General features: G+C 42.8%; 58 protein-coding genes, 3 tRNA genes and 3 rRNA genes (2 of these 64 only partly in view). 31 read left to right on the top strand and 33 right to left on the bottom strand.

The annotated features are described in order from the left end of the window. The 5 genes from MMAH_RS03355 to MMAH_RS03375 all read right to left on the bottom strand — a co-directional run. Nucleotides 1-517, bottom strand: partial view of a mechanosensitive ion channel family protein gene (locus MMAH_RS03355; RefSeq protein ID WP_013037134.1) — the 5' portion only. It extends 281 nt beyond the left edge of the window; the window shows 517 of its 798 coding nt (coding positions 1-517); its start codon is at nt 515-517; its stop codon lies off the left edge, out of view. Nucleotides 518-616: 99 nt separating this feature from the next. Further along, nucleotides 617-1,033: a DUF1284 domain-containing protein gene (locus MMAH_RS03360; protein ID WP_013037135.1), complete on the bottom strand. Its 417-nt coding sequence runs from the start codon at nt 1,031-1,033 to the stop codon at nt 617-619. A gap of 41 nt (nt 1,034-1,074) precedes the next feature. Then, on the bottom strand, nt 1,075-1,482 hold the full coding sequence (locus MMAH_RS03365) for a fasciclin domain-containing protein (protein WP_013037136.1): 408 nt from the start codon (nt 1,480-1,482) through the stop codon (nt 1,075-1,077). A gap of 29 nt (nt 1,483-1,511) precedes the next feature. After that, a complete protein-coding gene (locus MMAH_RS03370; RefSeq protein WP_013037137.1) occupies nt 1,512-2,048 on the bottom strand; it encodes a KH domain-containing protein in 537 nt (178 codons plus the stop codon). 16 nt (nt 2,049-2,064) lie between these two features. Further along, nucleotides 2,065-2,856: a serine protein kinase RIO gene (locus MMAH_RS03375; RefSeq protein WP_013037138.1), complete on the bottom strand. Its 792-nt coding sequence runs from the start codon at nt 2,854-2,856 to the stop codon at nt 2,065-2,067. A gap of 234 nt (nt 2,857-3,090) precedes the next feature. Here MMAH_RS03375 and MMAH_RS10590 point away from each other — a divergent pair, with 234 nt between their 5' ends. From MMAH_RS10590 to rrf, 6 genes are all read left to right on the top strand, one after another. Further along, the gene (locus MMAH_RS10590; protein WP_013037139.1) at nt 3,091-3,237 is read left to right on the top strand and encodes a hypothetical protein; all 147 of its coding nucleotides are present in this window, start codon (nt 3,091-3,093) and stop codon (nt 3,235-3,237) included. A gap of 304 nt (nt 3,238-3,541) precedes the next feature. Then, nucleotides 3,542-5,016: ribosomal RNA gene (locus tag MMAH_RS03380) — 16S ribosomal RNA — on the top strand. A gap of 86 nt (nt 5,017-5,102) precedes the next feature. After that, nucleotides 5,103-5,175, top strand: a tRNA-Ala gene (locus MMAH_RS03385). A 121-nt stretch (nt 5,176-5,296) separates the two neighbouring features. After that, nucleotides 5,297-8,219: ribosomal RNA gene (locus MMAH_RS03390) — 23S ribosomal RNA — on the top strand. 114 nt (nt 8,220-8,333) lie between these two features. Continuing rightward, nucleotides 8,334-8,405: transfer RNA gene (locus tag MMAH_RS03395), tRNA-Cys, on the top strand. Nucleotides 8,406-8,434: 29 nt separating this feature from the next. Further along, a 5S ribosomal RNA gene (rrf, locus tag MMAH_RS03400) occupies nt 8,435-8,556 on the top strand. The 16S, 23S and 5S rRNA genes sit together here with 2 tRNA genes alongside, the layout of an rRNA operon. A gap of 176 nt (nt 8,557-8,732) precedes the next feature. Here rrf and MMAH_RS03405 read toward each other — a convergent pair. Further along, nucleotides 8,733-9,074, bottom strand: coding sequence for an ArsR/SmtB family transcription factor (locus MMAH_RS03405; protein ID WP_013037140.1), 342 nt, complete (start codon nt 9,072-9,074; stop codon nt 8,733-8,735). 114 nt (nt 9,075-9,188) lie between these two features. On the opposite strand from MMAH_RS03405, the gene tgtA reads away from it, so the two are divergent. Genes tgtA through MMAH_RS03425 form a run of 4 tightly spaced genes read left to right on the top strand, consistent with a single transcriptional unit; the run spans nt 9,189 to nt 13,963 of the window. Then, nucleotides 9,189-10,664 (top strand): tRNA guanosine(15) transglycosylase TgtA, encoded by a 1,476-nt coding sequence (gene tgtA / locus MMAH_RS03410; RefSeq protein WP_013037141.1) that lies wholly within the window; start codon nt 9,189-9,191, stop codon nt 10,662-10,664. A 48-nt stretch (nt 10,665-10,712) separates the two neighbouring features. Then, nucleotides 10,713-11,654: a UbiA prenyltransferase family protein gene (locus tag MMAH_RS03415; protein WP_013037142.1), complete on the top strand. Its 942-nt coding sequence runs from the start codon at nt 10,713-10,715 to the stop codon at nt 11,652-11,654. Nucleotides 11,655-11,660: 6 nt separating this feature from the next. Further along, the gene (locus MMAH_RS03420) at nt 11,661-12,818 is read left to right on the top strand and encodes an NAD(P)/FAD-dependent oxidoreductase (protein WP_013037143.1); all 1,158 of its coding nucleotides are present in this window, start codon (nt 11,661-11,663) and stop codon (nt 12,816-12,818) included. 11 nt (nt 12,819-12,829) lie between these two features. Continuing rightward, nucleotides 12,830-13,963 (top strand): radical SAM protein, encoded by a 1,134-nt coding sequence (locus tag MMAH_RS03425; protein ID WP_157198685.1) that lies wholly within the window; start codon nt 12,830-12,832, stop codon nt 13,961-13,963. A gap of 45 nt (nt 13,964-14,008) precedes the next feature. Here the strand turns inward: MMAH_RS03425 and MMAH_RS03430 are convergent, their stop codons facing one another. Both MMAH_RS03430 and serB read right to left on the bottom strand, forming a co-directional pair. Beyond that, nucleotides 14,009-14,863 carry a coiled-coil protein gene (locus MMAH_RS03430; protein ID WP_013037145.1) on the bottom strand — a complete coding sequence of 285 codons (855 nt, stop codon included), beginning with the start codon at nt 14,861-14,863 and terminating at the stop codon, nt 14,009-14,011. A 78-nt stretch (nt 14,864-14,941) separates the two neighbouring features. Next, complete coding sequence (serB, locus tag MMAH_RS03435; RefSeq protein ID WP_013037146.1) at nt 14,942-15,625, bottom strand: phosphoserine phosphatase SerB; 684 nt, start codon at nt 15,623-15,625, stop codon at nt 14,942-14,944. Between the two features lie 173 nt (nt 15,626-15,798). Here serB and MMAH_RS03440 point away from each other — a divergent pair, with 173 nt between their 5' ends. The 3 genes from MMAH_RS03440 (at nt 15,799) to MMAH_RS03450 (ending at nt 18,045) form a co-directional block, all read left to right on the top strand. Beyond that, entirely contained in the window at nt 15,799-16,635 is an 837-nt protein-coding gene (locus MMAH_RS03440) for a F420-dependent methylenetetrahydromethanopterin dehydrogenase (protein ID WP_013037147.1), read from the top strand. A gap of 271 nt (nt 16,636-16,906) precedes the next feature. Continuing rightward, complete coding sequence (locus MMAH_RS03445; RefSeq protein ID WP_048902103.1) at nt 16,907-17,650, top strand: proteasome assembly chaperone family protein; 744 nt, start codon at nt 16,907-16,909, stop codon at nt 17,648-17,650. 5 nt (nt 17,651-17,655) lie between these two features. Continuing rightward, nucleotides 17,656-18,045 carry a DUF473 domain-containing protein gene (locus MMAH_RS03450; RefSeq protein ID WP_013037150.1) on the top strand — a complete coding sequence of 130 codons (390 nt, stop codon included), beginning with the start codon at nt 17,656-17,658 and terminating at the stop codon, nt 18,043-18,045. On the opposite strand, the gene MMAH_RS03455 is transcribed toward MMAH_RS03450, so the two are convergent. From MMAH_RS03455 to MMAH_RS03475, 5 genes are read right to left on the bottom strand one after another with little or no spacing between them, the layout of a single operon-like run. After that, nucleotides 18,046-18,639 carry a DUF169 domain-containing protein gene (locus MMAH_RS03455; RefSeq protein ID WP_013037151.1) on the bottom strand — a complete coding sequence of 198 codons (594 nt, stop codon included), beginning with the start codon at nt 18,637-18,639 and terminating at the stop codon, nt 18,046-18,048. A 25-nt stretch (nt 18,640-18,664) separates the two neighbouring features. Then, nucleotides 18,665-19,294 carry an endonuclease V gene (locus MMAH_RS03460; protein ID WP_083774830.1) on the bottom strand — a complete coding sequence of 210 codons (630 nt, stop codon included), beginning with the start codon at nt 19,292-19,294 and terminating at the stop codon, nt 18,665-18,667. A 38-nt stretch (nt 19,295-19,332) separates the two neighbouring features. Next, on the bottom strand, nt 19,333-20,952 hold the full coding sequence (sepS, locus tag MMAH_RS03465) for an O-phosphoserine--tRNA ligase (RefSeq protein ID WP_013037153.1): 1,620 nt from the start codon (nt 20,950-20,952) through the stop codon (nt 19,333-19,335). 12 nt (nt 20,953-20,964) lie between these two features. Further along, entirely contained in the window at nt 20,965-21,600 is a 636-nt protein-coding gene (locus MMAH_RS03470; RefSeq protein WP_013037154.1) for a translin family protein, read from the bottom strand. A gap of 45 nt (nt 21,601-21,645) precedes the next feature. Beyond that, nucleotides 21,646-21,918: a UPF0147 family protein gene (locus MMAH_RS03475; protein ID WP_013037155.1), complete on the bottom strand. Its 273-nt coding sequence runs from the start codon at nt 21,916-21,918 to the stop codon at nt 21,646-21,648. A gap of 219 nt (nt 21,919-22,137) precedes the next feature. On the opposite strand from MMAH_RS03475, the gene MMAH_RS03480 reads away from it, so the two are divergent. Next, a complete protein-coding gene (locus MMAH_RS03480) occupies nt 22,138-22,629 on the top strand; it encodes an Sjogren's syndrome/scleroderma autoantigen 1 family protein (protein ID WP_013037156.1) in 492 nt (163 codons plus the stop codon). A gap of 2 nt (nt 22,630-22,631) precedes the next feature. On the opposite strand, the gene MMAH_RS03485 is transcribed toward MMAH_RS03480, so the two are convergent. The 4 genes from MMAH_RS03485 to MMAH_RS03500 form a co-directional block, all read right to left on the bottom strand. Then, the gene (locus MMAH_RS03485) at nt 22,632-24,896 is read right to left on the bottom strand and encodes a DEAD/DEAH box helicase (protein ID WP_013037157.1); all 2,265 of its coding nucleotides are present in this window, start codon (nt 24,894-24,896) and stop codon (nt 22,632-22,634) included. A gap of 75 nt (nt 24,897-24,971) precedes the next feature. After that, nucleotides 24,972-26,729, bottom strand: coding sequence for a glycine--tRNA ligase (glyS, locus tag MMAH_RS03490; RefSeq protein ID WP_013037158.1), 1,758 nt, complete (start codon nt 26,727-26,729; stop codon nt 24,972-24,974). A 360-nt stretch (nt 26,730-27,089) separates the two neighbouring features. After that, nucleotides 27,090-27,881, bottom strand: coding sequence for a 2-amino-3,7-dideoxy-D-threo-hept-6-ulosonate synthase (locus MMAH_RS03495; RefSeq protein ID WP_013037159.1), 792 nt, complete (start codon nt 27,879-27,881; stop codon nt 27,090-27,092). Nucleotides 27,882-27,925: 44 nt separating this feature from the next. Next, entirely contained in the window at nt 27,926-28,444 is a 519-nt protein-coding gene (locus MMAH_RS03500; protein WP_013037160.1) for a deoxyuridine 5'-triphosphate nucleotidohydrolase, read from the bottom strand. Nucleotides 28,445-28,691: 247 nt separating this feature from the next. Here MMAH_RS03500 and MMAH_RS10440 point away from each other — a divergent pair, with 247 nt between their 5' ends. Continuing rightward, nucleotides 28,692-28,922: a hypothetical protein gene (locus tag MMAH_RS10440; protein WP_157198686.1), complete on the top strand. Its 231-nt coding sequence runs from the start codon at nt 28,692-28,694 to the stop codon at nt 28,920-28,922. A 91-nt stretch (nt 28,923-29,013) separates the two neighbouring features. On the opposite strand, the gene MMAH_RS03510 is transcribed toward MMAH_RS10440, so the two are convergent. The 3 genes from MMAH_RS03510 to MMAH_RS10735 form a co-directional block, all read right to left on the bottom strand. Continuing rightward, nucleotides 29,014-29,415 carry a Mov34/MPN/PAD-1 family protein gene (locus tag MMAH_RS03510; protein ID WP_013037162.1) on the bottom strand — a complete coding sequence of 134 codons (402 nt, stop codon included), beginning with the start codon at nt 29,413-29,415 and terminating at the stop codon, nt 29,014-29,016. A 10-nt stretch (nt 29,416-29,425) separates the two neighbouring features. Further along, the gene (locus tag MMAH_RS03515; RefSeq protein ID WP_013037163.1) at nt 29,426-30,403 is read right to left on the bottom strand and encodes a radical SAM protein; all 978 of its coding nucleotides are present in this window, start codon (nt 30,401-30,403) and stop codon (nt 29,426-29,428) included. 191 nt (nt 30,404-30,594) lie between these two features. Then, nucleotides 30,595-30,984, bottom strand: coding sequence for a MarR family transcriptional regulator (locus tag MMAH_RS10735; RefSeq protein ID WP_342626790.1), 390 nt, complete (start codon nt 30,982-30,984; stop codon nt 30,595-30,597). 305 nt (nt 30,985-31,289) lie between these two features. Between MMAH_RS10735 and MMAH_RS03520 the strand changes: the two genes are divergently transcribed. Continuing rightward, on the top strand, nt 31,290-31,535 hold the full coding sequence (locus MMAH_RS03520) for a sulfurtransferase TusA family protein (RefSeq protein WP_013037164.1): 246 nt from the start codon (nt 31,290-31,292) through the stop codon (nt 31,533-31,535). A gap of 118 nt (nt 31,536-31,653) precedes the next feature. On the opposite strand, the gene MMAH_RS03525 is transcribed toward MMAH_RS03520, so the two are convergent. Next, complete coding sequence (locus MMAH_RS03525; RefSeq protein WP_013037165.1) at nt 31,654-32,661, bottom strand: DUF169 domain-containing protein; 1,008 nt, start codon at nt 32,659-32,661, stop codon at nt 31,654-31,656. Continuing rightward, nucleotides 32,658-33,851 (bottom strand): O-phospho-L-seryl-tRNA:Cys-tRNA synthase, encoded by a 1,194-nt coding sequence (pscS, locus tag MMAH_RS03530; protein ID WP_013037166.1) that lies wholly within the window; start codon nt 33,849-33,851, stop codon nt 32,658-32,660. Before pscS ends, MMAH_RS03525 begins: the two co-directional genes overlap by 4 nt. 50 nt (nt 33,852-33,901) lie before the next feature. Here pscS and MMAH_RS10445 point away from each other — a divergent pair, with 50 nt between their 5' ends. Together MMAH_RS10445 and MMAH_RS03535 are read left to right on the top strand one after the other, a co-directional pair. Further along, nucleotides 33,902-34,066, top strand: a complete 165-nt coding sequence (locus MMAH_RS10445) for a hypothetical protein (protein ID WP_172632571.1) — start codon at nt 33,902-33,904, stop codon at nt 34,064-34,066. A 178-nt stretch (nt 34,067-34,244) separates the two neighbouring features. Further along, nucleotides 34,245-34,475 (top strand): hypothetical protein, encoded by a 231-nt coding sequence (locus MMAH_RS03535; protein ID WP_013037168.1) that lies wholly within the window; start codon nt 34,245-34,247, stop codon nt 34,473-34,475. Between the two features lie 6 nt (nt 34,476-34,481). Here the strand turns inward: MMAH_RS03535 and MMAH_RS03540 are convergent, their stop codons facing one another. After that, nucleotides 34,482-35,441: an inorganic phosphate transporter gene (locus tag MMAH_RS03540; protein WP_013037169.1), complete on the bottom strand. Its 960-nt coding sequence runs from the start codon at nt 35,439-35,441 to the stop codon at nt 34,482-34,484. A 194-nt stretch (nt 35,442-35,635) separates the two neighbouring features. Between MMAH_RS03540 and MMAH_RS03545 the strand changes: the two genes are divergently transcribed. The 3 genes from MMAH_RS03545 to sat all read left to right on the top strand — a co-directional run bounded on the left by MMAH_RS03545 (nt 35,636) and on the right by sat (nt 38,664). After that, nucleotides 35,636-36,496, top strand: a complete 861-nt coding sequence (locus tag MMAH_RS03545; protein ID WP_013037170.1) for a 4Fe-4S binding protein — start codon at nt 35,636-35,638, stop codon at nt 36,494-36,496. Between the two features lie 208 nt (nt 36,497-36,704). Next, a complete protein-coding gene (locus MMAH_RS03550) occupies nt 36,705-37,451 on the top strand; it encodes a phosphoadenylyl-sulfate reductase (protein WP_013037171.1) in 747 nt (248 codons plus the stop codon). A 58-nt stretch (nt 37,452-37,509) separates the two neighbouring features. Beyond that, entirely contained in the window at nt 37,510-38,664 is a 1,155-nt protein-coding gene (sat, locus tag MMAH_RS03555) for a sulfate adenylyltransferase (RefSeq protein ID WP_013037172.1), read from the top strand. 76 nt (nt 38,665-38,740) lie between these two features. Here the strand turns inward: sat and MMAH_RS03560 are convergent, their stop codons facing one another. From MMAH_RS03560 to thrC, 3 genes are all read right to left on the bottom strand, one after another. Beyond that, complete coding sequence (locus tag MMAH_RS03560; RefSeq protein WP_013037173.1) at nt 38,741-39,652, bottom strand: ABC transporter substrate-binding protein; 912 nt, start codon at nt 39,650-39,652, stop codon at nt 38,741-38,743. Between the two features lie 100 nt (nt 39,653-39,752). Continuing rightward, on the bottom strand, nt 39,753-40,028 hold the full coding sequence (locus MMAH_RS03565; RefSeq protein ID WP_013037174.1) for a ubiquitin-like small modifier protein 1: 276 nt from the start codon (nt 40,026-40,028) through the stop codon (nt 39,753-39,755). Between the two features lie 20 nt (nt 40,029-40,048). Further along, on the bottom strand, nt 40,049-41,296 hold the full coding sequence (gene thrC / locus MMAH_RS03570) for a threonine synthase (RefSeq protein ID WP_013037175.1): 1,248 nt from the start codon (nt 41,294-41,296) through the stop codon (nt 40,049-40,051). 282 nt (nt 41,297-41,578) lie between these two features. Between thrC and MMAH_RS03575 the strand changes: the two genes are divergently transcribed. After that, complete coding sequence (locus MMAH_RS03575) at nt 41,579-42,388, top strand: HesA/MoeB/ThiF family protein (protein ID WP_013037176.1); 810 nt, start codon at nt 41,579-41,581, stop codon at nt 42,386-42,388. A 78-nt stretch (nt 42,389-42,466) separates the two neighbouring features. Here the strand turns inward: MMAH_RS03575 and MMAH_RS03580 are convergent, their stop codons facing one another. Next, nucleotides 42,467-42,703, bottom strand: coding sequence for a sulfurtransferase TusA family protein (locus MMAH_RS03580; RefSeq protein WP_013037177.1), 237 nt, complete (start codon nt 42,701-42,703; stop codon nt 42,467-42,469). Nucleotides 42,704-42,931: 228 nt separating this feature from the next. Beyond that, nucleotides 42,932-43,002 (bottom strand) — tRNA-Cys (locus tag MMAH_RS03585). Between the two features lie 253 nt (nt 43,003-43,255). On the opposite strand from MMAH_RS03585, the gene MMAH_RS03590 reads away from it, so the two are divergent. The 6 genes from MMAH_RS03590 (at nt 43,256) to MMAH_RS03615 (ending at nt 47,861) form a co-directional block, all read left to right on the top strand. Continuing rightward, the gene (locus tag MMAH_RS03590) at nt 43,256-43,621 is read left to right on the top strand and encodes a prefoldin subunit beta (RefSeq protein ID WP_013037178.1); all 366 of its coding nucleotides are present in this window, start codon (nt 43,256-43,258) and stop codon (nt 43,619-43,621) included. A gap of 65 nt (nt 43,622-43,686) precedes the next feature. Beyond that, nucleotides 43,687-44,652 carry a DHH family phosphoesterase gene (locus tag MMAH_RS03595; RefSeq protein WP_013037179.1) on the top strand — a complete coding sequence of 322 codons (966 nt, stop codon included), beginning with the start codon at nt 43,687-43,689 and terminating at the stop codon, nt 44,650-44,652. Nucleotides 44,653-44,720: 68 nt separating this feature from the next. Then, complete coding sequence (locus MMAH_RS03600; RefSeq protein ID WP_048902104.1) at nt 44,721-46,025, top strand: phenylacetate--CoA ligase family protein; 1,305 nt, start codon at nt 44,721-44,723, stop codon at nt 46,023-46,025. Between the two features lie 49 nt (nt 46,026-46,074). Beyond that, on the top strand, nt 46,075-46,512 hold the full coding sequence (locus MMAH_RS03605) for an ACT domain-containing protein (protein ID WP_013037181.1): 438 nt from the start codon (nt 46,075-46,077) through the stop codon (nt 46,510-46,512). Between the two features lie 39 nt (nt 46,513-46,551). Next, nucleotides 46,552-46,878 (top strand): DUF2103 domain-containing protein, encoded by a 327-nt coding sequence (locus MMAH_RS03610; protein WP_013037182.1) that lies wholly within the window; start codon nt 46,552-46,554, stop codon nt 46,876-46,878. An 8-nt stretch (nt 46,879-46,886) separates the two neighbouring features. Beyond that, complete coding sequence (locus MMAH_RS03615; RefSeq protein WP_013037183.1) at nt 46,887-47,861, top strand: methanogenesis marker 12 protein; 975 nt, start codon at nt 46,887-46,889, stop codon at nt 47,859-47,861. A 3-nt stretch (nt 47,862-47,864) separates the two neighbouring features. Here MMAH_RS03615 and MMAH_RS03620 read toward each other — a convergent pair whose 3' ends face one another. From MMAH_RS03620 to radC, 4 genes are read right to left on the bottom strand one after another with little or no spacing between them, the layout of a single operon-like run. Next, nucleotides 47,865-48,647, bottom strand: coding sequence for a nitrilase-related carbon-nitrogen hydrolase (locus MMAH_RS03620; RefSeq protein WP_013037184.1), 783 nt, complete (start codon nt 48,645-48,647; stop codon nt 47,865-47,867). An 11-nt stretch (nt 48,648-48,658) separates the two neighbouring features. After that, nucleotides 48,659-50,164 (bottom strand): thiamine pyrophosphate-dependent enzyme, encoded by a 1,506-nt coding sequence (locus tag MMAH_RS03625; RefSeq protein WP_013037185.1) that lies wholly within the window; start codon nt 50,162-50,164, stop codon nt 48,659-48,661. Further along, the gene (gene mmp11, locus MMAH_RS03630) at nt 50,161-51,072 is read right to left on the bottom strand and encodes a methanogenesis marker protein 11 (RefSeq protein WP_013037186.1); all 912 of its coding nucleotides are present in this window, start codon (nt 51,070-51,072) and stop codon (nt 50,161-50,163) included. The genes MMAH_RS03625 and mmp11 overlap by 4 nt, the downstream gene beginning before the upstream one ends. A 39-nt stretch (nt 51,073-51,111) precedes the next feature. After that, nucleotides 51,112-51,801, bottom strand: coding sequence for a RadC family protein (radC, locus tag MMAH_RS03635; protein ID WP_013037187.1), 690 nt, complete (start codon nt 51,799-51,801; stop codon nt 51,112-51,114). A 111-nt stretch (nt 51,802-51,912) separates the two neighbouring features. Here radC and MMAH_RS03640 point away from each other — a divergent pair, with 111 nt between their 5' ends. Further along, complete coding sequence (locus MMAH_RS03640; RefSeq protein WP_013037188.1) at nt 51,913-52,737, top strand: molybdopterin synthase; 825 nt, start codon at nt 51,913-51,915, stop codon at nt 52,735-52,737. A gap of 20 nt (nt 52,738-52,757) precedes the next feature. Here MMAH_RS03640 and larA read toward each other — a convergent pair whose 3' ends face one another. Then, nucleotides 52,758-53,993 carry a nickel-dependent lactate racemase gene (gene larA / locus MMAH_RS03645; RefSeq protein ID WP_013037189.1) on the bottom strand — a complete coding sequence of 412 codons (1,236 nt, stop codon included), beginning with the start codon at nt 53,991-53,993 and terminating at the stop codon, nt 52,758-52,760. 168 nt (nt 53,994-54,161) lie between these two features. Here larA and MMAH_RS03650 point away from each other — a divergent pair, with 168 nt between their 5' ends. Continuing rightward, nucleotides 54,162-55,289: a DUF2117 family protein gene (locus MMAH_RS03650; RefSeq protein WP_013037190.1), complete on the top strand. Its 1,128-nt coding sequence runs from the start codon at nt 54,162-54,164 to the stop codon at nt 55,287-55,289. Between the two features lie 138 nt (nt 55,290-55,427). Beyond that, on the top strand, nt 55,428-56,768 hold the 5' portion of the coding sequence (locus MMAH_RS03655) for a class II fumarate hydratase (protein ID WP_048902250.1). It continues 60 nt past the right edge of the window; only the first 1,341 of its 1,401 coding nucleotides appear in the window; its start codon is at nt 55,428-55,430; its stop codon lies beyond the right edge, outside the window.

Genomic DNA, 56,768 nt, shown 5'->3' on the forward strand with positions numbered 1-56,768 from the left:
CACTTACCCTTCTGGTGGGCAGGCGTGTTGCATTGATAATCGGGTTTCCCCAAACAAGCTTATTAGGAATGGTGATGAATTTGTTATCGGGTGCAAGAAGTTCGGTGGCCATAATCCCAACGCCCGAAACAGTCCCTGATATACCGTTTATTTCTACGTATTCATTTTTATCTATGGGCCGCAGTGCAGCAATCCATATTCCTGCACCCAGATTTGTAAGCGTATCCTGCATCCCGAATCCAAGGATCAATCCAATCACGGCTGATAATCCCAGGACTACAGGTCCGACATCAAAATTCAATGTGGATAGTGTGGCAAGGATTACAATAACATAGAGTAGAATGCTGAAAAATCTTGCCAGGAAATCGATCACAAGGGAAGGTAATTTTGTTCTGGAGATACTGTCTTTAAACATACCTGTCAGGATGCGGGCAATGATATAGCCTGCAACCAGTACTACCAGAGCCGCCCCGATGTCCCATACTGTAAGGTTGTTGAATTGAAACATTTCTGCCATTCTATCCTCCTTGAATCAAGTTTTAACTCTACAAAGAAAATGGGGGCATTATGTATATAAAACAGATGTTTGGATTGGCGCTTGAAGGCATATTTTGTATTATATTCCAATGATTCTTTTTTTGCAGTATCCGAGACTGTACCACTGGCATCCAGAACAAATATTATCGAACTTTTCTTCATCGATGTATTTCAGTTTTTTAAGAAGCTCACTGTACCGATAATGTTCTCCAAAATCAATTTCAAGAGCATCGGCTACTTTTCTGTCGAGCATTTTGACTTCTGTTTCGACTTCACAACCAATAAGACTTATCTTATCATTTGTGCTTTGTGAATCAATGATTTCCAGTCTGGGGCAGGCGGTGCAAATGCAATCCGGAGCATTTGTGACCTCTATCAGGGGATCGCAGCGGTTTAGTTTTTCAATAATGTTTTCCATATTCTCTATAAATTGTTCAGAATAACCCTTCCCGACAAAGCCCTGGATGCAAAATATATGGTGTGCCCGAATTTGCATTTTTATCCACATCTAAAAAAATTAATGGAAAATGAGTACTATTAGGGTACAAGAATGTCTCCTATGGAATGTATGATTCCATTGCTGCATTCGATATCAGGTTTAAGGAGTGGCGTATTTTCCACAAATATTTTCCCGTCGTTTTCCCGCAACCTCAGTTTGTTGCCACCTAGCGTAGTTAATGTTGCCTGTTTGCGGAGGTCTTCACTGCTGTATTTTCCTTCTACTATATGGTAATTAATAATATCTCTAAGATAATCAAGATCTTTGAAGGTATCGTCTATTACTGATTCGGGAATGGGTTCAAAAGCACTTTCCACTGGGGCAAAAATGGTGTAAGGCCCTTCTGTGGAATACTTTTCCATAAGGTCAAGTGCTTTGGCTGCTTTTAGGAGGGTGGGAAATTCTCCCATGTCTTTTGCGGTTTGGATAAGGTCCTTTGATTCCATTCTTGTCTCCTGTGGCTAATTTTGTCTGATTAATAGGAATCCAGATGAGCTTGCATCAATTCTTTGTGTTTTTTCTCAAGGAAACTGTACACAGGGCCATGATTTGCTCCTTCTATGAGCATTTCAACTGCAGTTCTCATAATTTGGATTTGCTCCGGGTATCCTATGAAACTGACTGTTTTTCCATAGATTGAGATTTTCACTCCGATGAGATTTTCAGCAATTTCGCGAGTTTTACCTCCTTTGCCTATAATCCTGCCCTTTAGGCGAGTCATTTCCTTATTTGTAGATGCATATTTTGAAAGATCAATAACCTCTAGCATCAGCAGATCATCGTCCAGCATTGGTATTGTTTTTTCAGGATTGAATCCTCTTCCAATGGCTTTGATTGTTTCGATGGCTCTGAGAGTTCCTACGGGATCATCTCCCTGTATGACTTCCACGCTCCCGTTTTCACTGTCGATGTTGAGTTGTGAAGATGATTTTTCTTCTATGAATTTTTTAGTCTGGCCCTTTGGACCGATGATTGCACCAATTCTATCTTTTGGTATTTTTAAATGCGTCATGATTTTCAACCTCTGTTTACTTGTTTCTTTGTTTTTCGGTAATTATCCTTAAAAGTTCTTCTTCGTCGGGTTGTATGCCGTATTTCTTGAAGTGGCGGACAAGGTTTTTGATATCTCGTTTTAGAAATTCATTTGCCGATGGATGCTCAAGTGTTACAGATTGCCCCATGTCTATGAGATATGGTTCAAGGGTAGATGGATCAAGCAAAATATTGTATTCGCTAAGGTCTCCATGTACTAGTTTTGCTTCATTATAAAGTATTTTTATGTAATGTATAATGGTCTCAAAAATTGTTTGTGCAGATTGTTCACTAATTTTTACTTCCTTTAGAAGAGGGTAGGGTTTGTCTCCTTCTCCGATAAATTCCATGGCAAGTATGTTTTTGTGGGTATGTATTGGTCTGGGGGCGGCTATGCCACATTCTCTGGCACGCATAAGATTGCGGTACTCTTTTTTTGTCCATGCATATATGATGTCTTTTTTCTTGTGGCGTATATTGCTAAAACGTGGGTCTCCACGTATGTATTCATCCATGGAATTAAAAGTGCTTGAAGATATGCGGTATATTTTGAGTGCAACATTTTTGTCTTTACCTTCTGCAAGGAACACATTTGCCTCCTTACCGGTGCTGATGGATCCACCGAGACTTTCTATCACACCTTTCCTTGCCAGGTCATAAAGAGCTTTGAGGGTGGCTTCATCAAATACATTTTCCTTTACTTTCAGGTCCTCACTGTCTTTGCGTCTGATGCGCAATTTATCGACATCTGTGTCAAGTTTCCTTATATCTTTTGATTTTTTTACCATGCTGGCCACATCTTCTCAATACATAGTTCCCTGTATTTACTCTTGTGATATTTTATTTTTGTACATTTTCGTATTGTGTTTTGAAATATGCCAGTTTGATATGTTCTTCATTCTATTTATGCGTTCCATTAATGAATGATTTGTTTTTTTGCCGTTCTCCACAATTCATTTCAATATTTGTTTGTACGATACCTATTAATACGAGTGAACATATGTAGGAGTCTCGCTCAATGAATGGGTGTAGATGTAGCATTCACTGTTTGCATCTGCTTGATACCTGTTTGTTCGGTAGAAATTGATAATGCAAATGCTTATATGCGTTCAGTGCGTATATATGTGTCCTGTGAATGGCACAGGATTGGTGACCTGTTTCATGCGTAAACCCATGCTGGTTTGTCGTGTGACATGTTCCGGCTCTGCCGGATAACAAGGTTTATATATCAAAAGCAATATTCATGAGTTCCCGCGCATAACGCGCTTGGAAACATAATCACCTTCACATTAATCAAATGGAGACAGGAGATAACAATTCTGTCTGACACACGCAATGGCAGTTCGGTGAATTCTGATCGTTAGTTATTAAGAATTCACTGTGCAGGGCCTTTAATCAGCATCCATGTTGTTTAACAGGTACCCTGCCAACAATTTCCTTTAACCTTCAAAGGTGTGCTAGAAATTTAACATAATTCTGGTTGATCCTGCCAGAGGTTACTGCTATCGGTGTTCGACTAAGCCATGCTAGTTAAATGTTCTTCGTGAACATAGCGGACTGCTCAGTAACACGTGGACAATCTGCCCTTGGGTTCAGCATAACCCCGGGAAACTGGGGATAATTCTGAATAGATCACACATGCTGGAATGCTTTGTGATTTAAAGATCCGTCGCCCAAGGATGGGTCTGCGGCCTATCAGGTTGTAGTGGGTCTAGAGTACCTACTAGCCAACGACGGGTACGGGTTGTGAGAGCAAGAGCCCGGAGATGGATTCTGAGACATTAATCCAGGCCCTACGGGGCGCAGCAGGCGCGAAACCTTTACACTGCGGGAAACCGCGATAAGGGGACACCGAGTGCCAGCATACAATGCTGGCTGTCCACATGTGTAAATAGCATGTGATAGCAAGGGCCGGGCAAGACCGGTGCCAGCCGCCGCGGTAACACCGGCGGCCCGAGTGGTAATCACTATTATTGGGTCTAAAGGGTCCGTAGCCGGTTTAATCAGTCTTCCGGGAAATCTGACAGCTCAACTGTTAGGCTTCCGGGGGATACTGTTAGACTTGGGACCGGGAGAGGTAAGAGGTACTACAGGGGTAGGAGTGAAATCTTGTAATCCCTGTGGGACCACCAGTGGCGAAGGCGTCTTACCAGAACGGGTCCGACGGTGAGGGACGAAAGCTGGGGGCACGAACCGGATTAGATACCCGGGTAGTCCCAGCCGTAAACGATGCTCGCTAGGTGTCTGGAATGGTGCGACCGTTTCAGGTGCCGCAGGGAAGCCGTGAAGCGAGCCACCTGGGAAGTACGGCCGCAAGGCTGAAACTTAAAGGAATTGGCGGGGGAGCACTACAACGGGTGGAGCCTGCGGTTTAATTGGACTCAACGCCGGACAACTCACCGGGGGCGACAGCAATATGTAGGTCAAGCTAAAGACTTTACCTGAATCGCTGAGAGGAGGTGCATGGCCGTCGTCAGTTCGTACTGTGAAGCATCCTGTTAAGTCAGGCAACGAGCGAGACCCGTGCCCACTGTTGCCAGCATATCCTTCGGGATGATGGGTACTCTGTGGGGACCGCCGATGCTAAATCGGAGGAAGGTGCGGGCTACGGTAGGTCAGTATGCCCCGAATCTCCCGGGCTACACGCGGGCTACAATGGTTGGGACAATGGGCTCCTACACTGAAAAGTGACGGTAATCTCATAAACCCAGCCGTAGTTCGAATTGAGGGCTGAAACCCGCCCTCATGAAGCTGGAATCCGTAGTAATCGCGTTTCAATATAGCGCGGTGAATACGTCCCTGCTCCTTGCACACACCGCCCGTCAAACCACCCGAGTGAGGTATGGGTGAGGGCGCGGACTTAGTGCTGCGTTCGAACCTAAATTTCGCAAGGGGGGTTAAGTCGTAACAAGGTAGCCGTAGGGGAATCTGCGGCTGGATCACCTCCTAAGCAAAAAAAACTTTCGATCAGAAACCGAAAAACTGTCATTGCAATCATATTATATCATATAATCCAACAACGTTGGGAAACCAAGGGCTTGTAGATCAGTTGGAAGATCGCTGCCTTTGCAAGGCAGAGGCCCTGGGTTCGAATCCCAGCAAGTCCATATTTAATGCACCAGGCAAGTAATTTTGCCCGGGAAGGATGGATGTGCTCTTTCTGACCAAGGAGAGCACGATGAGATCGTGTATAAGTTGCATACCTGACGCTTACTGGAGTAAGCAAACGGATAATGGCATTTATGCCAGCAGGTGAATGGCTCGGCTCAAGGACCGATGAAGGACGTGTCAAGCTGCGATATGCCTCGGCTAGGCGCATGAAGCCTATGAACCGAGGATCTCCTAATGAGACCTCTTGACCTTAAATGGTCGATCAGTAATGATCGGGAACGTTCCGAATTGAAACATCTTAGTAGGAACCGGAAAAGAAATCGAAGAGATGCCGCTAGTAACGGCGAGTGAACACGGCACAGTTCAAACCGAATCCCTCTGGAAACAGAAGGGAAATGTGGTGTGGTAGGACTTTTCCAAGGATCCTTTCTCACTGACCCCGAATTTGACTGGAACGTCAAACCATAGAGTGTGATAGTCACGTAGGACTAAGTGAACGGATCTGGAATTGTTCCAGAGTACCGTGCGTTGGATATCGCGCGGGAACCCGGGAGGCATCAACTTCCAAAACTAAATATCTCTTGAGACCGATAGTGAACTAGTAGGGTGACCGAAAACTGAAAAGTACCCCAAAAAGGGAGGTTCAAAGTGCCTGAAACCTGTTGGTTATGGAACGATATGGCATGAAAGGATCTGCGAAATGAAGGAAACAGTCGCGAGGCTGGTGTACGAGTTTCGTTGCCGATGTCATATCTTACGTTTTGAAGAACGGGCCAGGGAGTGTATTTCAATGGCGAAGGCTAACCGAGAGGGGAGCCGAAGCGAAAGCAACAAGCATGCAGCCTTCGGGCAAGATGCGGCGTATACAAGTGCGTGGAGTCATTGGAATACGACCCGAAGCCGGGTGATCTAGGCGTGGGCAGGTTGAAGCGTGGCGAAAGCTACGTGGAGGACCGCAAGCGGTACTGACCTGCAAATCGTTCGTGTGACCTGCGTCTTGGAGTGAAAGGCTAATCAAACCCGGCATCAGCTGGTTCCTTCCAAAACATGTCGTAGCATGACCTAACCGGAGATAGTCGGTGGTGTAGAGCACTGATTGGGGATCCCGGGGGAGAAATCCCTCGCTCCCCTGTCAAACTCCAAAACTACCGTCGTCTAAGAAAGTTGGAGTCCGGGCTACTGGGGTAAGCTTGTAGTCCGTAAGGGAGAGAACCCAGCCCGTGGTTAAGGTCCCTAAGTGTCGACTAAGTGTTAAAGATAAAGGGTGTCCCAGGCCCTAAACAGCTGGAAGGTTAGCTTAGAAGCAGCTACCCTTTAAAGAGTGCGTAACAGCCCACCAGTCGAGGTCTGGGGCCCCGAAAATGGACGGGGCTCAAGTCGACCACCGATACCACGGAGTACCGAAAGGTAATCTTGTAGGAAGGCGTTGCGTTCGGGCAGAAGCAGGGTTGTGAAGTCCTGTGGACCGTACGGAAACGAAAATCCTGGTAATAGTAGCAGCATAGTCAGGTGAGAATCCTGACCGCCGAAGGGGCCAGGTTTCCTCGGCAATGATCGTCAGCCGAGGGTTAGTCGGTCCTAAGACGTACCGTAATTCGAGTACGCCAAAAGGGAAACAGGTTAATATTCCTGTACCGTTTAGCATTAAAACCAACGTCTCAGGGCAGGTTGAGCAGCGTTGTCGCGCTGTCTAAGCATCGAAACCCGTGGAGAGCCGTAATGGCGAGAAGCGGGCGAATATGTTATTGCGAAAGTCAACTGCACCCCGGGACCCGTGAAAAGGAAGCTAAACGACCGTACCAAGATCTGACACTGGTGCCCCTAGCTGAAAAGGCTAAGGCGTGTCGGAATTAATCTGGCTAAGGGAATTCGGCAAATTGGCTCCGTAACTTCGGGAGAAGGAGTGCCTGCCATGAAGATGGCAGGTCGCAGTGACCAGGGAGCTCTAACTGTCTAATACCAACATAGGAGATCGCAAACCCGAAAGGGCTAGTACGATCTCTGAATCCTGCCCAGTGCGGGTACCTGAAACTTCGGTCCAACGGAAAGAAGGGCCCGTAAACGGCGGGGGTAACTATGACCCTCTTAAGGTAGCGTAGTACCTTGTCGCTTAATTGGCGACTCGCATGAATGGATCAATGAGAGCTCTACTGTCCCTAGCCAGAATCCGGTGAAGCTTACATTCTAGTGCAAAGTCTAGAGACCTCTAGGGGGAAGTGAAGACCCCGTGGAGCTTTACTGCAGCCTGTCGTTGGGTTGTGATTTCGGATGTACAGTGTAGGTAGGAGGCATCGAAGCCCGTGCGCCAGCATGGGTGGAGCCAACAATGGGACACTACCCTTCTGAAGTCGCGACCCTAACTCCGAAAAGGAGGACCCCGATAGGTGGGCAGTTTGCCTGGGGCGGGACGCCCTTGAAAAGATATCAAGGGCGCGCAATGGTTGACTCAAGTGGGTCGGAAACCTGCTGAAGAGTGCAAGAGCATAAGTCAGCCTGACGCGATTTAGCATAGCAATGGATCGCGAGACGAAAGTCGGTTCTAGCGAACCTTTATGTCCTGCTTGATGCGGGCTAAAGCTGACAGAAAAGTTACCCCGGGGATAATTGTGTCGTTGCCGGCAAGAGCACATATCGACCCGGCAGCTTGCTACCTCGATGTCGGTTCTTTCCATCCTGGCCGTGCAGCAGCGGCCAAGGGTGAGGTTGTTCGCCTATTAAAGGAGATCGTGAGCTGGGTTTAGACCGTCGTGAGACAGGTCGGTTACTATCTACTAGAGGTGTATGTGGTCTGAAGGTAAGTTGCTCTTAGTACGAGAGGAACAGGGCAACGGCGTCTCTGGTCGATCGGTTGTCTGACAAGGCAGTGCCGAGCAGCTACGCGCCAAAGAATAAGAGCTGAAAGCATCTAAGCTCGAAATCCAACCTGAAAAGAGACCACTGTAAGGATACCGGTAAAAGACCGGTTTAATAGGATCGGGATGTAAGCACTAAGGAAACGAGGTGTTAAGTCCGCGGTTACTAATAATCCGTGCCGCTTCCAATTGCTTATTCCAGGCGAAATCAGGTATGTAATCATAACAAAATACACGGTCCGATGAAACGCAAAGTTTATGACGGTTGCGTCATAGAATCACGCTTCGCACATGACCCATGTGCCAAGGTGGCGGAGCGGCTACGCAATCGCCTGCAGAGCGATTCCATCCCGGTTCGAATCCGGGCCTTGGCTTTCATCAATTCCATCTCATATAAGTTGAGTACAGCGGCCATAGCGGCAGGGTAACTCCTGTACCCATCCCGAACACAGAAGATAAGCCTGCCAGCGTTGTATACGGTACTAAAGTGCGAGAGCCTTTGGGAACTATACATCGCTGCTGACTCAACTTATTGATACTTACCTTTTCTCAATTCGCACTTTTTCAATATATGTCCTGCAATTATTAATATGTTAGAGAAATCGATATTATGTCTCAAATTCTACAACGATAATTATGTTGAGGTAATGATGGGTGAAGAGTAAAAGATAGATTGAATGAATTCAATAAAGGAATATGGTTTATTTGCCTGATATTCCTTCAATCATCTGTTTACCTTCTTCAGTAGCACTATATATTATCCAATTTCCTTCTCTGGTTCCTTTAATAATACCACTTCCACTTAATATTGAAAGGTGGTATGATAACTTTGAATCAGATACTTTCAGAATATGCTTTATAATGCATACACAAAGGGGTTGGCTGGCTACCATATATAATATTTTCAACCTGAGTGGGGATGATAATGCATGGTGAATCTCACTCCATCGCTTTAATTCATCTTCAGGAGGCATTTTTTTATAAAGGTTGTCCACTCCTCCCTTATATTCTATTTCGCATTTTATGGGTTCGGGAATAATCATTTTTTCACCTGCTACAATAAATACTGAACTGGGATATATTGTCTTCCTCCTTTACACATTTTTCCATTACCATTCAAATACACATATATACTATCACCGGTATTTATTGCTCCCATGACCGCTGTATTCGAAATACTGCAAAAAGACGCAGCTGGCCGTATTGGTAGACTGCATACACCACATGGTGTTGTTGAAACACCAACGGTTATGCCAGTGATAAATCCCAATATAAACACAATACCCTCTTCTGAAATGCACCAGTTTGGTGCACAAATACTTATTACAAATTCATATATCATTTCCCGTAAGGAAGTACTCAGAAAAGTAGCATTGGAAAAAGGTCTGCATCATCTTCTGGATTTTGATGGTCCGATCATGACAGATTCAGGTTCCTTTCAACTATCCGTTTATGGGGATGTTGAAGTAACGAATGAGCAGATTATAGAGTTCCAAAAAAACATTGGTTCTGATATTGCAGTTCCCCTTGACATTCCAACTCCTCCTGATGTCTCTTATAAAAGGGCAGAAGAAGAACTTGAAACTACTCTTGAAAGAGTGATTGCAGCCAGAGAAATAGTAACGGACGATATGCTTTTGGCGGGTCCTGTACAGGGCTCCACTCATCTGGACCTCAGGGTCCACAGTGCCAAATCTCTTTCAAAATATGCCTTTGATGTATATCCTATCGGAGCTGTGGTTCCACTCATGGAATCCTACCGTTATGCGGAACTGGTTGATATTGTTATTTCTTCTAAAAAAGGTCTTGATCCCGTAAAACCGGTCCATCTATTTGGTGCCGGTCATCCAATGATGTTTGCTCTTGCTGTATCAATGGGATGTGACTTATTTGATTCAGCAGCTTATGCCCTATATGCAAAAGCAGGACGCTATATAACTGTTGCCGGGACCACTCATCTCAAAGATCTTCAATATCTTCCATGTAATTGTCCGGTGTGTTCTGCTCATACCGCATCGGAAATTAAATCCGCTTCCAACTCCAAGGAATTACTTGCAAGACACAATTTATATGTGACATTTGCAGAAATTCGCAACATCAAGCAGGCAATAAGGGAAGGTAATTTGTTAGAGCTAGTTGAACAGCGGTGCAGGAGCCATCCTTCAATGTTGTCAGCTCTTAAAAGATTATACAAGTACACCCCATGGCTTGAAAGACTTGATCCGTTTTCCAAATCCACTTTCTTCTATACCGGACCCGAATCTTCAAAAAGGCCGGAAGTTGTGCGATTTAAAGAAAGAATTGGCCGCTTTAATCTGAATGGTAAAATTCTCATACGCTCGAAATCTGTGAAAGGCGAAGCAACTTATGATCACGTCCTGAATTTCAAACCTCCGTTTGGAGCATATCCTGTTGAACTCTCTGAAGTATATCCTTTCAATGCGGAAATCCCTGGCGAAATGGATCCAGGTGCAATAGGTGTGGCGTTACAAAACGTAATAGAACTCATTAATAAAAACAGGAATGGAGTATTCTATTTGAATCTCCCTGAACAGTACACTGTTCATTCACTTTATGAAAATCTCAAGAAGATCGCCATTCCTTTAGATGAAATGCCCAATGAAAATCTTTAACTAAACTGACAGAAATCACGGATTTGAATCTTATCCTGGGTGATTTACTTGGTATCTACAACTGGATCAAAGTCCCGCAACCCCTATCTGGAACTACTCAGACCTGAAATAGCTGATATGGATCTTGCCCTGCCGGCAGCAAGTGCATTGCTTGCATCATATATGTATGCCGGAAACCTACCTTCTGTTTTGCCTTTCATTATTGCAATTATTGGTGGTTATGCTGCTATAACAAGTTCTTATGTGTTCAATGACTGCTGTGATATTGATATAGATAAGATCAATCTGCCCGAAAGGCCCATTGCATCTTCCACTCTCACTCAGGAACAGGGGCTAAAATATGCCTTTATTCTTGTAGTGATTGCATCAATAGCAGCCCTGTACCTGAATCCCGAGTCTTTTGTGGTACTTGTGATAGCAGTTAGTACTATAAGCATATATTCAAAATTTGCTAAAAGATCTACCTACTTAAGTTTTGTACCAGTGGGTATTGCATACGGGCTTGTGCCGATTGGTATTTGGCTTGCTTTTGATCCCGCGGGAATTTTAAAGGGTACGGATACTTCTATTCTTCCCCTACCCGGGATTTTCCTGGGAATTATGATGTGTGTAACTGATTGGGGTTTCACTCTTTCCGGCGTGTCCAGGGATGTGGAAGGTGACCGGGCTAAAGGTGCTCCTACATTCCCTGTAGTATTTGGTGTGTATGCAACATCTAAATTGGTGACTGGCTGTTGGATTATAGGTGTAATTTCTTCTCTCATAATAGGTTGGACTGCACAACTTGGTCCGATTTTTTTCACAGGGGCAATTCTTGCGGGGCTATGGATGATTATTCAGTCCGTTGATTTTATCAAAAATCCTCTGCCTGAAAGAGGTGGAATGCTTTTCCTTCAGGGTTCTCGTTACAGGGGCGTAATGTTTGGCTCCCTGATAATTGATGTAATCCTGTCTATAGTTTCTGAGGGTTATGTGAATATTCTATGGTGATTTATAATGGATGCTGATGTCATTGTAGTTGGTGCTTCTCCTGCCGGCTTAGCTGCTTCCAGGGAAGTATCAGAGCAGGGTTTGGATGTCCTTTTACTGGACAAACAAGAAGTATTGGGTGAAAACACACATCCTGCTAACACTTTTTTTAAAGGAATGTTTGACAGGGCCGGGGAGAGTGTGGATGATTCATATGTCCTCAAAAATTTAAGAGGTGCTAACATTGTTGCCCCTTCCGGATCCTATGTGGAAGTCGAAAGTCCCGCTTATTTTCTGGACCGCCCTGCATTTGACCGACACTACATAAAAAAAACCAGAGATTCAGGTGTTGATATTGCAACGTCAGTTGAAGCATATAATGTATTGAAAAATGATGATGGTGTTTCTGTGAGTACTTCGCAGGGTATCTTCGATTCAAAACTTGTAATCATCTCAGATGGGATCAATTCCAAACTTGCTTCTCTTTGTGGCCTTTCTGCAATGAAACATCCGGATGATATAGGTTGGGCTATGGAGGCAGAGGTAGAAGGCGATGGGATCGGTGAGCCGGACATGTTTGAATATTTCGTGGGAAGCGTGGCTCCCGGATGGAAATCAACTTATTCTCCCTGTGGGGGTGACAGGGCAACCCTGGGTGTCTATGTAAGAAGGCATGGTAGGGATGTATCTTCCTTTTTTGATAGGTGGGTGGATAAATTCAAGCGGATGAAGGGTTTGTCAAACTTAAGCATAGGTGAAGTGAAAACCGGAGGAGACCCTATCGCTACTATTCCAAACCAGATGGTTGCTGATGGTATTATGCTGACAGGAGGAGCATCCGGACAATCCGGCATTGGCTATTCCATACACGGTGGCAAAATGTGTGGAAAAGTTGCTGCTGAAAGTATACAGGAGGTAAATACCTCTGCTCGTTTCCTGTCCCGTTATTCACGTATGTGGGCAAAGGAATACAGGACTGAGTATTATTTGGGCAGAATGGCACTTGAAACGCTCCGCAAAATGGATGACAGGGAGATCGATGATATGATGGAACTTTTCAAGCAAGAGAATTTGTCCTTCCTTCAGGGTTCCTCGCTTCAAAAAGCATTACAGGTATCTCTTTTCATGTTCAAAAGGAAACCTTCATCACTTCTTGGATTCAGTGCATTCCTGAGAAACAGGTGATGTGTGGTACCATGAAATACGATTTTTATACAAATCCCTTCTTCAAGGTTTATGCGACTGTTGAAAACGGACATGTCAATATGCATACTTCAGGTCTTGCATCAAAAGCAGTGAAACCGCTGCTATCAGATATGCTGTATATGTTCGATGGTTCCAAGCCTGCTCTTGTAAATGGTGACTCTCTTGTATTTTCCACCTGGATGCCTCCAATCCCTGGAAGGGCTTTTGACAGGTTGGTTTCCAGTCAGATGGGATATATGAGGGGGAAAATGGTTCCAGAACAGGTGACAATTTCTATCACTGAGGAATGTCCTAACAGGTGTCTGCATTGTGCACTACCCGATACAAATAACAGGACATCTCTTTCTCCTGAGATTGTAAAAAATGCTATCGATCAGTGTCTGGAAATAGGTTCAACTTTAATTATTTTTGATGGGGGCGAGCCTCTGCTATATAATGGACTTGAAGATCTCATTAACTATGTTGATAATGAGAAGGCAATAAGCGGCATGTTTACTTCAGGTGTGGGTCTGGATTTTGCAAAAGCCCTGGCATTAAAAGAAGCAGGTCTGAATATGCTCAGTGTCAGTCTGGATAGTGCATTTGAAGCAAACCATGACAGGATGCGTGGCAGGACAGGTGTTTACAGGGCTGCTATATCTGCTATAGAGAATGCCCTTGATGTCGGATTAATGATAAATATCTATGTTGTAATTTCTCCTTCGAATATCGATGAGCTGGACGATTTCTACCAACTTGCAAAGGACATGGGTGTACATGAGATCACCTTTTTTGAGATCGTGCCCACGGGTCGATGGTTTGACCATAAGGATGATCTTCTCTCATCCAGAGGCATGCAAAAATTCAATGATTTTATTGAGCGTTCAAACAATATGGATGGACCTCGTGTATTTTCGGTTCCTCATGTATTGCGCAAAATGGGATGCTTTGCGGGTAAAAAATGGTTACATATAACTCCTGAAGGAAATGTCAGTCCATGTGCATGCATACCAATTTCGGTGGGTAACATACATGAAGAAAAAATAAGTAGAATATGGGATAGAATCCGGAAAGATTCTGTCTATAAAGCAAAAACCTGCCTTATGCGGGATGATAATTACAGAAATCAATACGTCCTTAAATAATATATAAAATATAATCAGGGTTTCCCCTGATCATCATTTTCATTCTTATAGAAGACCGGACTTCTGGAGAGTCATGAGGTTTTCTGTAGTAAGTTTCTCGCCGGATTTGAACTTATCAAATATATCCTCGGCATCCTTACGGACTTCTTCCATATCTGCGCCTTTCTTGCCACCATCTTTCTTCTTGAGTTTGCGAAGTTCTTTGTCAATATCCCGGATTTCCTTCTGAGCTGCAATGAAAGCCTTGTGCTGTTCATCTGCTTTTTCCTGGATTTGTACAAACTCTTTATGTGCAGTATCGGATTCCGCGCGTATCTTATCCGCTTCTTTGAAAGTGGTAATCATCTTGTCATGATATTCCTGAGCTTTCTGAGCATATTCAGAAAGGGTTGAATGGTAGCCGGAAGCCTCTTCCCTGATTTCCTGTGCTTCCGTAAGCAGATCATTTAGCTCAGTGTTACTTTCAATTTGCTTTTTCTTTGTATCGTAAAGTTTCCTGAGTTCGGATATCTTGTTGACCAGTTCCTTTTCTTTTGATGGTGTAAGCACTTCGGTCTGCTGTGAGAATTCCAGTCTGTCGATATCCTTGCGAATCTCTTTCAGGGATGGTCCAGTAAGATTATTGGCACTTCTGAGCTCATCAACTTTTCCAAAAAGTTCATTTGCCTTCTCATTGGTCTTATCACGAAGGTCCTTGAATTCCTGGACTTTTTCGTTGTTTTCATCACGAAGTTTTTTGTATTCCTGTGCTTCATTGATAAGATCTTTGGTCCTTTTGTTGAGCTCATTGCGGTTTGATGCAAGTGTACTTGCCTGTGCATTAAGTTCATTACGTTTATTCTTGTGTTCTTCAGAGGCGTCCCTCAGATCTTTCCTTTTGTCTTTCAGTTCTTTTTGCATGTTCGATATATCCTCCCGGTCCAGCAAATGTAGCTGGCATTTCATGCATTTCTAATGCACGATACTTCAGGATTCACTTTATTGTAGTGAATCAATCACGGAGATTAAGGCCCTAAGGTCTTTCTTCGAAATTATGACATCTGCATGTTGATGGAGAATTGGTTTTGGATTGAATGCGATTGAATAACCTGCTCTCTTAAATATACAGACATCATTTGCCCCATCTCCTACCACGATACAATCTTCGGGCAGGAAGCCATTCTTTCTGGCAATTTCTTCAAAGGCAAATTCCTTTGAAAGGTTTTGTGTCATGGGGCCAGACACTACACCTGTCAGATATCCATTTTTCACCTCTAGAGTGTTGGCATATACGTAATCGATGTTGAGTAATTTTGCAACCCTGTCAGAGGAAAGTGTAAATCCTCCGGATAACATTGCAGTTTTGTATCCAAGTGATTGTACATGCTCGAGGAGTTCTTTTGCACCAGGCATCAGTTCGATCTTTTCAACCGCTTCCGTTGCCTTTGTTATTTCCAGACCTTTAAGAAGCTTCACTCTTTCCAGAAGAGCCAGGTTGTAGTCCAGTTCTCCTCTCATTGTGCGATCTGTAATCTGTGAAACTTTGTCTGCCACTCCTGCAGCAAGTGCAAGCTCATCGATACACTCAGCATCTATTAGGGTGCTGTCCATATCAAAAATAATCAGTTTAGAAAATTTTCTGTTAGAATTGCTGGCTAAAGTCACTTCATCAAACCTGATCATTTGAGATAATAATAGAGGTATGTAGGAAATATGGCTGTAGATTAGTCACATTGCTTTTAACTTTTTCGGATAAAAAGATCTGCTATTCCCAGTCTTGTTTAACAATTTAGTACTGTTATGTGTAATTCCAAAAATAATATATGCTACGTAGTTATTTTCCCTCTGTGATTATTATGGTAAAAGTAGGATTTATCAAATTGGGTAACTTGGGTATGAGCCAGGTAATTGACCTTGTACAGGATGAAATTGCAGCCAGGGAAGGTATCACCACCCGCGTATTTGGTACTGGCCCCAAAATGGACAAAGAAACAGCAGCTTCTACTGAAGAATTGAAGGCATGGGACCCTGACTTTGTTGTAATGATCAGTCCCAATGCAAGTGCACCGGGTCCCAAATCTGCCCGTGAGTTATGGAAGGATTATCCATGTATTGTTGTCTCTGACGGACCTACCAAGAAAGATGACAGACAGGCTCTTGAGGATGCAGGTTTCGGTTACATTATAATGACCGTTGATCCTCTTATCGGTGCCAAGACAGAGTTCTTGGATGCTGTTGAAATGGCTTCTTTTAACTCTGATGCAATGAAGGTCCTTTCCACTTGTGGTGTTGTCAGGCTTCTTCAGGAAGAACTGGATGCAGTAACTGCTCAGGTCGATGAAGGCAAATCTGGTGCAGACCTTGAACTTCCACACATTCTTGCAAAACCACAGAAATGCATTGAACGTGCTGGTTTCAATAATCCTTATGCTAAAGCAAAAGGTCTTGCAGCCCTCCACATGGCAAGTAAGGTTGCTGAAGTAAACATGCCAGCCTGCTTTATCCTTAAAGAGATTGAAGATGTCACCCTTACTGCCGCAACAGGCCATGAACTCATGCGTGCAGCCTCCCAACTTGCAATTGAAGCCAGGGAAATCGAGAAAGCCAATGATTCTGTGTTCAGGCAGCCTCATTCCAAGAAAGGTTTCCAGCTTCAGAAAACAAAACTTTATGAAAAACCACAGAAAGTGTGAACTCACTTTCTTTTCTCATTTTTAAAACATGGATCCACTGACAATTGTTATCATTGCACTAGTTGTCTTTGTAATGGCAGTGCTTTTAACAGCCTTTTTCTTAAAATCTGCGATATTGATGTCACAGCAGCAAAAAGAGAATATAAACCTAAAAGAAAAGAAATAATATATTTCTATATGTTTCATTTCGGGCAGGACTTATCTATTAGTATAAACATATACTATGCTAGTTGGTATAGTTTATATTAGATTTTTAAACGCAGGTGGTTTTTTGTCGGAAACAGATTACAAAAGTGATGTACATATTATCACAGAGAAAGTAAAATCCGAAGAGCCTCTTTTAATTGAAGGGTTCCCTGGTATCGGGCTTGTGGGTAATATTGCAAGTCAGCAAATAATTGAAGAACTCGATATGGAATATATAGGTTCCATAGAATCTCGTTATTTCCCTCCCATAGCAGTTCTCTATGAAGGAGTAATCAATATGCCTGTAAGGATATATGAAAATCCGGATCTCAATCTGATAATGGTTGTGTCGGATATCCCCATTAATCCTTCTGTTTCCTATGATGTAAGTAAGGCCCTTGTTGATTGGGCTCAGTCGGTAAATGTAAAGGAAATTATTTCAATTGCCGGAATTGCTACCGCGAGTGAAGAACCCCTTGTGTTCGGTGCTGCTACAACTGAGGAAATGCTGGAGCGCATAAAAGAAAAAGTGGAAATCTTCCAGATGGGTACAATATCGGGTATATCCGGCAGTATTATGGCGGAATGCTTTATGCGTAAACTTCCTGCTATCAGTCTTCTGGGAGCTACACAAACCCAGAATCCGGATCCAAGAGCCGCTGCAGCTGTGATAAAAATACTAAATGACCTGTTTGATTACTCAATAGATACGGAAAGTCTCATCGAGCAGGCCGAAAAGATTGAAGTTGAGATGCAAAAACTAGCAGAAGATGTGCGGACCACCGAACAGCCTTCTTCCACCAGGAAAGAGTTCCCGATGTATGGGTGATATAAATGGAATATGTTGCTTTAACCGGAATCTCTCACGATGTAGTTACAGATCTTAAGAATCATGGCTTAAGGACTATTGAGATTAGAAGTCCTCATAATTTTTTCACGACACTGAATCTAAATGTAGGAGAAAATATTTTCCTTACTTCTACAAGTACACAGGATTTGACTGCAGGCACAAAGGGTATTATTGTAAAACTGATGAAACATCAGGTTTCTACACATCGTATAATTAATGGTACGGATAATTTTTACGAGGAAAGAGAAATGACCATGATACGTATCCAGCTGAAATCTAAATGTGTGGCAAGGGTGAGGAAAGTGCTCTCCAATCAGATTGGGCAGATTACACTGGTTGACGCCGAAGAAATGTCTTTCTATGATGCCCGTTGATCAATCAAAGGTACCCGGGATAATTCCCAGTGCCTTTTCTACTTTTTCCAGCATGTCATAGCGTATTCCGATAGGTACTTCTTCACTACTATACTTGCTGTGTTTTCTGGATCCTTTGCAGCCAAAAGACAGGCTTATTCCTTTATTCAGGGTCCCTGCTACACAATCACTGCATACAGAAGCTGCGCCTATTGTTTGAATATCTGCTGGAGTTCCGTTGTAATAGGCCATCGCCTGGATGATTCGCATTGCTTTTTCCGGTTTCAGGTACAGAATACAAATATCAAATTTTGTACTTTTTTTTGACAAAGGTTCAATTTTCAAAGTCCCGTATTCCTTTTCCAGCCGGCAGAGGGAAAGGACCGCATTTTCTGCGATTTCGTATGATGCGTATCTACCGGAATTGAAATAGTATTCAGCCGGAGGTTGTCTATTTTTATTAAGGATGAATTTGCCAACTCTGCATCTTTGTGCCGTAATCAGGGATTGTTTTCCATATCTTGCATCCGTAATAATTTCGCAGAAGAGTTTCTCTGATACGTCCCCTTTCGTACTGTTCTGGAAAGTAATACAAACCGGATTTCCTTCATCCATAATGTCCTTTATGTTTTTCAACCAATCATGTACCACTGCTTTTACCCCATTTCTTTTTCTCTTCTCCTGCACATCGATGAGCAAGTCTTAATGGTTCAGGCATTTTGCTTCCTTTCAGGCACTTTATTGTTATTTCCAGACAACTTTTGATGGATGTACGATGTCCGACTGTAATTACGATTGGTTTTGTTTCGGACAATACTTTAAGGAGCCAACCTCTTTGTTTTCCTCCATCATACAATGGCTGGGCTTCATTTTCTTTTTGTGGTATTTTTGCCCTGCCACAAAACATTCTTTTTGTGATCCCGATCGTGGGCTTATCCAGGACCACTCCAATATGAGAGGCAAATCCGGCGTTTGCGGGATGGGTGACACCACAGGCATTGATCATAAGCAGGTCAGGTTTGTTGCTGAGCTTTTGATAGGCTCTTATTGTCCCTTCTCCCTCACGAAATGAAAAATACCCTGGTATATAAGGAAAACTTATCTTTCCGATATGAAATGTCCTTTCGACAAATTCCATTGTGGGATATTTTAGTACGACAATACAGCATATCACCAGATTTTTGAAGTAGGTGCAGTCAGCACCCCCAATAAGTTTGATATTTTCAAACCCATCAATGGTGACTACCTTTCTGCCTATTTCTTCCTGCAGATTTCTGAACCACTATAGAGCGGAATCTGACAACGTTTTCATGAAATTTCTGTCTTTATCGTGGTAAACACAGGTCCCCGTATGTCGATTTTCTTGTTTTTGCCGGTCACGTAACGCTGGGCAAGGGGGGAGAGTTTAATATTGATTTCTGCAGGTGTCTTTATTATCCGTGCGCGTGTCTCAATTTCAGTATCGCCCTTTGCAACAGCATCTTCGATCTCGCTTGCTGCCTTTGCTGCCAGTGCTTCAATAAACCTGACACCAGTCCTTGCTGAATGGTTGGAAAATGCTTTTTTCCATTTTTTGTTATCTGGCAATCCCAGGATATCGTTATTGTAAATTACAATCTCATTAAAAGCAGCCGGGCCACAGAGTTTAGTGTCTTCTTCTGGTTCGATGACTGAAACCTTTACATTGTGCCCTTCAATTTCTCCTTCCCACGCAGGGAATTCACAGGGGCTGGGTTCGGATGCATGGGTCTCACACTGCTTAACAATGGCTTCGAATATTTCCCTGCCCTGGGATGATTCGGGTATCATGTCAATTTCGACATGTCTGGCAAGTTCGCTGTCGGACATCTCCCATTCAGAGTACAATTCCATCTGTGGATAGCTCATGCCCCGCAGGTCGGTGGCCTCATGGATGATCATGGCAAGCCTTTCAACCCCAAGGCCCAGATTCATCACTGGATAGGGAATATCATATTTTGAAAGAGGTATCGGGGAGTATATTCCAAAAGTTGCAATTTCTACCCACCCATCTGAATATTTGGTATTGGAACCTACAAGTTTTGGGTGGTATGCAAATACCTCTATCTGGGTATCTGGACTGTAATATTTACTGCGTTTTTCATCTGGCCTGAATTGGAATTTTTCAAAACCAAATTGGGACAACAGGGCCTGTGCAACAGCTTTGCCGTGATCCACAGTCACATCCTCGTCCATGATAACACAGGATGCTGAATAATAGGTCATAAGCCTAGCAGCATCTTCCTGTTGTTCCCGACGGAAGCACCTGTCGATGGAGAACAAATTGAATGGTGGTTCACGGCGTTTGAGAATCTCTGATAGGCTGATGAACCAGCCGGAGGTCATATGGCTGCGCAGGGTACGTTTGCCGGCTTTGGGTGCCAGTTCCTTGAATTCCGGGAACACCTGATCTATTACTTCGACTATGAGGGAATCTGACACGTCCAGCTTTGCGGCCATTTCGGGAACAAGATCATCGCCTTCGATCTCTCCTTTCTTATAGGCGTGCAGGACCTTTCTTATTATATCAATATCTTCTGTGGAAAGGTCTCCCAGCATTTCTTTTATTTTTGATATCCGCTCATCGGATATGCCGGCATTTGGGCGGGGAAGTCCTGCCAGATAGAAACATCTGTCAAGTACGGCCAATGCTTCATGGCCGAATTGTTTGTGCACTTCCTGTTCATCAACAATGATGGGATTCATCATCTCCTCAAAACCCATACGAAGATAGGCTTCCCTGAGTTTTGAAATAGTATCATAAACAGGATGAGGCTTACCATAGTTGATTGATGTTATGGGGTAGCGTTCATTGAACAGGGGCTTTTTGACATACTTTGCGCTATCGTTCCAGGCCCTGTCAAAATCTTCGCTGGCATTTTCTCTTATTTTATCAGGATCGAATTTCATATGAGTTCCCTTTTAAATTTGCTTTATTTCCTGAGAATTTGTCATTAATTTCTGGAATTTATATTGCTGTAATGCATGTGTCAGATCTCCTCTGGTCTTTTCATTCAGGGATCTGAGTACATCCGTGTGTCGCCTGAGGTTTGCGGTAATTACATCGGGATAATCAAACATGATCAAAAACGAATAAATGTTATCCATAATTTGTAAATATTGTTCCCCTTCTGCCACTTTGTCTTCTCTTATCAGATCAAGTACATGCCTTCTCAATTCGCCGCCTGCCTCTGCCAGGCCATTAAGATAGGCTGAATCTTCGATTTCCATCTGCTTGGGGGTTGGAAGTTCCTCAAGTGACTTATTTTCACATAGTAAAGAATAGGTGATAATACATTCCGCATATTCCTGCTGTGCCTGTCCCACAGGTCCTTTGTAATATATTTCAGGGTATTTTCCCAGGGTTTCATTCATTTCCCGGAGATAATTATGAGCAGTCAGGATATTCTTTTCGACAGTATCCCGATCTTTGCGATGAATGGCGATAGTAGTTGTACGGCAGGCTCTTACAAGTTTACGTGACAGGGCCAGACCCTTTTCCCGTGCAGCATCCTTTTCTTCAAAATTTCCAATAAGGATGCCGGTAATAGAATCCATGTTTATTAGGAATTATTTAGATAATAAAAAAAGATACCTGATGAATTATTCATCCACAGGTATTGTTTCAAGCTGACTTGCTACATTCCAGATTAATGTACGGGTATGAAGGGGAATGTTGGGGTCATTGCTGATATCTTCAAGAATGGATATGCTTGAAGAAGCTCTCAGGAAAAGGGCTTCACTGTCATCGTTTAACTTTTCCACGACTTCGGTTGCGGAGCGCCTGATATTTCTTGGGACTGAATTATCGTTTGCTATGTGCTCCAGTACCTGTGTGCATTGCTCTATAACATCTTTAGTATTAACAGACAGCATTTTGATCACCTTGAGTTAATTAGGGGCATAAAATAAGAGTTAGTTCTGTATGTCTAACTAATAATCTCATATAAAAACTTACCCGTTTGTTGGAATCTTATCTTATGGAAGTTGCCTTTTAATTCAGTCAGATTTAAATTCCTGGGTGGACTATTACCTCTTTGTACTGAATGTTGTATTCTGGCTACATATTGTTCTTTTAGTTGTGATGTGATAATAATGGGAAGAAATAATGACGATGCTAAAATAAGAAGAATTTCTAAATTGCTTGAACTGGGTGGCACAATGCTTGCACAACATTGTGATACTTGTGGCTCTCCTTTATTCCGTTATCAGGGTCAGGTCCTATGTCCTCTATGCAATATTGCGGAAGAGGGGGAAGAGGCCCAGGATGAAAAGGTAGAGGAAACTATCCCTTCTGTTGAAACAGAAGTATCCACCGGCAAAAAAGAGGAGTTTGAAGCAGAGAATGTTGAAAGTAAAGCAAAAGTTTCTTCGGAGCAACCTGATACTCACCTTCATGAACCGGTGTCCGATGCATTGCATGCTGAAAGGAAGGTTGCAGGTTCCCTTGAGCAATTGATTGAATCCAAACTTGTTGAAATAGCAAAAAATATTCAATCAGAAACTGATCCTCGGAGAGTAGAAGATGCTTTTGATCTTATAGAGAGGGGAGTTACCATTCTGGAAAGGATAAGACATAATTCCTGATCTTATCCTTTATATTCGCTACAAACCACTTCTCTTATACGTGCAGCGGTTTTAGGGCCAATGAGTTTCACTTCCCTGAGTTCTTCTTCGCAAGCCTTCATAACGGCTTCCACAGATCCAAAATGTTCTAGCAGGTTGCGTGCTGCCTGTGGTCCAAGCTGGGGTATTGCGGATACAATATATTCCTGCTGTTTCGAAAGGATAGGAGCAGCCTTTTTCCCGTGGGGATTGATAGGTTTTTTATCCTTTCCCTGCTGTCTTTTTGCTATCTGGAGTATGAGGGCTGCTGTTTCTTCTGCGTCTCTGGTATGGAGAATAGTTGTTTCAAAATCCATTGATATTGATAACATTGCACCGTAAATTGAAGAGGGATTGATACGCCGGGCGTTGAATAGTCCACCCCCTTCGATAATCAGGATGGTTTTTTCATAAGTGCGTGTCAGGTTTGAAATCTGCTCAAAGAGCTTCCCCTCTATAAGTGAATTAACGAAATCCCCGCTTTCCTTTCTCTCGATAGCGATATTCTCACTGACAACGTAATCTCCCACTTCGAGAGTTCTTACACTAAGGGACGCACCTGCTTTTTGTAGATTGCGTGTTACAGTACTTCGTATCTCTCTTTGGTCCGCCACGACTTCCGGTCCGCTTTCATCTGCAGGTTCCACATTGTTGTCGAAATCCTCAAGACTGCGCTGCTTTTCTTTTATGAAAGCATTTTCTTGTTCATCTGTGGCTAGTGTTTCCTGGAGTTGTTTGATATTGCCCTGCATCTTCTTTTCCCGGTTTGCACTGCTCCAGTAGTAGCCTTCATCCCGGGTTCCCTTCGTTACCAGAACTACAACCCTGCCGGCATGTTTGCGGCCGGTTCTCCCCTTTCTCTGGATACTGCGTATTTCCGAGGGGATTGGTTCATAAAAAACAACCAGGTCTGTTGCAGGTATGTCCAGTCCCTCTTCAGCAACGGAAGTTGCAACAAGTACATTGAAGTTACCCTGTTTGAAATGATCAATTATTTCGACCTGTTGTTTCTGGGTTAGTCCTTTGTCTTTGTATTTTGAACTCTGCCCTACGAATTTCACTGGATTTATATCTTCAATCTCTGATAGTGCATCTGTTACCATTTCTGCGGTATCCCTGAAATTGGTAAAAACGATCACTCTTGAATCTGGATTGGAGGTTAATTGTTCTTTTACAATGTTACACACGGTTTCAAGCTTGGGATGCTCTGCGCCGCACTCTTTAAGACGATGGGATAATTGCCTCATGAACAGGTCTTCCATGAGTCTTTTAGAAGCCTTACTCGCTCCCTTTGTACAGGCTTCCCTTTCCAGGCGGTCCACATATCTGGCAAGAGCACCCACACCCTGGGTTTCAATTACTTCTATTGCATGGCCTGCTTTGAGGATTTCTGCCATGAGGGATATGGAACTGTATACGGAAGGATCGGGGTTTCCACTTCTGAGCTGGCCCTGCATTTTTCTTTGAAGTCCCAGTAGTTCCTTTTTTGAGGTTTTTTTCCCGTAGGGCAGTCTGTATCCCAGTTCATCCAGTTTTTGAATCCTGTCTTCCAGGACTTTATCAAGCAAACCTTTAAGGCTTTGCATTTCATCGGGCAATTTTAAGTGAACCCATTCGACTTGTTTATGGTGGATATAAGGGGCAACATCAGAATCGTCTTCTGTTTTGACTGCCACCTTTTCGATATGCAGACTCTCACAGACCTCTGCTATCTTTTCATCAGAGCTGCCCGGGCTTGCAGTAATTGCCAGGCACAGGGGTTCTTTTGCCTGGTTGAAATATTCCTCTGCAATGTAGGTATATGAATAGTTTCCAACAGCACGGTGTGCTTCGTCGAATGTTATGTGGGCCACATCCCGAAGACTGATCCTTTTTGTGAGCAGGTCGTTCTCGATAACCTGTGGTGTGGATACTATTACCCTGCCCTTTTCCCACATCTTTTCTCTCTTTGCAGGAGGAAGATTTCCCGTAAAAGTCATCACTTCTTCAGGTTTCAGGTTTAGCATCTGGCTAAAAAAAGCTGCGTGTTGTTCGACCAGTGGTTTTGTGGGTGATAGCATCACCACTTTTTTTCCCGTGGTCTCCAGTCTTGATGCCATAACAAGCAGGGCTACTATTGTTTTGCCCAGTCCTGTGGGAAGGACTACCAGTGTAGAGGAGGAAAGCGCTTTGCCTGCCAGGTCAAGCTGATAGAGACGTTGTTCTGCAGAATCAGGTTTTATCAGGGGGTGTTGTATGTACTTTACCATATTACCCTTTACTTATCTTTAAAGGGAAATAACAAATAATTTTTATTAATAACTTATCAGTGCGGGTTGAAAGTATTAGAGGGAGAGGGGCCTTCCGGCTTCCTCTAACTCCATCTTTCCTCTGATCAATTTATTCAGGTTTCCTTCAAGATCACTTACAGGGGTGCGAACCTGCTTCATGGTATCTCTCTCACGAATCGTAACGGTATTATCTTCAAGGGTTTCATAGTCGATAGTTATCGAATATGGAGTACCGATTTCATCATTCCTGCGGTATCTTCTTCCGATGGTTCCCGAATCATCATAAGCCACCATCAATCCCATGTCCTTGAGGTTACTTACGATCTGCCTGCCTTTACTGACCAGTTCATCACTGTTTTTCATAAGTGGCAGGACTGCTACCTGTATTGGGGCGATTTCGCTCTTAAATTTGAGAAGAGTGCGCTCTTCTTCCTTTTCTTCTTCAGCTGTAGGGGCCATTTCGGTCTCATAAGCATGTTCCAGTAATGTATAGAATATCCTGTCGATTCCGTAGGAAGGTTCGATCACATGGGGTACCACAGTTTCCCCGCTTATTTTCTCTTCCACTTCCTCAGCTGAAACAACATCTTTTGGTACTGAAACTTCCTCGCCGTTGACTACTATGTTTATATCGCCATCTTTTTCAAGTTCTTCAGGTCCGAGTTGCTTGAGGGTTTCTGCAACATCCTTTGCTTTTTTCCTGAACAGGGGCCCCAGTTTTCCCATATCCGGTTTTACAGCAAATTTTTTCACCATTTTAGGTTCATCATATTCAATATAGACAGCCAGATCGTCTTTGCTCATTTTTGTATGAGCATTCAGGTCATAGTCAGTCCGATCAGCAATACCCACTGTTTCTATCCATCCAAAACGAGTTGTTTTGATTTCGCCATCCCAGCAATCGATTGCATAATGTGCCATCTCATCTTTCTTATGCTGGCGGAATCTCAGTTTGTCGGGAGAAATACCAATACGTTTGAGGAAACGGTTGGTAAGTGCAATATGATAGGCAAGGAATTCGTGGGCAATGATTTTTTTGTCGATTGCTTCCCGAATTGTCATTTCTTCCAGTTCTCCTCTTTCCTGGGCTTTATCGGAATAAAGTATTATCAGGTCATTTTCAACTGCAGCAATTTCAGGGTGCTTTTTTTCTTGTGGATGGATGAATATTTCAGCCTCAGCCTGGGTAAATTCCCTGAGTCTTATGACACCCTGTCGCGGGGAAATCTCATTACGGTATGATTTACCGATCTGGGTTACACCGAAGGGCAGTTTTTCCCTGTAATAACGTGCCAGCCTCTGGAAATCAATAAAAATTCCCTGGGCGGTTTCCGGACGCAGGTATCCGGGTCTGCCATTACCGGGTCCTATGCTCGTCTCAAACATCAGGTTAAACTCCCTTGCCTTTCCAAGTTTTCCCTCACATTCCGGGCAGCAAATATCATATTTGCTGATTATATCATCTACTTCTTCATTGCTCAATGCATCCGCAACCGCTACATAGTCCTCGATCAGATGATCTGCCCGGAAGGCCTCTTTGCATTGTTCACACTCACATAAGGGGTCGGAGAAGCCACCTACATGACCCGAAGCTACGAATATGTCCTCTATGCCAATGGTAGGAGTTTCTATTTCCATGAAGCCTTCCCGGACAACATAGAATTGTCTCCATATGTTCTCTATTCTGCGTTTCAGGGTACTTCCCAGGGGTCCGTAGTCATAGAATCCGGCAGTACCTCCGTATAATTCAAAAGAGTTCCACAGGAATCCGCGTCGTTTTGCCAGTTCGATAACCTGCTCATATTTGTCCATAATTTAATCCTCGATAAATGGTACGATATTAATGAAAGTGATCTCATTCTCCATATTTCCATAACATTTAATTCTGTCGAACTATTTCAAAATTGTACAATAATTATGAACAATTAAAATCTAACAACGTTTGCTCACTTTATAGAGTATGTGTGATCTGTCAATATTTTTAAATCATATTTATTTGTATATATATCTTTTAATTTCTCATCATTATGATGATTGTATTAAAAAAGTATTTATAGAGGACTGTATATACACTTTATTGGGCAAGACCAATTTCATATCGTACCACCACCACCTAACATATCTTCATTTGGCCATACCACTTACATGGTCTTGCTCTCTTCTTTTCAATTTTTATCTATTGAGGACTTCCTCCACAGTTTCTCCCCCATGTACAATGCGGGATATTTTAGATACGGTAACGACCGGGTCTTCGGACTGGAATACATTTCTGCCGATTGCAACACCTCTGCCGCCTGCCTCCAGTGAATCATGTATCATTTGCAGGAGGTCTTCTTCTGTTTCCATCTGGGGGCCGCCTGCTATAACAATAGGTACCGGGCAGCCTTCCACGACTTCTTTGAATGAATCAATATCTCCTGTGTAATTTGTTTTAACGATATCTGCCCCCAGTTCGGCACCCACTCTTGCAGCATGTTTCACATAATCTGCATCATGTTCTGATGCTACGCGGGGTCCTCTGGGATACATCATTGCAAGAAGTGGGATTCCCCATTCATCACAGCCCTTTGCAATTCTTCCAAGATCCTGCAACATCTTTGCCTCATCATCTGCACCTATATTTATGTGCACTGATACTGCATCAGCGCCCACCTTAATGGCTTCCTCGATGGTGGTAACCAGTACCTTGTGATTTGGGTCAGGACCAAGGGATGTTGAGCCGGAAAGATGGATTATCAATCCCACGTCCTTCCCATATCCTCTGTGGCCGTATTTGGGAAGTCCCATATGTCCCAATACTGCATTTGCACCACCTTCAGCAACTTTATTTACAGTAGCAGGCATGTCTGTCAGTCCTCTTAGAGGTCCTGCCCCTACTCCGTGGTCCATTGGTATGATTATTGCGTTTTGTGTATTACGATCGAATATGCGTTCGATCCTTACGGATTTGCCAATTTCACTCATGTGTACTCTCCTGTACATCTATGTACATGTATTTTTATAAAAAATTATTGTGAGCAGGTATTCTCATTCTGGTATTTACCATTGTATCCTTCATCAACTTCTGTGTGCAGGGTATAAAATACAAGTTGTATGAGACGCGCATTTTTCTGCAGTTTCAGGCCATTGGGATTATACACAACCAGTAAACACTCGCTTCTGCCCCGGTATCCGGCGTCCCATACAGCGGTTTCCAGGGTTGCTCCGGCACGTATCAGGCTTGACCTTGGTGTTGCGAGTGCTGCAATAGTTTTAGGGATATTAACGATTTCATTAAAGATAATTTTATATATGCCTTTTTCAAGCTCAATCCATTCCTCATTAAAATCAAGAGGTATGCTTTCAGGAATTTGTCTTTTTGAATTATCAAAATCGATGGTACCCTTTCCATTTAGGCTGTGCACACTTTCAAGTGTAAGTTCAATTCCATTGGGTTGCACCTGAAGCTCTTGATTCACAAACCCTTCAACAAGAGGCTTATCTACCTCCAGAAGTTTGTTAAGTTCGTTTTTTGATAGCATTGACATGTGTTATATACCTCTTTTTTGTATTTCTATTGTAAGGCAGTTTTTTATATCATTCTGTCCCAATATTCAGTAAGATTCTTTGGAAGGGTATTTTATGTTGAACCTTATTATTCAAACACTTCTGATCATTATTATACTCGTCTCAATATATCTTGTTCGCAATAATAAAACTAAACTCCATTGTCGTATAATGGGTTTTGCTTTGTTTGCACAGCTTTTGTTGACAATATTTTTTATGTATCCTGCTATGTCTGGCGTAAGGTCTACTTATTATTTTAACACGTTCTTCAATATAGAATTGCTTTTCCATCATGGATTGGGCCTTTTTGTCCTTCTCTTGGGCCTTTATGTAGAATTACTTTTTATGGGCAGGGTCAAGGATATTCTCAATCGATTCGTTGCAATGAAACTCATAGCTGCATTATGGTTCCTTTCTTATCTGCTGGGAGTCCACCTCTATCTTGTGATGTACTATTGAATGTGAAATTGTACATCTAAGGATGGGGTGATGTATTAGTGCTACCCATTGAAGATTATCATAATAAAAAGATTGGCAAATAAAAAATGATTTACACGATATGCACAGTACTTAACCTTTCCTTCACAAACCTGTAAGCAAATACTCCATCATTACCTGCAATGATCCAGATTAGAGGGAAATTACGCATGGATTTTTTGTCCCGGTCCGAAGGTCTTGCAGTATTTGCTGGATGGGTATGATAAATTCCTACTACATCCATTCCCTCTTTTTCTGCATCATTCCAAATTCTGTAGAATTCCGTGGAATCAAGTTCAAAACTGTACTGTGTACGCCTGGAGTTTTTCACAGGAACTACCCTCTTTATGGAGGCCACATATCCTTCATTGATTCCTAACAGTACACCACAGGCTTCAAAAGGACGATTTGATTCAAGTTCTTCCAATATGATCGAAAGGTGTTCCTGTGAAATACCTATTTTACTGGCGGTCATGATGTATGGATCACTCCAGGTCAATATGGGGATTTAGGTCACAGGCAGTACACGGAAGGCACATTGTTCTTGAAATATCGGCCCGCAACCCGTGTTTGTCCAGTATGTTGCGGAGGACCTTTGTAAGTTTAAGCAGCCTGTATTTAGTCGGACGTTCAATGTCGATATCACCCATGCGCAAAGGATGAACGCCTCCGGCGCGTAAAATCGGTATAATACCCAACGAAGCAAGTTCTTCCAATCCCTTTTCCACAATTTCATCGGATTCCCCAAGACCGATTATGAAATTGGAAAATACTTTATTCTTTCCGAAGATATCCACGGCTTCTCGCAGATACCAGAGGATTTCGTCCAGTTCCTGATCCGGGCATACCGTGGGATATAGATCACGGTCCATCGTTTCTACGTTGTATTTTATTTCATCTGCACCGGCTTTTTTCAGGGAGGCAGAACTGCCTTGAGTCGGATATATGGATACGCCTATGGGTACATTGTATTTTTTTACCGCATTGAGGACCTCAATAGCACGTTTGACCTCTTTTTCTGCTGTTTCCTCAACTCCTGAGGTAATGGATATCGCTTCCATCATTCCCGAAGAATATCCCATATCCACAAGTTCCAGCACTTCATCAAGGCTTTTCACCTTCCCGCCAAGTTTCGGAACGGGGCAGAATTTGCAATTATATACACACTTCTCACTTATGGTGATATATGCCTGCCCGGGGCAGTGGATAAGTTCTTCTTCGAGATGTCCCCTTACAAGCTCGTTTCCCCCTTTCAAAATCACAATTTCCCCTTTATCCATTACAGCTTTGAGGGGTGAACCTTCATTTACTGTAAGGCGTACACGATGCCTGCCGGATTTGAGGAAAAATGCGGTATTTCCTGCTCCGGGCCCTGCTGTTGGGATTGTAATTCTACCAAGCAGTGACCTGTCCAGATTTACAGCACCGATTGATATTAGTTCAGCCTTAATTTCTGGTTCCATAGAATTCACTTATAAATATTTTTAATTAGATACATAAATGAAAATAACAGCAGCATCACCCATTTCTTCTTCTATCTCCATTTCTTCTGTATTGGAATAATTTTTATTCATCATAAATAGAGGTAGTATTGAAAAGCAGAGCCGACATCTACTAGACCAATACGACCCTTACTTTTCCATCTGCGTTATTTTCAATTGACCGGTAATTCATATTTCTTTGTGAATCCACCGGTGAAGGAGACATCAACTGAATCCTGTACAGGCATTTCATTTGTTTCATGCCCGTCTGATAGGTAGCTTAAACCGTATAGACTCTGCCTTGCATCCTTAAAATAGAACCTTTCCTGCAGAAACCTTTCATCTTTTAGCCGGTTTAATGCATATCTTACTGTTCTGGGTGGAAGATAACTTTCTTCTGCAATTTCTTTCTGGGTCAGGTATCCACCGTATTCCAGGACCTTGAGGACAAGTTTTGCAGATGGTGGTAATTCTTCGATTGTTTCTCGAAGTTTTTTTCGGTTATGGTTGTTTGCTTTTTTTACAATCTGTGCGTCTGCTTTACTATTGCCAACAAAAACGATCCCTCATGTTATTTCACCTTCCTTTATCAGCGAACTTCACAATAGTGAACTTCACAATAGTGAACTTCACAATAGTGACATATACCTTTTAGTATATAAATTTGATGCAGTATATTCCAACCTTTTTAAAATAACTTATAGCGCAAATTATTATGCTATGTATTCTGACTGGACACTATTCTAAACTATATGGTCCCTGTTTTCCCACCTGCACATTTATTCGGACATTTTCCTATTTGCCTGTACCTCAACTTATTTATCCCTCGTGGTAGAAGGCTCAAGTTGTCAATTAAAAAGGTAATAATATGGAAGAGCAAACAACTGAATTGGATTTAAAAGGAGAAGTGTGCCCGTTTACTTTTGTAAAAACAAAATTACAGCTTGAACAAATGGGGAGTGGAGAGGTTCTGACAGTCATTTTCGACCACGCGCCTGCGATCGGAAACGTTCCCAAGAGTGTCAGGAATGAAGGGCATACAGTTCTTGGAATAGATCATATAGATACTAATCTCTGGAAAGTTCACATAAAAAAGCTTGATCGAAAGGTTTAACCTCTATTTACAGGCCAATTTGATCAATGTGCCAGTTCAATTTAAACTATCAGGCCTTGTTGTCCCACGTCGGGACTGATGCAAAAAAGGAGTTGGATTCTTTTGGCAAGAATCCAATTCATTGAGCTACTTTTCTCTTGAATTTTGCAACGTTGTCAAGCATTACTTCTATTCCGCGATTTATGATCGCTTCGAACTTCTCACCTCTCATAGCCGCACGATTGATGGATTCGTGAAGTTCTATTAATAGGACAACATCGATCCAGTTATCGCGTCTGCGGTAGATAAGGGTGTTTTCGAATAAGTCTGCTGTCATATCCAATGCTTTTTCTGCCGCATTTGTGTCCTTAAATTTGACTGGGATATGAAGTGTGACTGATGTGCTTTTTCCTTTTTCATCCTTTGGTATATAAAGTCTTATGATCTCGTTTTTGAAACGTCCCAGGAAGTGGTCTGTTCCTTTTGTAAATCCAAGAGCAAGAATGGAATCCACCACTCTGGTTGGAAGATCATCCATGAGGCATCCACAGAGAGCTTTTGTGATGCTCTCTTCTTTGAGAGATTCTGTAAGCTCTATAAAGGAATCCAATGGGAATCCAAACACAATTTCATCGTTTCTGTAATCACTGAACATGCGTGCTCCGCTACACAGAAGCGAGAGGTTCACAGTGTTTTCCATCACAGGAATGGCAGTACATTCGCCACAAACTGCAAATTCTCCTTTGAATTTTGATTCTATCATGTTCCCTTTTACCTTAGCGAGGGTCGCTGCCAATAGCATGAGTTTACTGGCATTTCCAATAACTACTACTGCATCCGGTTCAAATTCACATTTATCAAGTGGTGCCACGGTTATTTTATCTATATTTGCCGGCTTAATTCGGGGATATACCTCTCCATAACTCGGCTCTGTGAAACCAAGTGCCAGTTCTGCACTTGCACAGGAGATATCATCAATGGTAGCTGTGAATGTAGTGCCATATGCAGCACTTTTACGTACCATTTCACAGTAACGCATTGGGGAGGTGATGTTTGCTGTCTCATCACTGTTAAGTTTAACAGCAATCGGTGTAAGCGGAAGTCTAAAAAAGTGTCTGAATCTTTTTGTCATTTCTGCATATGTCATGTACTAGCCCCCACCTTGATACCATGTTCTCTGGCAATGTCTATGAAAGCATCTGCCACGTATTCAACCTGTTCCCTGCTAAGTCCGTAGGTATTCAACTTGAAATTCTTACTCATTCCAGGGTGCACTCCGGTAATTTTCCGTTTTTTAAGTTCATGGTAGAGGAAATATCCTCGCCTTTTTGTTGTGGCTGAAACTTCATAAAATGGGAATGTCTCAAAAGCCACCAGTGTATGCTCGGTTGGTTTTACACCCATCTGGTGGAACCCTTCTATTCGTTCAAGCTGGGAAGCAAGGTAACGGGCGTTTTCTACCTCTTCATTCCAGTGCTTGACACGTTTGACAACAGCAGGAAATGAAGCCATAAGTGACATCACCGGTGCCCCGAACACAGGTGAACATCCAAACAGTGCAACTTCTTTTTTCGTGAAACCCCGACCACTCCAGTCTCCACGGATAGTTGATTTTTCAAACACCTGCTGGCTCCACTCAAAAGTGGTCGCAAGAATTCCCATAGGAGCTGATGCTGCCCAGCTTTTGTGTCCTGAAGCGCACAGGAAATCTACACCAAGTTTCTTGCCATCAATAGGCATGATGCCTGAGGAGTATGCCGTGTTCAACAGGAACGGAACTCCGTATTCTTTGCATATTTTTCCCACAGCTGCGGCATCAGCTACATTCCCATAACGATAATCCACATGGGTAAGCAGTGCCAGTGCAGGAAGAGAACCGGTCTTTCGTTCGACTTCTTCGAATTTTTCGGCATACATCTGTGGATCTATGGTGAATTCGGGATAGCCGTTATGTGGTACTTCAACCACTTTTAACTGGTTTGCTTCTGCTGCCAGATAAGATGTATAATGGGCAAGGGAATCCAAAACGATGGTGTCACCGGGTTCGGTCACCATATGCATAGCTGCCCATTTTGCGTGTCGGCAGCCGGCTGTGAACCTGACATCGTCCATATTAAGGAATTCTGCTATATCTGCGGAAAGATTCCTGACCGGCGGTTTCTGAACCAGGTCAACCCTGGATTCGAAACAATAATCACATACCGAATAGCCGTCTGCAAATTCAAGTACTGCTTTCCTGGCTTCAGCTGTAAGTACTCCGCCTCGCTGGATAGGATTCAGGTTTATGTATGTACTCTCAACTCCACGTTTCAGATTATTGTAAATATCCAGATTCACTCAAATTTCCCCTGCTTAGTCCTATAATCGTAGTTGCTTTAGCCAGTTTGGTGCAGATTGATCTCATGTTCTATCTCCTCCTTTTCTACCCTTCCAATGAGTACAACCTCACCGTCAATGGCAATCGTCGGGACCTCCTCGATTCCCAGCTACTTTGCACGTTTTGCACCTTCGGGACCGGCAATATTGATTTCCTTGAACATTATTCCACCTGAGAGGATGTCCACTATTTTCTTTCTGACATAATGACAATTCAAGCATGTATCGGAATAATATAGTTCTAACAACATCATATCACAATTGGTTGGCATATAAATAACAAATTGTATCTCGACAAATCTTGCCGCACCCCACCATGTTATACATTAATATGAGTTATACATATTTGATATTATGGATGAAAATACTCTTAACCGTACAAAGTCTGCAATTGACGCATTGATAGATGTTCAGCAACTCTGGATAGACAATGTTCCTGAATATAACCTATCGGATCAGGATCTTGTCAAATTGAAAAAACGCCTGAAAAGAGCAATGGACAATGTACAGAAAATCTACAACGAAAACGAAGATAAAATGGTAAATGCAGAAGAAATATTAAAAAAGAAACGTAGTCCTGAATGACCGGCATCAGGACACCAATCGGATTGTTGCGTATGCCAGGGAACTTGCTATCAGTGGCGAAACTACCCACATTACAATAATACGTTTGACAGTCTTGCTTTTTACAGTAGCAATTCCTTTTTTGGCACATCCTATTCCTATGACTGCTGCAGGCACAACCTGTCCGAGTGCCACCGGAACACCTGCAATAGATGCAGAATGTACAATGACAGCCGAAATGAATTCAACAAAGACGGCACGTATTGCACAGATTTCTGCAATATCGTCTCCAACTGTCTGGAGGATACGACCACCAATCAGTAATGCACCAACTCCGAGGGTAAGGCCTCCAAGTATCGCTCCGTTTGTAGGGTCTAGGAATCCGGCTCCAACAAGGGGGCCGACAGCATTTGCAACATTATTTGCCCCTGCAGAGTAAGCCACATAACAACCGGTAACTGTTAGGAGCATGCCTATTATTTTTCTTATTTGTTCTTCGGATTCGTGATCGACAAGCCATACCAATACTTTAGGATGGATATATCTGCCAGCAATATATGCAAGGACAAATGACAGGATAGGTGTGGCCATCCACCATAATACGATGTAGGAAAGTAATTTTGTATCCAAGACTCCGTAAAATACACCTATGCCGACAACTGCTCCTACTGCAGCCTGACTTGCAGAGATCGGCACCTTGAGCCAATTTCCGATAAATAGGCTAATAGAAGCTGCTGCGATTGCAATGATGGCGGCAATAAGTGTTATTGTACTGCCGGGGACAATTCCTTCCCCTAGTGTTTTAATGACTTCCCCACCATTTAAGACCGCACCAAGTAAGGAGAAAACGGCTATCAATAATATTGCCTGATTCTTAGTTCTTGCTTTTGCACCGTAAGCAGCACCCATCGAAGCTGCAGCATTATTTCCGCCAACATTGATCCCCATGAATATTGCCGCTGCCAGTGCTGCCAATATTATTAACATATTCATATTCTCCATCGTTACATTAAAAAATTTTTATATAAACGGGACTGCTTCCTAAATTCACCTCCTAAAATGATTGTACAATATATATTAATGGAGAAACAGGCCAAATTTACCACTTTATGCAATGCAATATTTGCCTTATGATGCAGCTATATATAGCAAACCGATACTACACTTAGTAGGGAATATGCATGGAAGAAAAAGAAATCAATTATGCAAGGCTCAAACAAGGTGGTTTTCTTCGTCAACGCCAAAAGGAAGATTTTTTCTCCATACGGCTTCGCATAGTCGGTGGCCAGCTGACATCAGACCAACTGAGGTCACTAGCCAATGCTGCGGATAAGTATGGAAAAGGAGAAATCCACATAACTTCCAGACAAGGAGCTGAAATCTCATTTGTGGAACTTGAAGATGCAGATGCCATGTTGAATGAGCTGGAATCGGCAAATGTGCATCAAGGTACCTGTGGTCCGAGAGTCAGGGGAGTTGTTGCCTGTCAGGGAGACCGTGTTTGTACCCATGGTTTGATAGATGCATTAGGTATTGCCAGAAAAATTGATGAAAAATATTTTGCTTCTGAATTACCGAGTAAATTCAAGTTTGCTGTGACGGGTTGTCCGTCATCCTGCATGAAGCCCCAGGAAAACGACTTCGGAATAATGGGTGGTCTTGAACCAGAGTGGATCGATGATAAATGTACACGTTGTGGTCTCTGTGAAACGACATGCCCGGTGGATGCAATTAAAATAGAAAATGACACCCTGTATTTTGATGAGGAGAAATGCAATCTCTGTGGTGATTGTGTTTTTGTCTGTCCCACATCTGCATGGATTGAAGTCAAATCCGGTTACACCATCTGGGTTGGAGGAAAGGTTGGCAGGCATCCTGAACTCGCTATCAAATTGATAGATATTGTGGATGAAAAAACGCTCTTTGAGATAATCGAGAAAACACTGGATTTCTACAGGGAAAATGCACCTGCAGGCGAAAGGTTCCGAGATACTCTTAAAAGAGTGGGACTGGAAAAATACAAGGCAGATGTACTTGAATAAATCTAACCATTCGCTTTACGCACTTATCTGAAGGGTGTTTGTCCGGCAAATAGGTCAAAATTGGTGTTTACTTAGCCGTGGCTATAGTTGCTGGATATTTTCAAAAGATGTCTCTTGAAACAGATGTACAAAAAACGATAATGATTGATGTGAAATGAATTACTAAGCTATGCATGAATTTAAGGAATATTGAATTGAGGATGATACAATGCCAGAGGAGGATTTGGGATTAGCAGAAAAAGTAGAACAATTAGATAAAGAATATGAACACAGTTCTCCGCAGGAAATACTGGAATATGCACTGGGAAATTATTCCCCGGACATTTCCATAGCATTCAGCGGGGCTGAAGATATTGTGTTAATCGATATGGCAAAGAAGATCAGGGATGATGTACGGATATTTTCACTGGACACAGGAAGACTGCATCCTGAAACATACCGATTCATGGACAAGGTCAGGGACTATTATGATATTCCTATCGAGATATATTTTCCCAACAGGGATAAGACTGAAGAATTGGTCCGTCAGAAGGGATTATTCTCATTCTACAGGGATGGTCACAAAGAGTGCTGTGGGGTCAGGAAAGTGGACCCTCTCAAACGGGCACTTAATGATGTTGGTTCCTGGGTAACAGGCCAGAGAAAAGATCAGAGTCCCGGCACGCGTTTATCCATTCCCGTTATTGAGCTTGACAGGGTGTTTGGGGATGGCAACCTTGTAAAATTCAATCCTCTGGCAAACTGGACATCAAAACAGGTATGGCAATACATAAGAGAAAATGATGTTCCTTACAATGAGCTTCATGAAAAAGGATTTGTCAGCATTGGCTGTGAACCATGTACCCGGCCGATACTGCCCGGACAACATGAACGTGAAGGTCGATGGTGGTGGGAAGAAGCCACCAAAAAAGAGTGTGGACTCCACTCCGGTAATATTGGACAGAGTCACAAATAAGGGCACAGTTTTCGCTCTTTTTAGTATTTAGAATCTCCAGTTACAGGGAAGATACAATATGATTAAACAACAAAACCCGCATGGTGGGAAGTTAATTGACAGAACTCTTTCCTCGGAAAATGTCAGGGAAATAATCAGTCAGACAGATAAATTCCAGAGTATGGATGTGGACATAGGGATTGCCAGAGATATGGAAAACATAGCCAATGGTTTGTTCAGTCCCCTTGAAGGCTTCCTCACTCGTGAAGATTATGAAAATGTGCTCTCTAACAAGAGATTGTCAAATGGCATCCCCTGGACAATTCCGATTGTACTTGATATTTCCCATGAAAAGGCCTCAATAATTAAATCCGGCGATGACGTCATCCTCCGGTATGAAGATAGGCCGATAGCTCTTCTTCATGTTGAGGAAATCTACGACCTCGATAAGGATGCTCATGCTCAGCAGGTCTTTGGAACTACGGATAAATCCCACCCCGGAGTTGCCAATACATACCGGATGGAAGACAATTTGGTAGGGGGTAAGATAGACCTCCTACAAGAAACACCGTCCCCTTATCCCAAATATGCATTGAAACCCAAAGAGACAAGAAAACTGTTCCAGGAGATGAATTGGAATACCATTGTGGGATTCCAGACCCGGAATGTGCCTCACCTAGGTCATGAATATATTCAGAAAACAGCACTCAGTAATGTGGATGGCCTCTTCATAAACCCGGTGATCGGTAAAAAGAAATCCGGTGATTTCAGGGATGATGTAATCCTTGAAGCTTATGAAACTTTGATCGAGAATTATTTCCCGCAGGAGAGAGCCACCCTGGGTATTTTCCAGACCGAAATGCGTTATGCAGGCCCCCGTGAAGCAGTATTCCATGCGATTGTACGCAAGAACTTTGGATGTACCCATTTCATTGTGGGTCGTGATCATGCAGGGGTTGGATCATTCTATCCTCCGTTTGCAGCACATGAGATTTTCTCCGAATTCGATGATCTGGGCATAATCCCTATGTTCTTCAAATCCTTCTTCTACTGCAAGAAATGTGGAAGTATTGCCCATTCAAAGATCTGCCCACATTCTTCGGATTTCTACATACATTTCAGTGGAACTCGTATGCGGGAGTTACTCGTGACTGGGAAACGCCCTCCGGCAGATTCCATGAGGCCTGAAATTGCAGATGTTATATTGAAGTATGACAATCCTTTTGTTGAGTGAAACAAAAACGATAATCCTGTTACATCCTTACCGGAGGTAACAGGAGATATTTTTGAAATTGTTAGGTGGCACAATGTTATAATGCTAGCTGGTTCACAAAACGCATATCAAAAATGTCTTTTTCTTCCAATGGCTGGGAGATGAAACCAAGTTCATGTAAGGTCGGATTGAATTTCATGGTTGATTCAATATATTTGTATGAAATCCCAGCAAAGTATTTAGGGGATATTTCATACATCTCCTGCACAAAATCAGCATCTACTACTCCGACTTTTTCTGCAACAATCCGGGCTGCATTTCCGGGATTTTTGCGGATGAACTTACATCCTTTGTCATGTATTTTGATGAAGTCTAAAACCAGCTCTGGAAAGTTTTCAATCACGTCAGCACTTGCGATGATACCGTAACTTGGGTTATCTGGCCATAACCTGTCAGGTGAGATGACGGTTTTTGCATTACAAAATCTTTTAGCTGCAACTGCAAGGGAAGGGGTGCCGACTGCAACTTGGATCTCACCATCAGCCATAGCTTCAGGGATCATATCAGCCCATTCGTAATTTTTAACAGTGATTTTCCCTTCAAAACCACTTTTTTTAATGCAGTTACGAATTATCACGTCATGAATGGACCCGTCTGGGGGACAGGCAATGGTTAATCCCTTAAACTGTTCAAAAAACAAGGACGGATTACTTCCACATTGATCCAGAGATTTGAATTCTGAATTTGCAATCATAACTGTGCCTTCAACGTGTCCTCCGGCAATACATTTTATTGCAACCCCTCGATCGATACCGATCATTACCGGAGGCAGGCCAATATAACCCAGATCTACTTCTCCCCTTTCAAACGCCTGGACGATCGCAGGTCCTCCTCCGAAGAGACTCCAGTTTGCTTCTATATTTGCCTTTTTCAACCAATCAGTATTCATTAATATGAACGAAGTGTGGTACATGGTCGAAAGATGGCCGATATTTAATGACTTTCTCATCACACAACTCCTGGATATTTTATAAAAATAGGGGATAAATTAAAGCCATGAATTATGGCAAGACAATTTTCATGGCTTATGCCCCTCATTTACCTGACGTTTAACCACCACTTACTGCAGGAAGAATGGAGACTTCGTCGGATGCCTTTATTTCTGTTTCCAGGCCTGACAGATGCCTTATATCTTCCCCGTTTACATAGATATTAACAAACCGGCGAATTTCGCCGTTCTCAAAAAGACGGTTTTCGAACTCTTCGCCAAATTCCTTTATCAATTCATCAAACAGGCTCCTGATTGTCGTGTTCTGCAGGTCAAATTCAGATGATCTTGTTTTTGTAATGTTGTTCAATGCTGATGAAAATCTTACTGATACCATGTTATTCACTTTCCTGATCTTTATTGTGTGCTAGTAGAATTATTATTGTACTTGTTTGTAAATGCTGATAGTGTAGGCTTAATCGATTCCGGCTGCTCAAGTGTTTTTGCAATTGTATCCTGAGTCTTTAAGCCATTACCTGTTACATATACTACGGTTTTCTCGTCCGGATTTATATGTCCGCTTTCAACCAGTTTTTTTAGGCCTGCAATTGTTGTTCCTCCTGCGGGTTCAGTGAAAATACCTTCGGTATTTGCAAGTAAACGTATAGCTTCAATAATTTCTTCATCTGTAGGTGATGCTGCGTATCCACCGGATTGATGAATTATTTCTTTTGCATAATAACCATCAGCCGGATTGCCGATTGCAAGACTATGAGCCACCGTATCCAACTCTCTTATAGGTACTACTTCTGTAGCATTTTGAACAGCAGTTGATATAGGTGAGCAACCTAAAGGTTGGGATCCTGAAAATTTTATATTGCTACTGTTGTCAACAAACCCTATATTTTCGAGTTCGTTATAACCTCTAAAGAGTGCGCATAGCAATGCCCCGCTTCCCAGGGGGGCAACTATATGGTCGGGGGTGTCCCAGCCAAGTTGCTCTGCAGTCTCAAAAGCCAGTGTTCTGGACCCTTCGGTATAATAAGGTCTGATTGTTATGTTAACAAATGCCCAGTTCGGGTTCAGATCAGCCACCTCACTTGCGAGACGATTAGCATCATCATATGTTCCGTCGACTGCAATGGTGTTAGGTTTATACGTAAGCATCTGTGTGATCTTGCCAGGTTCTATTGACGAAGGAATGAAAATGTATGCAGGAAGTCCTGCTTTTGCAGCATGTGCACCAACAGCAGATGCAAGGTTTCCGGTCGAAGCACAACCCACAGCTTCTGCACCTAACTCAAGCGCCTTGCTGACAGCTACCGATGTTACCCTATCCTTAAAAGAGTTGGTGGGATTTACGGAATCATCAAGGATATAAAGTTCCTGCAAGCCCAACTCTTTGCCAAGATTTTCGGCACGATGAAGTTTGTTGTAACCTGCTCCCAGGTCCACATAGTTCGTACCGTCAATTGGTAGCAGATCCGAATATCTCCAGATGGACGGAGGACCTTTAGATATTTTTTCTTTACTGGCACGATTCTGGATTTCGTCCCAGTCATAATGTACTTCAAGAGGGCCAAAACATTCGTAGCATGTGTTCTGTATTCCTCCAGGGTACTCGGTACCACATTCCCTACATTTTAAACCAATTACATGACTCATGTTATATATCACCTGATTTTAGGTTCGCTATTACTAATTGGTATAATATGCCTTATAGATATTACTCTTAGTTATCAGGCAATATTTGCCTGATTTTTTGCAACTGGAATTTCAAGTTGATCATTGTTTAATCGTTGAGATGCCAATTCAAATATTGCCGGCATAAGTACGTATATATCTGCGTAATTCTTTTTTATGTAAACGATATCAAAAGTAATGTTTACAGCATAAAACCTTATACTGGCTGGCGACAGGATACAAGAGGTAGAGAGGTTAAGGACAATGAATGAATTTACCGAAGAGCAGATAAAACGTTACTCAAGACACATAATCCTGCAGGAAGTTGGCGGGGAAGGACAACAGAAATTATTGTCCTCCAAAGTTCTCTGTATAGGGGCAGGCGGACTCGGTTCTCCAATAATACAGTACCTGGCGGCGGCAGGTGTAGGTACTATAGGAATTGTTGACGATGATGTTGTGGAATTAAGCAATCTTCAGAGGCAGGTGATACACGGTGGCAATTCGGGTATACCAAAAGTGGAATCTGCCAAATATTTTGTCAAAAAACTGAACCCAGATGTTGATGTCATAACCCATAATGAAAGAATAAATCCTGATAATATTTCAGATATCATAAATGACTATGACATAGTTGTAGATGGCTCAGACAATTTTGCAACCCGCTACCTTGTAAATGATGCCTGTGTCCTCGGAAAAAAGCCGCTTTCACATGGTAGTATCTTTCGTTTTGAGGGATATGTTACGACCATACTTCCGGATGAAGGTCCATGCTACAGATGTCTCTTTGAACATGCCCCTCCTGCGGGGATGGTTCCAAGTTGTCAGGAAGCAGGTGTCATTGGCGTCCTACCGGGAATTATAGGAGTCATACAGGCAACCGAAGTGGTCAAGTATCTTCTTGGTTTGGGTGATTTATTAGTGGGTAGGATGATTTATTATGATGCACTTAATATGTCTTTCGACGAGATAAAAATCAGGAAAAATCCATCATGTCCTGTATGCGGTCAAAACTCCAAAATTAAGTCTATCAAGTATGAAAATTATCAGGATACACAACTTTGCACCTATTGAGGCACAGAATAAAGATTGTTTTTCTATCTTTAACTGTAAACTATTGCTGAAATTGAATAAATTGCCTGTAACCTGAATTCAGACCTTGCTGACGTATATTGTAAATGTCCCATTTTTTTCTTGGACGGAAAGAAGTTTATCTCCTGATTTCTTTGTCCAGGATACGATATTTTGGGGGGTCATTGGGTCATCCGATATAACCTTTAAAATTTCTTCGCGATCGAGAGTATCCAGAGTACTTTTAGTCTTAACAAGGGGGTATGGGCAGCACTGTCCCCTTACATCCAGTTCAAAATCTGCTATTATTTCATTCATTTCTTATCACCTTTGTTTATGCTCTGGTTATTATTGTAAATATCCAATAAGGCAATATTTAGGATATACGCACGATTCCATATGTTCGGTTTTATACAGGCCTTTGGCAAATAATTCATGTTCTATACTTTAAATTTTTGCAGATTCTTTGGAATTAAAACTACGGTATGTTATAATGAAAATAATTCTCTCTTTGGCGGTGTCTCCTAAGAAAATTGAGATACACGAAGGCTGGAGTGAGAATTGAACTCACCTATACCGATCTGCAGTCGGTTGCATAACCACTCTGCCATCCAGCCATATACATATGCAAACTGCAATTCACTGTTGTGAATGGTTGTGTAATAGGGTTAAATAATATATAAGGATTGAGATAAAGGCAAATTGGAGCTGTTACTCTGGTCTTAAGAAGTGCTAATGAAAAGATTCGGTATTCATTCCCGCAATTTTGTGCTACTATGAAGAAGCAATTAAAGCCATCTTTTCAGGATACATGAACCATAGAAACATTAAAATCATTTTAGGTTTATTGGATGCTCAGGTGAAACTAAAATGAGTTCAGAACTACCCCCACAGGTCCAGAACCAGCTGGCACAGTTGCAGCAGGTTCAGCAACAGGCCCAGACACTTGCCATGCAAAAAAACCAGATCGAGAGTACACTGAAAGAAACGGAAAACGCTCTTGAAGAACTTGAACAGTTGTCCGGTGATGCAGTTGTCTACAGGACTGTTGGGGACATGCAGATACGTACTACCAAGGATGATGCTATTGAAAAGCTCAAAGAGAGAAATGAAACTCTTTCCCTGAGATTGCAGTCTATTTCTCGTCAGGAAGAACGCGTCTCCAAACGTTTCAACCAGCTTCAGGAACAGGTCAAACAGGCCATGGGTACTCAGGGCGGTTATCAGGCACAGTGAGCCTGACCTGCCTGCCAACTATCATTTGCCGGCACAATTGCGGGTAGTGATAGGTAGAGGTTGAAATGAAAGTAGATGAAGAGGGATTCTACAACAAACTTCTTGACTACCATAATATCCTGTATCTATGTCATCGCAATGCGGATCCCGATGCCGTAAGCAGTGCCTTTGCTCTATCTGAAGCTATTGGGGGCAAAGTAGGACTGGTTGATGGTTGCAATCGTGTCGCTTCCTTGCTGGTTGACAAACTCGAGATTGATGTTGTGGAAGACCCAAACCCCGAAGACTACGATCTTACGGTTGTAGTAGATACTTCAACAATTGCACAATTAAATGATATTGAACTGTGTCACTATGGTGTGATTGATCACCACGCCACAACCGCTCTTACAGAGAATGCAGCATTTTATCTGCACCGCAATAAGACATCTGTTGCAGAAATAGTTTATGATGTACTGAAATGTATGGGTGCCCCTATTATGAACCGCACTGCAGTGGGTCTTATGACAGGGATAGTGACCGATACCGGGCATTTCAAACATGCAACAAGTGATACTTTCCGTACATTTTCTAATATCATTGAAAGTAGTGGTGTTGAATATGCGGAAGTACTGGAGCTGATGGCTTCCACTCCACAGGATGTGTCTATGCGTATTGCCATGCTAAAGACGGCTAATCGTGCGGAGATTGAAAGAGTGGAAAGCTGGCTTGTGGCTACCTCACATGTAAGCTCCTTTGGAGGTTCTGCTTCTTCAATGCTGATAAATATAGGTGCTGATGTTGCATTTGTAGGTACGGTGAAAGAAAATTCTATTCGGGTTAGCGGAAGGGCAAAGCGAGATGCTGTAAATGCCGGAGTAAACCTGGGTCAGATCATGGAAGATGTGAGTGCTGATTACAATGGCACAGGTGGAGGACATGCAGGTGCTGCGGGTATCGATGTAGTTGCCGATATGGAAGAGATACTTTGGGCCTGCAAACAAAAGGTTATTGAAGTTCTCCGGAATAAGAAGAATCCGTCTAGTTTATAAATCTTAATTTCAAATACCATAGATAATGATGTACTTTGTACATGACAAAATGGCTGTTATGTGATAACATGATCGAATACTGGAACCCACAGATTGAAAGAATGCCCCTTGATGAGCTGGAACTGATTCAGGAGGAGCGGCTGCGCCATCTTGTAGACTATGTCTATACTCACTCTCCTTTTTACAAAAAACGTTTTGATGAAGCCGGAGTAAAACCGGAAGATATCAAGACCCTGGATGACCTGCAAAAACTTCCGTTTACCTATAAAAAGGACCTCAGGGACAATTATCCTAAAGGAATGTTTTGTGTACCTGATACACAGCTTGTACGTTACCATGTTTCTTCAGGTACTACTGGCAAACCTACGGTTGTGGGTTATACCAAAAATGACATCCATGAGTGGGCCAAATCCCTCGGAAGAGCATTAACCTCGATTGGTGTGGGCCGGGGAGATGTCCTTCAGGTAAGTTACGGATACGGTCTTTTTACAGGTGGGCTCGGACTGCATTATGGTGCTGAAGAAGTGGGTTCCACAGTCTTGCCTATTAGTGTTGGTAACACCGATAAACAGCTTGAACTGATGCAGGATCTCGGTACCACAACGCTTGCATGTACTCCTTCTTATTTCCTTTACATGACAGAAGAAGCAAACGACAAGGGAATTGACTTCCAGAAAGATACCGGCCTGAAAACCGGTATATTCGGAGCCGAACCATGGACTGAGGAAATGCGTAAGCGTATGGAAGATGCTACAGGTATCAAGGCGTATGATGTGTTTGGTACCTCTGAACTCAGTGGCCCGCTTTTTACTGAATGTACTTGCCAGGACGGAATTCATATCTGGGGCGACCAGTTTATTGTGGAAATAATCGATCCCGAAACTGGAGAAACTCTACCAGAAGGAGAAAAGGGAGAACTTGTAATAACCACTCTTACAAAAGAAGCCCTGCCTCTTATCCGATACAGGATAGGAGATTATACAATCCTGAACAAGCAACCCTGTGAATGCGGACGTACACATCCCAGAATAATGAGGGTGACCGGACGTGTGGATGATATGCTGATTATCCGTGGAATCAACGTATTCCCGGGACAGGTAGAATCCGTGCTTATGAAGATACCCGAAGTTGGAGAGCATTTCATGATACATGTGGATCGTATCAATGAAATGGATACAATGAAGATACAGATTGAAATGAATGATGAAGCCTTTAGTGACAAGGTCAACGACATAATCTTCCTGGAGAAAAAAGTTGCCTCTGCCCTAAAGAGTGTGCTCAATCTTTCTGTTGGTGTCGAACTGGTAGAAAATGGTACCCTTCCACGTTCTATTGGTAAATCCAAAAAGGTAATCGATAATAGAAAGCTATAAAGAATTTCAGGGTAATTTATAGATTATAACACCGCAGGTTGATGATCCCATGGAAGAGAAATTTATCAAACAGATATCGCTCTTTGCAGAGAATAAGCCAGGTCGCCTTGCAAATATTGCATCCAGCTTCAAAGAGGCATCCGTCAATATAAGAGCATTTACTATCGCTGAAGCAGGGGATTTCGGAATTATAAGGATGGTAGTAGACAAGCCGGAACAAGCACATCGTGTCTTGCATGATGCAGGCTTTACAGTCTCCGAAACAGATGTCCTGGGCATACAAATGGAAGATGTACCCGGCCAGCTTGCAACAATATCCGAGGTACTTGGCAAAAAAGGTGTCAACATCGATTATGCTTACGCTTTTGTAACAAAAACAGAAAAAGCGTTCCTCATAATCCGGGTTAATGATTTGAATACTGCTGTTGAAACGCTTTGTGACGAAGGAATTCCATTGCTGGATATGAATGATGTGCAAAACATCTAATCTTTCTTTTTTTGGAAAGTAAAACCACGGCTCTTATATATGACTACTAATTCCACCTTACAGAGCAAACTTGGGGGTTCGCATTCCACCATCATAGGGGGCAGGCATGGCAAGAAACTGCTTAAAATAATCAGTGATCATCCAGATGTCAAAAGGATAATCCCTTCAGTAATTACTGTTAAAGGTAAGAGTGCACCGGGGGGAAAGATAGATATTAAAATTCTTCGTCCGGATAGCAGAGGCAATTTGAGGGCTCTTTTGACCCATGGTACTTCTTCCCAGGAAGTAAGAATTGTTACAAATGTTGGGATGGAAGAAGAGGGAGAAAGAATAATGCAGGAATTAAATGCAATGTTTATGGAGTGATCCTCTGTATGTATCTGGGTATTGATCACGGCACAAATGCAATGCGTTTTGCAGCTCTTGATAAACATGGAAAATTCTTCTATTTTGAAGTTCCCCGAACAGATATGAAGGGGATGGAAAGCAGTGATATTCTTGAATTGATTGAAAAGGAATTCAATATCAAGACAGAACAAATTGAAATGATTGCCCTGACTTATTCTATGGGAGATGGAATTGTCAATATAATGGATATACAGGATGTCCAGGATCGTGGGGTAAGAAGTATTGAGGGAGTCGGTAAAAAAACCGGTGCGGGAACCCTGGTGTTTGATAGTATCAAGAATGCACAAATCCCTGCAGTTGTGATACCGGGGATACATTCACACAGCCATACGGATCCCCGCATGAATGTATTTTCTCATTCCACAAGCCCTGAAAAAATTGGAATTGCCTATGATGCATTAGCCAGGGGTATTAATAATTTCATTGTATCAGATATCAGTTCAAATACTGTAACTCTGGCTGTTGCAAACGGGGAGGTCGTAGGTGCCCTTGATGCATGTATTTTCGCACCAGGCACTGTACACGGCCCTCTTGATCTTGAAGCGATAAGGCAGGTTGATGCCGGTATATTTGGTGCAAACGAGGCATTCATGAATGGCGGTGTGCTGAAACATACATCATATAAAAACACTGCAGATTTGATTGAAGGGTTAAAGAATAATGAAGATCAGGCAAAACTTGCAATTGATAATCTTGCTCTTTTTGCATCCATGGAAATAGAAGCCATGAAAGTCCTGCTAAAGGATTATTCAACATGTGATTGTCTTTTTCTTGCAGGCTCTATGGCAGAAGTGGATTCTCTTGTGGAAAAAATACGCCACCACCTGGATATGAACCCCCGGCTCCTGGGGAAATGGAGTGCAGCTACTGGATGTGCCCGTATGGCCAGGGATATTGCAAAAGGTAAAAAGCAAATCCTGGGTATCGAAGTTAGGATATGAATCTCAATTGGAATACAGGTCTTCCCGACGGTCGTCCAGTACGGGTATTTTACTGGATAGTTCTTTGGCAAGTGAGAGGTCGATGTCTGCCATTATTATGCATTCATCGCGGCCGGAATCCGCAAGAGTATTTCCCAGGGCATCAATAATCATGGAACTTCCAGGGAAAGATTTGGTAGGGTCTTTTCCTGTGCGGTTACACATCACATGAGGTATCTGGTTTTCTACTGCTCTGGCGGGACCCAGGATTCTCCAGTGATTGCCCCGGGGGTCCGGAAATTGGGCAATCGTTACCAGTAAATCGGCTCCTTGAAGCACAAGTTTGCGTGCAACTTCAGGAAACCTTATTTCATAGCATATTTCCAATCCGATACATATATTTTCAAGTTTTATGGGATGGATGGAATCACCCGGGGTGAAGTGGCTTTTTTCTTCCCCGAAAGGGTGGATTTTGCGATAAGTTCCCCGGATTATACCATTTTCAATACAGAATCCTAGATTGGCATAGGGTTTGGTTTCAGCATCCAGTTCTTCTACGATTGAACCGATAAGGATACAGTTATTCTTTTGTGAAAAATTCACAAGTTGTCCTATTGTGGGGTAGGGTGGCTTCTCTGCCAGTTTATCCATTTGTTCATAACAGAAACCTGTGGAAAACACTTCCGGGAATACAATTATTTCAGCACCCATAGTAAGGGCTCTATCCGCCCTAGCAAGGGCTCTTTCAATGTTTGTTTTCTTATTGCAATGTTCAACATCCATCTGGATACAGGCAACTTTTACCATAATGTATCTCCTCAGTATTTGGGACAGGTACCCTTTGCAAGGATTATGGATATTCCCTTTTTTTCCATTTTTCCCATCAGAAGGGCCTGTAATTTACTTTCTTTTATTTTTTCTGCAAAATCCACCACTTCAATGTCATCATGAAATGCTTCAAGAACAGGTGTAAGGTCCGGTACATCCTGTCCTCCAGTCATAGCTGCAACATCATTCTGCAGGATAATGGCCAGAAGGTCAAAACCGTTGGATTTTGCATTGATCAATCCCTGTATTCCTGTATGTGCCAGGCCGAAATCCCCGATGACTGCGATGCCTTTTCCTTTGAAACCACAGGCAACCGATATGGCAGAGCCAAGTGCAAAACCTGCATCCACGGCCTTAAGGGGTGCAGAAGTACTTAATATAGAACAACCCATATCACCTGCAATTGGTTTATCTATCGTGCCAAGCACCCTGTAAAGAGGCAGATAGGGGCATGTATCACAGATAGATCGAGGTCCTCTTTCCTTAATAGTCTCCGGTTTGATCACTTTATCCATATGTATTTTTTCGATATTTTCAAGAGCATGCAGTATATGATTGGCTTTTATTTTACCATGGGGTATATGTCCTGTGGATTTGCCCCTTACGTTGTCTTCGATTGAAATATGAGATTCTATATAATCTTCTGTTTCCTCAGCCACAAGCACATATTCATGGTGATCAATGAAATTTTTCAATTTTTTAATCGGCAGTGGGTAAACCATGTCCAGTGCCAGATGTGAAATTTCGGAGTTATTTTCTTCAATAATTTTTTCCACAAGGCAGGCAGGATAACCCGAGGAAATAATTCCTGTTTTTGTTGTATTGATACGACACAGGCAATCCTGTGATTGAGAATAATCTTCCATTAAAGGGAATGTCAGTGAATGGAAACGCTGATGCTTGCCTTTCATAGTATATTCCCATACAGACCTGTCAAATTCAGGTGGCAGGATAGTCTTTTTTGGTTGCAATACAGCATCATTTCCACAAAATGAATCCAGAAGACGGGAAGTTACTCTAACTATTACGGGAACACTTGCTTTTTCCGAAAGCTCGATCGCTTCTGTCAACGTAGTAAACAGTTTTTCAGGAGTTGCAGGATCAAAGACAGGTACCTCGGCAAGGGGCCCGAAATAGCGTGAGTCCTGTTCATTCTGGGATGCTGTGGCACCAGGGTCGTCCCCTGCGATTATCACCAGGCCTGCACCGATTGTATGGGTGGCGGATGTAACCAGAGGGTCACAAAGTACATTCATACCCACATGTTTTGTCAGGACAAAAGACCTGCGCCCGTCGATCGAGGCGCCCAGTGCAGTTTCAAGAGCCACCTTTTCATTAATCATCCAGAAAGTATTGTCCGCCCAGAAATCATCGTTTTTGAAATGATCCACAATAGAAGTAACAGGATAGCCGGCAACCGCGCTGACCAGCTTAATTTCCAGCAGACTGGCAGCCCCTAATATCACATCTTTGCCACTTATTTGACGTTCATTCATGGAAGTTCAGCGTCCATTATTACCGAATCATCAGGTCTTGCAAACCAAGGCAGGGCAGCAAGGGCACCTATTACACCTTTGCCATCCATCCAGACATCCACGCCATGATTTTCAGCATACTCCATTGCAAATTCATATGTCAGCTCAGCAGACCTGCACAATTTGCTGTATTCCCTGACACTGGAGGCATTAAAGGAGTCGAGGACAACCATGCCTGTATCCTGTGACGCACTGTATTTTTCCAGTGCATTGCGAATATCTTCAAGCAGTGTGTTCTTTGCCCTTTCATCCACACATCCAAATTCCAGCACTGTTGAAACACAATTCTGGGTTCTTGCCGACACAGGGAAAAGTTGCACCAGGGAGTGGGACAGATACACACTTTCCACACAATCCAGTTCTTTTGCGATGTTGTGGGTCAGACACCAGGTAGCACCTGTTTCTTTGGTGTCAGTATCATCAATACCCACCAGTACACGCTTGCGTCGGGGTACAACGATGGTACCTTTTGCCTCTTTTCCTCCTCCTGATGGGGTGGTTTCAAAACGCACAACACCGGCTGCCTGTGCACGACAACAAGTGGCACCGACACCCCCGCCACCCAGTCCGGCATAGGTGATCTCCACTTCATTATCTTTGACTTCCACCGCTTCAATACCTGCAGCAGCAGACGATGGCTTTAGTTCAAGGGGTACATTATCAATTTCTACAAGATAGCGAGTCATATTTCCCAGTGTCCTTATCTGCCGGACAATAGGGGAATGGGAATAATGGTGCCTGGCCCATGCAGCACCACCATAACAGTTACTATGTTCAATTATCTCCGCACATTCATCCTTTTCATCACATATGGCATAGATTGCCCTGTAGGGAATCGAGTACGGTTCATCAAGTTCTATCTCTTTCATTAGGCTGGATAATTGTCGGAAAATGCTTTAAATCTTTTGTCAGGAGATATATCCTTCATCTTTCAAACTCACAAATTTTCCTTCCCCGATTATTACATGATCCAGTACATCAATTCCGAGTATTTTTCCGCCATCAACGAGTTTACGGGTAATATTTATATCTTCCCTGCTTGGAGTGGGATCTCCCGATGGATGATTGTGTGTAAGAATAACAGAGGCTGCTGATTCCAGAAGGGCTGATTTGAATACCTCTCTTGGATGAACAATATTGGCATTGAGACTGCCTATAGATACCACTTCTTCCCGGAGGACCTGGTTTTTGGTATCAAGGTGAAGGGTTGTAAGATGTTCCTTTTTCTGGCACCTCAACTGGGGATGCAGGAGTTTGTACACATCATCCGGGGAACGGATGCGTGGCAGCGGCTCATCTGAATGTTTCTCAAGTCTGCGAGCCAGTTCGAATATTGCAGAGATCTGGGAAGCCTTTGCAATCCCCACACCATGGATTTCGGTCAGCTTTGTGATATTGGCCTGACTCAAATTTTTGATAGAATAATTTGCAAAAATACGACTGCATAGATTGATCACATTTTCCTTCGAAGTTCCGGTTCGCAGGATTATTGCAAGCAGTTCTGTATTGGAAAGGCTTGATGGCCCATATTTTGCAATCCTCTCCCTTGGCCTGTCCTCCTGGGGCATATCATGTACCCTTAATTTCTGCTCATCCATACATTATATAAATAATCATCTAATATATAAATAATTCGTAATATTTCTTAATTATCAAATTATGTAAACCAATCCAATGCCTACTTATACTTATAATTCCATGCCATAATTATGAAAGCCGTAGCTGTTATTGGTTACAAAAATACTGGCAAGACAACGTTTGTTTGCAGACTGGCTGAAAAACTTGCTTTGAAGGGCAAAGTTGGCACTGTAAAGATCATGCATGATCATCGTTTTGATTCCCCCGAAAAAGATACGGGTAAACATTTCGATTCTGGCGCCGAAAATGTGACTGCAGTCTCAGATGAAGGTGTGATTTCTATTCAACGTGGAGGAGGCCTTGATGAAGCCCTTGAAGTCCTTGCGGACAGGGGGATGGATTACGCTATCGTGGAAGGTGCGACAAACAGCGATTTGCCCAAAATAATGCTGGGGGAGATGGAAGATGAAGTAGGGAATGTTGTACTCACGCTTGCTCCCTGTTCGGACTGGGGCATGGAAGAAGTTGCAGGAGTTGTACAGCAAACATCCGAAATCGTAACCCTGAACAGTATGATTAACAAAATACGTCACATGTCTGAATTTCCTCTGACTGGAAGTATCGGTACCTTTACCGGGGTGGTCAGAGGACAGACAGATGATATCAGCACAAAAATGCTCGAATTTGAGAAATATGAGACAGTTGCTGATGAGCGTATAGAAAAGATATGTAATGACCTCAAACAAAGAGAAGGAATTATCGAAGTATTGATCCATCACAAAAGTGGCCGGCTCATGAGGGGAGAGGATATTGTGTACATTGTTGTAGCATCGGCCCACCGGCAGGAGTTATTCAAAGCCCTCAGTGATGCGATTGAAAGAGTAAAGTCAGAGGTGCCCATCTGGAAAAAAGAAGTCACCATGGAAGGTGATTTCTGGGTACATGATCACGCGTGAACCAGCCGAATTTAATTTTTTTATTTTGCAATCGGGAGGGTACTCTGGCCGTGAGGCATGAAATGGATTTTCACGGTCGGATTTTTTGCAATGATTGAATCGATTGCCTGCTGGATGTCTGCTACAGGCTTGAAATACACATCCTGTATATCTTTTTCAGGCATTTCTGAATACATGAGCAAATCATGTTTCATTGCAAGCTGTGCGATAAATGCCGCTTTATGAGCCCCAAACTCAAAATCTGAGTTGAATTTTTCAATTGTTTCTACAGGACAACTGCATTGTCGGCTCCAGCGCTCAAATATTTCATGACCAAACCCTTCCCCACAGGGGGCTGCAAGCAAGATGGTGCCTCCGTCAATAACTGCATTTTTTGCATTGTCCAGCGGTTTGTAGGCCTGATAGAGGTTCATCCCTTTTGAGACATCGGTTGCTGTAATGACAACATCTGCAGGTTCCACTTCCACCTTGTACATTTTATCCACACATTCAACTCCCTTTCTATGGGCAGCTATAATATCACCGGCTACAGCCCGGACGATTTCCTTTTTGCTGTTGAGGACCACATTGAGTAAAAAGTCCGGGCCGAATATTTGAGTCGCTTCCTCCATATCCTGTCTTACAGGACTGTCGATATTGCCGGTAGTCGCCTCTTCAAGAGTCATCATTTTATGGTTTGTAATAACAGAATTATTGGAACTCACTCCGGGAAGGATTGCTTTTGCCCCTCCGCTATAACCTGCATAATAGTGGAATTCAATATTACCGGTACACACTATTATATCGGATTCATAAACTTCTTTGAATACTTCTACCGGAGTTCCCCTGGAAGTTGTTCCCACCTTTGCACAATTCTCTTTATCGTGTTCAACAAACCTGACTTTTCCATAAAGAGGACCCAGTATTTTTTTAATCTCCTCTTCAGTCTGCTGGCGATGAAGTCCCAGGGCACAGACCACCGTTACATTTTCTTCGGTACATCCTCCGGATTTTAATTCTTCAAGAAGTATTGGGAGCATTGTTGAAGAAGGGGATGGACGGGTTATATCACTGACTATGATGGCTACACTGGATTCTGGTGTTACGATTTCTGAAAGTCGTTTGCTGTTTACCGGATTTGCAAGAGCATTTTTTACAAGCTCATCGGGGGGAGATTGTACTTCTATTTCAGAGGGCATCAGGATATCACCCATATTGGAATCCGGAATATTGACATCAATACTTTCGTTACCATAGGGTACAGTGATTACGGTCATTTTGTCGGTCCTCATTTATTTGCAATGAAGACAAAAGTCGCATATGACGGTAAAATGGAGGGGATGGATATTACTCAGAATAGACCGACTTTTGTCAGGTTGAGGGTTTGAATCGATAAGATATAAATTTATCTTCACCTATGAGACATTAAGTACAAGGATGACAGGATGAAATATGGAATTATAATACACGGCCCGGAAATAATAGACAGTGGCTGGGCCGGGAAAATAATACAACTTCTTTCAGCAAGAGCAGACGTGTATGCCGTAGCCGCCGGGACTATGTGTAAACTGGCCGTGCTGGATTCCTTTCTTGAAGATTTAATCGACATCTGGAGTTTGAGCAAACCCAGTGAGGCGATTACTGAAATTGCAAATGAGTGTGACTGTGTATTCCTGCTAAATCATGGTAAAACCATTGAAAGCGGGACTGTTTTTGGAAATATTGTAGCTGATAGAGTGGATGTTGAAGTCCCCCTTGTACAGGTTGAAAGACCCGGGAATTCGGACGGGAAAGTTATTCACAGGGGAAAAGATGTAAATCCCGATGTATACTGGCTATGCAGGAAATTGGGTATGCCATTGGTGTACCCTGAACCTGCAAAACAGCCATCTATCAGAAAAAACGGTCACAGAACGATACGCAATATTTCAGGGATCCTGCCCGAAGAATCCATTATGGTCAACGGGCTTGTAATCGGTTACGCCAATGCTGGGGATGTGGAATTAATATTTGAGGATGGGATTATTACTGCCATCAAAGGCGGGCAATTGAAAAAACATGGTGTGGAAAAACTTGCTTCATATATCGGTAAGATTGACCCTGAAACAGCATGGATAAAAAGTGGAAATTTACGCCGCACTCCTGTTCTGGAATCAATGAACCGGAAAAGAATTGATGTTCATAAGCGTAAGTCCTGTCGGGCTGTACTAATTAATCATGAAGCTGAAAGGACATTCGAACTGGCAAGAAAAGCGGATCTGGTAATTTCAGTTGGAGATGACACCACGGCTATTGCAGGAAGCATCCTGAAACGTCTGGAAATACCCTTGATAGGAATTACTGATGGTGACAGGGATAACGTGCTTGCTGAAAATGAATATTGCGAAGGTTCTATGATAATACAGGTTAAAAGCGGTTTTGATGATATAGTGGGAGAGAAAATAAAGGATTTGTTTTTTTCTACATCCCACCCTGAATTTCCCTCAAAATCATTTCTGGAAGAACAAATTCTTGAGCTGGCAAAATCTCAAATAAGGCATGTTATTTTCCATCCACTGAAATATAATTATTGATCCCCATCCTTCTGCACATTTCCAGATCGTTACATACACTTATTACTGAAGATCTTTTATTTTTATTAGGGAGTTTTGGAATTGCCGGTTTGAAATGACGTAAGTCCGGTGTATAAAATGTCCGTTACAGGTGATACAATGGTGAGGGTTGAAAAAGACACACTGGGGGAGGTGGAGGTTCCAGATGATGCTTATTATGGTCCCCAGACCGCCCGGGCTGTGAATAATTTCAGGGTTAGTGGCCGGAAACTGCCTCCTGCTTTTATCAGGGCACAGGCCGCCATCAAAATGGCATCTGCAAAAGCCAATATGAAAGCCGGAAAACTTAGCCGTAAGTCGGGTGAGGCAATCTACAAAGCCGCCCGGGAGGTGCGGGATGGAAAATTTGATGACCATTTTGTGCTGGATGCTTTCCAATCAGGTGCCGGTACGTCCCAGAATATGAATGCCAACGAGGTTATCGCCAACCGGGCTCTTGAGATATTGGGTTATCATAAAGGTTGTTACGATGTTATCCATCCCAATGATCATGTTAATATGTCCCAGTCCTCCAATGACACAACCCATACGGCAATCCATATCGCTGCCACGGAAACAATAACAAATGAACTTTTGCCTGTGCTTAACAATCTGCAGGATGAACTTGATGCAAAAGCCACGGAGTATATCAGGGTGGTAAAACCCGGCAGGACCCACCTCCAGGATGCCGTGCCTGTGACCCTGGGGCAGGAATTCAGTGGTTATTCAAGGATGTTGGAGCTGGGGATACTACAACTGGGACGTGTATTGGAGGATTTGAAGGCGCTCAATATGGGAGGTACGGCTACAGGTACTGGTCTCAACAAACCAAACGGTTTCAGTGAGGTTGCGATTCAGGAAATGAATCATATAACAGGCATTGATTTCAGATTAACAGAAAATCCCTTTGAAGCCACACAGGGAGCCGATACTATTTTATCCACATCGTCGGCTTTAAAGGGCATCTCTGTGAGCCTGATAAAGATTGCAAATGATCTAAGGTTGTTATCCAGTGGTCCACGCACAGGTTTCGGGGAACTCTTATTACCGGCAGTACAGCCGGGTTCATCCATCATGCCCGGTAAGGTCAATCCGGTGATGGCTGAGATGTTGAACATGGTATGTTTCCAGGTGGTCGGCAATGATACTACTATAATGATGGCAGCTCAGGGGGGACAATGTGAATTGAACGTCTTTACTCCCGTCCTTGCCCATAATATTCTTAATTCGATAACAATTCTGGCAGGAGGTGTCGACTCTTTCAATGAACGTTGTCTCAAAGGAATAACTGTCAATGTGGATCACTGCTTTAAACTGGCAGAATCAAGTTTGGCACTGGGCACCTCACTGGCACCCAGAATAGGTTATGAAAAGGCTGCGGAAATCATCTATGAAGCTCACAGGACAAACAGTACCATACGTGAAGTGGTAGAAAGAAAAGATTTCGGCTTTTCAAAAGAT

The sequence above is a fragment of the Methanohalophilus mahii DSM 5219 genome (assembly GCF_000025865.1).
GTDB lineage: Archaea > Halobacteriota > Methanosarcinia > Methanosarcinales > Methanosarcinaceae > Methanohalophilus > Methanohalophilus mahii.

What these genes read in the sequence shown, in the direction of transcription:
- MMAH_RS03360 (WP_013037135.1), bottom strand. Translation starts at nt 1,033, where the DNA reads ATGCAAATTCGGGCACACCATATATTTTGCATCCAGGGCTTTGTCGGG.
- MMAH_RS03365 (WP_013037136.1), bottom strand. Translation starts at nt 1,482, where the DNA reads ATGGAATCAAAGGACCTTATCCAAACCGCAAAAGACATGGGAGAATTT.
- MMAH_RS03370 (WP_013037137.1), bottom strand. Translation starts at nt 2,048, where the DNA reads ATGACGCATTTAAAAATACCAAAAGATAGAATTGGTGCAATCATCGGT.
- MMAH_RS03375 (WP_013037138.1), bottom strand. Translation starts at nt 2,856, where the DNA reads ATGGTAAAAAAATCAAAAGATATAAGGAAACTTGACACAGATGTCGAT.
- MMAH_RS10590 (WP_013037139.1), top strand. Translation starts at nt 3,091, where the DNA reads ATGGGTGTAGATGTAGCATTCACTGTTTGCATCTGCTTGATACCTGTT.
- MMAH_RS03405 (WP_013037140.1), bottom strand. Translation starts at nt 9,074, where the DNA reads ATGATTATTCCCGAACCCATAAAATGCGAAATAGAATATAAGGGAGGA.
- tgtA (WP_013037141.1), top strand. Translation starts at nt 9,189, where the DNA reads ATGACCGCTGTATTCGAAATACTGCAAAAAGACGCAGCTGGCCGTATT.
- MMAH_RS03420 (WP_013037143.1), top strand. Translation starts at nt 11,661, where the DNA reads ATGGATGCTGATGTCATTGTAGTTGGTGCTTCTCCTGCCGGCTTAGCT.
- MMAH_RS03425 (WP_157198685.1), top strand. Translation starts at nt 12,830, where the DNA reads ATGAAATACGATTTTTATACAAATCCCTTCTTCAAGGTTTATGCGACT.
- MMAH_RS03430 (WP_013037145.1), bottom strand. Translation starts at nt 14,863, where the DNA reads ATGCAAAAAGAACTGAAAGACAAAAGGAAAGATCTGAGGGACGCCTCT.
- serB (WP_013037146.1), bottom strand. Translation starts at nt 15,625, where the DNA reads ATGATCAGGTTTGATGAAGTGACTTTAGCCAGCAATTCTAACAGAAAA.
- MMAH_RS03440 (WP_013037147.1), top strand. Translation starts at nt 15,799, where the DNA reads ATGGTAAAAGTAGGATTTATCAAATTGGGTAACTTGGGTATGAGCCAG.
- MMAH_RS03450 (WP_013037150.1), top strand. Translation starts at nt 17,656, where the DNA reads ATGGAATATGTTGCTTTAACCGGAATCTCTCACGATGTAGTTACAGAT.
- MMAH_RS03455 (WP_013037151.1), bottom strand. Translation starts at nt 18,639, where the DNA reads ATGGATGAAGGAAATCCGGTTTGTATTACTTTCCAGAACAGTACGAAA.
- sepS (WP_013037153.1), bottom strand. Translation starts at nt 20,952, where the DNA reads ATGAAATTCGATCCTGATAAAATAAGAGAAAATGCCAGCGAAGATTTT.
- MMAH_RS03470 (WP_013037154.1), bottom strand. Translation starts at nt 21,600, where the DNA reads ATGGATTCTATTACCGGCATCCTTATTGGAAATTTTGAAGAAAAGGAT.
- MMAH_RS03475 (WP_013037155.1), bottom strand. Translation starts at nt 21,918, where the DNA reads ATGCTGTCTGTTAATACTAAAGATGTTATAGAGCAATGCACACAGGTA.
- MMAH_RS03480 (WP_013037156.1), top strand. Translation starts at nt 22,138, where the DNA reads ATGGGAAGAAATAATGACGATGCTAAAATAAGAAGAATTTCTAAATTG.
- MMAH_RS03485 (WP_013037157.1), bottom strand. Translation starts at nt 24,896, where the DNA reads ATGGTAAAGTACATACAACACCCCCTGATAAAACCTGATTCTGCAGAA.
- glyS (WP_013037158.1), bottom strand. Translation starts at nt 26,729, where the DNA reads ATGGACAAATATGAGCAGGTTATCGAACTGGCAAAACGACGCGGATTC.
- MMAH_RS03495 (WP_013037159.1), bottom strand. Translation starts at nt 27,881, where the DNA reads ATGAGTGAAATTGGCAAATCCGTAAGGATCGAACGCATATTCGATCGT.
- MMAH_RS03500 (WP_013037160.1), bottom strand. Translation starts at nt 28,444, where the DNA reads ATGTCAATGCTATCAAAAAACGAACTTAACAAACTTCTGGAGGTAGAT.
- MMAH_RS10440 (WP_157198686.1), top strand. Translation starts at nt 28,692, where the DNA reads ATGTCTGGCGTAAGGTCTACTTATTATTTTAACACGTTCTTCAATATA.
- MMAH_RS03510 (WP_013037162.1), bottom strand. Translation starts at nt 29,415, where the DNA reads ATGACCGCCAGTAAAATAGGTATTTCACAGGAACACCTTTCGATCATA.
- MMAH_RS03515 (WP_013037163.1), bottom strand. Translation starts at nt 30,403, where the DNA reads ATGGAACCAGAAATTAAGGCTGAACTAATATCAATCGGTGCTGTAAAT.
- MMAH_RS03520 (WP_013037164.1), top strand. Translation starts at nt 31,290, where the DNA reads ATGGAAGAGCAAACAACTGAATTGGATTTAAAAGGAGAAGTGTGCCCG.
- MMAH_RS03525 (WP_013037165.1), bottom strand. Translation starts at nt 32,661, where the DNA reads ATGACATATGCAGAAATGACAAAAAGATTCAGACACTTTTTTAGACTT.
- MMAH_RS03535 (WP_013037168.1), top strand. Translation starts at nt 34,245, where the DNA reads ATGGATGAAAATACTCTTAACCGTACAAAGTCTGCAATTGACGCATTG.
- MMAH_RS03540 (WP_013037169.1), bottom strand. Translation starts at nt 35,441, where the DNA reads ATGTTAATAATATTGGCAGCACTGGCAGCGGCAATATTCATGGGGATC.
- MMAH_RS03545 (WP_013037170.1), top strand. Translation starts at nt 35,636, where the DNA reads ATGGAAGAAAAAGAAATCAATTATGCAAGGCTCAAACAAGGTGGTTTT.
- MMAH_RS03550 (WP_013037171.1), top strand. Translation starts at nt 36,705, where the DNA reads ATGCCAGAGGAGGATTTGGGATTAGCAGAAAAAGTAGAACAATTAGAT.
- sat (WP_013037172.1), top strand. Translation starts at nt 37,510, where the DNA reads ATGATTAAACAACAAAACCCGCATGGTGGGAAGTTAATTGACAGAACT.
- MMAH_RS03560 (WP_013037173.1), bottom strand. Translation starts at nt 39,652, where the DNA reads ATGAGAAAGTCATTAAATATCGGCCATCTTTCGACCATGTACCACACT.
- MMAH_RS03565 (WP_013037174.1), bottom strand. Translation starts at nt 40,028, where the DNA reads ATGGTATCAGTAAGATTTTCATCAGCATTGAACAACATTACAAAAACA.
- thrC (WP_013037175.1), bottom strand. Translation starts at nt 41,296, where the DNA reads ATGAGTCATGTAATTGGTTTAAAATGTAGGGAATGTGGTACCGAGTAC.
- MMAH_RS03575 (WP_013037176.1), top strand. Translation starts at nt 41,579, where the DNA reads ATGAATGAATTTACCGAAGAGCAGATAAAACGTTACTCAAGACACATA.
- MMAH_RS03580 (WP_013037177.1), bottom strand. Translation starts at nt 42,703, where the DNA reads ATGAATGAAATAATAGCAGATTTTGAACTGGATGTAAGGGGACAGTGC.
- MMAH_RS03590 (WP_013037178.1), top strand. Translation starts at nt 43,256, where the DNA reads ATGAGTTCAGAACTACCCCCACAGGTCCAGAACCAGCTGGCACAGTTG.
- MMAH_RS03595 (WP_013037179.1), top strand. Translation starts at nt 43,687, where the DNA reads ATGAAAGTAGATGAAGAGGGATTCTACAACAAACTTCTTGACTACCAT.
- MMAH_RS03600 (WP_048902104.1), top strand. Translation starts at nt 44,721, where the DNA reads ATGATCGAATACTGGAACCCACAGATTGAAAGAATGCCCCTTGATGAG.
- MMAH_RS03605 (WP_013037181.1), top strand. Translation starts at nt 46,075, where the DNA reads ATGGAAGAGAAATTTATCAAACAGATATCGCTCTTTGCAGAGAATAAG.
- MMAH_RS03610 (WP_013037182.1), top strand. Translation starts at nt 46,552, where the DNA reads ATGACTACTAATTCCACCTTACAGAGCAAACTTGGGGGTTCGCATTCC.
- MMAH_RS03615 (WP_013037183.1), top strand. Translation starts at nt 46,887, where the DNA reads ATGTATCTGGGTATTGATCACGGCACAAATGCAATGCGTTTTGCAGCT.
- MMAH_RS03620 (WP_013037184.1), bottom strand. Translation starts at nt 48,647, where the DNA reads ATGGTAAAAGTTGCCTGTATCCAGATGGATGTTGAACATTGCAATAAG.
- MMAH_RS03625 (WP_013037185.1), bottom strand. Translation starts at nt 50,164, where the DNA reads ATGAATGAACGTCAAATAAGTGGCAAAGATGTGATATTAGGGGCTGCC.
- mmp11 (WP_013037186.1), bottom strand. Translation starts at nt 51,072, where the DNA reads ATGAAAGAGATAGAACTTGATGAACCGTACTCGATTCCCTACAGGGCA.
- radC (WP_013037187.1), bottom strand. Translation starts at nt 51,801, where the DNA reads ATGGATGAGCAGAAATTAAGGGTACATGATATGCCCCAGGAGGACAGG.
- MMAH_RS03640 (WP_013037188.1), top strand. Translation starts at nt 51,913, where the DNA reads ATGAAAGCCGTAGCTGTTATTGGTTACAAAAATACTGGCAAGACAACG.
- larA (WP_013037189.1), bottom strand. Translation starts at nt 53,993, where the DNA reads ATGACCGTAATCACTGTACCCTATGGTAACGAAAGTATTGATGTCAAT.
- MMAH_RS03650 (WP_013037190.1), top strand. Translation starts at nt 54,162, where the DNA reads ATGAAATATGGAATTATAATACACGGCCCGGAAATAATAGACAGTGGC.